Source organism: Pseudomonas sp. W2Oct36 (assembly GCF_041060465.1).
GTDB classification, from domain to species: domain Bacteria; phylum Pseudomonadota; class Gammaproteobacteria; order Pseudomonadales; family Pseudomonadaceae; genus Aquipseudomonas; species Aquipseudomonas graminis_B.
Map to the genome: position 1 here is coordinate 57,672 of NZ_JAUERW010000009.1, position 57,671 is coordinate 115,342.

The 57,671-nt window shown below is 61.1% G+C and carries 47 protein-coding genes and 2 tRNA genes (2 of these 49 cut by a window edge); 34 read left to right on the top strand and 15 right to left on the bottom strand.

The annotated features are described in order from the left end of the window. From QWI18_RS14020 to QWI18_RS14035, 4 genes are all read left to right on the top strand, one after another. On the top strand, nucleotides 1–208 hold the 3' portion of the coding sequence (locus tag QWI18_RS14020; protein WP_296310615.1) for an esterase-like activity of phytase family protein. Its footprint begins 770 nt before the window's first position; only the last 208 of its 978 coding nucleotides appear in the window; its start codon lies off the left edge, out of view; its stop codon occupies nucleotides 206–208. Between the two features lie 35 nt (nucleotides 209–243). After that, nucleotides 244–726: a TIGR02281 family clan AA aspartic protease gene (locus tag QWI18_RS14025; RefSeq protein ID WP_296310613.1), complete on the top strand. Its 483-nt coding sequence runs from the start codon at nucleotides 244–246 to the stop codon at nucleotides 724–726. Between the two features lie 10 nt (nucleotides 727–736). Continuing rightward, entirely contained in the window at nucleotides 737–3,004 is a 2,268-nt protein-coding gene (parC, locus tag QWI18_RS14030; RefSeq protein ID WP_296310611.1) for a DNA topoisomerase IV subunit A, read from the top strand. Nucleotides 3,005–3,184: 180 nt separating this feature from the next. Further along, nucleotides 3,185–3,892, top strand: a complete 708-nt coding sequence (locus tag QWI18_RS14035; RefSeq protein ID WP_369319090.1) for a membrane integrity-associated transporter subunit PqiC — start codon at nucleotides 3,185–3,187, stop codon at nucleotides 3,890–3,892. Between the two features lie 54 nt (nucleotides 3,893–3,946). On the opposite strand, the gene QWI18_RS14040 is transcribed toward QWI18_RS14035, so the two are convergent. Then, nucleotides 3,947–5,476: a histidine kinase gene (locus QWI18_RS14040; RefSeq protein ID WP_369319091.1), complete on the bottom strand. Its 1,530-nt coding sequence runs from the start codon at nucleotides 5,474–5,476 to the stop codon at nucleotides 3,947–3,949. Between the two features lie 130 nt (nucleotides 5,477–5,606). Between QWI18_RS14040 and serB the strand changes: the two genes are divergently transcribed. Beyond that, entirely contained in the window at nucleotides 5,607–6,824 is a 1,218-nt protein-coding gene (gene serB / locus QWI18_RS14045) for a phosphoserine phosphatase SerB (protein WP_065987818.1), read from the top strand. Nucleotides 6,825–6,867: 43 nt separating this feature from the next. Here serB and QWI18_RS14050 read toward each other — a convergent pair whose 3' ends face one another. From QWI18_RS14050 to QWI18_RS14065, 4 genes are all read right to left on the bottom strand, one after another. After that, complete coding sequence (locus QWI18_RS14050; protein ID WP_369319092.1) at nucleotides 6,868–8,652, bottom strand: molecular chaperone; 1,785 nt, start codon at nucleotides 8,650–8,652, stop codon at nucleotides 6,868–6,870. A 284-nt stretch (nucleotides 8,653–8,936) separates the two neighbouring features. Continuing rightward, nucleotides 8,937–9,806, bottom strand: coding sequence for an archaetidylserine decarboxylase (gene asd / locus QWI18_RS14055; protein ID WP_369319133.1), 870 nt, complete (start codon nucleotides 9,804–9,806; stop codon nucleotides 8,937–8,939). Nucleotides 9,807–9,859: 53 nt separating this feature from the next. Next, nucleotides 9,860–10,675, bottom strand: coding sequence for a rhodanese-like domain-containing protein (locus QWI18_RS14060; RefSeq protein WP_296315038.1), 816 nt, complete (start codon nucleotides 10,673–10,675; stop codon nucleotides 9,860–9,862). 46 nt (nucleotides 10,676–10,721) lie between these two features. Beyond that, nucleotides 10,722–12,257, bottom strand: a complete 1,536-nt coding sequence (locus QWI18_RS14065) for an HDOD domain-containing protein (protein WP_369319093.1) — start codon at nucleotides 12,255–12,257, stop codon at nucleotides 10,722–10,724. Nucleotides 12,258–12,468: 211 nt separating this feature from the next. On the opposite strand from QWI18_RS14065, the gene motA reads away from it, so the two are divergent. Both motA and motB read left to right on the top strand, forming a co-directional pair. Continuing rightward, nucleotides 12,469–13,320 (top strand): flagellar motor stator protein MotA, encoded by an 852-nt coding sequence (gene motA / locus QWI18_RS14070; RefSeq protein ID WP_037015764.1) that lies wholly within the window; start codon nucleotides 12,469–12,471, stop codon nucleotides 13,318–13,320. 3 nt (nucleotides 13,321–13,323) lie between these two features. Next, nucleotides 13,324–14,379 carry a flagellar motor protein MotB gene (gene motB / locus QWI18_RS14075; protein WP_065987813.1) on the top strand — a complete coding sequence of 352 codons (1,056 nt, stop codon included), beginning with the start codon at nucleotides 13,324–13,326 and terminating at the stop codon, nucleotides 14,377–14,379. Nucleotides 14,380–14,513: 134 nt separating this feature from the next. Here the strand turns inward: motB and rsgA are convergent, their stop codons facing one another. Further along, the gene (rsgA, locus tag QWI18_RS14080; protein WP_065987812.1) at nucleotides 14,514–15,545 is read right to left on the bottom strand and encodes a small ribosomal subunit biogenesis GTPase RsgA; all 1,032 of its coding nucleotides are present in this window, start codon (nucleotides 15,543–15,545) and stop codon (nucleotides 14,514–14,516) included. A gap of 113 nt (nucleotides 15,546–15,658) precedes the next feature. On the opposite strand from rsgA, the gene orn reads away from it, so the two are divergent. Then, the gene (gene orn / locus QWI18_RS14085; RefSeq protein WP_065987811.1) at nucleotides 15,659–16,195 is read left to right on the top strand and encodes an oligoribonuclease; all 537 of its coding nucleotides are present in this window, start codon (nucleotides 15,659–15,661) and stop codon (nucleotides 16,193–16,195) included. A 117-nt stretch (nucleotides 16,196–16,312) separates the two neighbouring features. Continuing rightward, entirely contained in the window at nucleotides 16,313–16,924 is a 612-nt protein-coding gene (locus QWI18_RS14090) for a trimeric intracellular cation channel family protein (RefSeq protein ID WP_065987810.1), read from the top strand. A 12-nt stretch (nucleotides 16,925–16,936) separates the two neighbouring features. On the opposite strand, the gene queG is transcribed toward QWI18_RS14090, so the two are convergent. After that, nucleotides 16,937–18,055, bottom strand: coding sequence for a tRNA epoxyqueuosine(34) reductase QueG (gene queG, locus QWI18_RS14095; protein ID WP_369319094.1), 1,119 nt, complete (start codon nucleotides 18,053–18,055; stop codon nucleotides 16,937–16,939). 62 nt (nucleotides 18,056–18,117) lie between these two features. Between queG and QWI18_RS14100 the strand changes: the two genes are divergently transcribed. From QWI18_RS14100 to QWI18_RS14155, 12 genes are all read left to right on the top strand, one after another. Next, nucleotides 18,118–19,614 (top strand): NAD(P)H-hydrate dehydratase, encoded by a 1,497-nt coding sequence (locus QWI18_RS14100; RefSeq protein ID WP_369319095.1) that lies wholly within the window; start codon nucleotides 18,118–18,120, stop codon nucleotides 19,612–19,614. Continuing rightward, a complete protein-coding gene (gene tsaE, locus QWI18_RS14105) occupies nucleotides 19,602–20,072 on the top strand; it encodes a tRNA (adenosine(37)-N6)-threonylcarbamoyltransferase complex ATPase subunit type 1 TsaE (protein WP_369319096.1) in 471 nt (156 codons plus the stop codon). Before QWI18_RS14100 ends, tsaE begins: the two co-directional genes overlap by 13 nt. Nucleotides 20,073–20,085: 13 nt before the next feature. After that, the gene (locus QWI18_RS14110) at nucleotides 20,086–21,528 is read left to right on the top strand and encodes an N-acetylmuramoyl-L-alanine amidase (RefSeq protein ID WP_208600739.1); all 1,443 of its coding nucleotides are present in this window, start codon (nucleotides 20,086–20,088) and stop codon (nucleotides 21,526–21,528) included. A 26-nt stretch (nucleotides 21,529–21,554) separates the two neighbouring features. Beyond that, a complete protein-coding gene (gene mutL, locus QWI18_RS14115) occupies nucleotides 21,555–23,510 on the top strand; it encodes a DNA mismatch repair endonuclease MutL (protein ID WP_296308692.1) in 1,956 nt (651 codons plus the stop codon). Beyond that, complete coding sequence (miaA, locus tag QWI18_RS14120) at nucleotides 23,510–24,481, top strand: tRNA (adenosine(37)-N6)-dimethylallyltransferase MiaA (RefSeq protein ID WP_065987804.1); 972 nt, start codon at nucleotides 23,510–23,512, stop codon at nucleotides 24,479–24,481. The genes mutL and miaA overlap by 1 nt, the downstream gene beginning before the upstream one ends. 104 nt (nucleotides 24,482–24,585) lie before the next feature. Next, complete coding sequence (hfq, locus tag QWI18_RS14125; protein WP_019691505.1) at nucleotides 24,586–24,846, top strand: RNA chaperone Hfq; 261 nt, start codon at nucleotides 24,586–24,588, stop codon at nucleotides 24,844–24,846. Nucleotides 24,847–24,858: 12 nt separating this feature from the next. Further along, nucleotides 24,859–26,160, top strand: a complete 1,302-nt coding sequence (gene hflX, locus QWI18_RS14130) for a ribosome rescue GTPase HflX (protein ID WP_369319097.1) — start codon at nucleotides 24,859–24,861, stop codon at nucleotides 26,158–26,160. 96 nt (nucleotides 26,161–26,256) lie between these two features. Beyond that, on the top strand, nucleotides 26,257–27,438 hold the full coding sequence (gene hflK / locus QWI18_RS14135; protein ID WP_065987802.1) for an FtsH protease activity modulator HflK: 1,182 nt from the start codon (nucleotides 26,257–26,259) through the stop codon (nucleotides 27,436–27,438). Beyond that, the gene (gene hflC, locus QWI18_RS14140; RefSeq protein ID WP_065987801.1) at nucleotides 27,438–28,307 is read left to right on the top strand and encodes a protease modulator HflC; all 870 of its coding nucleotides are present in this window, start codon (nucleotides 27,438–27,440) and stop codon (nucleotides 28,305–28,307) included. The genes hflK and hflC overlap by 1 nt, the downstream gene beginning before the upstream one ends. 290 nt (nucleotides 28,308–28,597) lie before the next feature. Next, nucleotides 28,598–29,785: an ATP phosphoribosyltransferase regulatory subunit gene (locus QWI18_RS14145; protein ID WP_369319098.1), complete on the top strand. Its 1,188-nt coding sequence runs from the start codon at nucleotides 28,598–28,600 to the stop codon at nucleotides 29,783–29,785. 54 nt (nucleotides 29,786–29,839) lie between these two features. After that, nucleotides 29,840–31,132 (top strand): adenylosuccinate synthase, encoded by a 1,293-nt coding sequence (locus QWI18_RS14150; protein WP_065987799.1) that lies wholly within the window; start codon nucleotides 29,840–29,842, stop codon nucleotides 31,130–31,132. 150 nt (nucleotides 31,133–31,282) lie between these two features. Then, nucleotides 31,283–33,217, top strand: coding sequence for a methyl-accepting chemotaxis protein (locus QWI18_RS14155; RefSeq protein ID WP_369319099.1), 1,935 nt, complete (start codon nucleotides 31,283–31,285; stop codon nucleotides 33,215–33,217). A 75-nt stretch (nucleotides 33,218–33,292) separates the two neighbouring features. Here QWI18_RS14155 and QWI18_RS14160 read toward each other — a convergent pair. After that, a tRNA-Leu gene (locus tag QWI18_RS14160) sits at nucleotides 33,293–33,379 on the bottom strand. 194 nt (nucleotides 33,380–33,573) lie between these two features. Next, nucleotides 33,574–33,660 (bottom strand) — tRNA-Leu (locus tag QWI18_RS14165). 213 nt (nucleotides 33,661–33,873) lie between these two features. Here QWI18_RS14165 and rnr point away from each other — a divergent pair. The 11 genes from rnr to QWI18_RS14220 all read left to right on the top strand — a co-directional run bounded on the left by rnr (nucleotide 33,874) and on the right by QWI18_RS14220 (nucleotide 50,697). Further along, nucleotides 33,874–36,492 (top strand): ribonuclease R, encoded by a 2,619-nt coding sequence (gene rnr / locus QWI18_RS14170; RefSeq protein WP_369319100.1) that lies wholly within the window; start codon nucleotides 33,874–33,876, stop codon nucleotides 36,490–36,492. Continuing rightward, a complete protein-coding gene (rlmB, locus tag QWI18_RS14175) occupies nucleotides 36,489–37,238 on the top strand; it encodes a 23S rRNA (guanosine(2251)-2'-O)-methyltransferase RlmB (protein ID WP_037015712.1) in 750 nt (249 codons plus the stop codon). The genes rnr and rlmB overlap by 4 nt, the downstream gene beginning before the upstream one ends. 277 nt (nucleotides 37,239–37,515) lie before the next feature. Further along, nucleotides 37,516–37,938: a 30S ribosomal protein S6 gene (gene rpsF, locus QWI18_RS14180; protein ID WP_065987796.1), complete on the top strand. Its 423-nt coding sequence runs from the start codon at nucleotides 37,516–37,518 to the stop codon at nucleotides 37,936–37,938. A gap of 28 nt (nucleotides 37,939–37,966) precedes the next feature. Further along, the gene (gene rpsR, locus QWI18_RS14185; RefSeq protein ID WP_037015707.1) at nucleotides 37,967–38,197 is read left to right on the top strand and encodes a 30S ribosomal protein S18; all 231 of its coding nucleotides are present in this window, start codon (nucleotides 37,967–37,969) and stop codon (nucleotides 38,195–38,197) included. A 38-nt stretch (nucleotides 38,198–38,235) separates the two neighbouring features. Continuing rightward, the gene (locus QWI18_RS14190) at nucleotides 38,236–39,132 is read left to right on the top strand and encodes a hypothetical protein (protein ID WP_065987795.1); all 897 of its coding nucleotides are present in this window, start codon (nucleotides 38,236–38,238) and stop codon (nucleotides 39,130–39,132) included. Between the two features lie 19 nt (nucleotides 39,133–39,151). Beyond that, nucleotides 39,152–39,598, top strand: coding sequence for a 50S ribosomal protein L9 (gene rplI, locus QWI18_RS14195; protein ID WP_065987794.1), 447 nt, complete (start codon nucleotides 39,152–39,154; stop codon nucleotides 39,596–39,598). A gap of 149 nt (nucleotides 39,599–39,747) precedes the next feature. Beyond that, entirely contained in the window at nucleotides 39,748–41,145 is a 1,398-nt protein-coding gene (gene dnaB / locus QWI18_RS14200; RefSeq protein WP_065987793.1) for a replicative DNA helicase, read from the top strand. A 168-nt stretch (nucleotides 41,146–41,313) separates the two neighbouring features. Then, nucleotides 41,314–43,623, top strand: a complete 2,310-nt coding sequence (locus tag QWI18_RS14205) for a YgiQ family radical SAM protein (RefSeq protein WP_108119052.1) — start codon at nucleotides 41,314–41,316, stop codon at nucleotides 43,621–43,623. Nucleotides 43,624–43,867: 244 nt separating this feature from the next. Continuing rightward, entirely contained in the window at nucleotides 43,868–47,161 is a 3,294-nt protein-coding gene (locus tag QWI18_RS14210) for a DUF2126 domain-containing protein (protein WP_369319101.1), read from the top strand. A 138-nt stretch (nucleotides 47,162–47,299) separates the two neighbouring features. Then, a complete protein-coding gene (locus QWI18_RS14215; RefSeq protein ID WP_192135323.1) occupies nucleotides 47,300–49,801 on the top strand; it encodes a circularly permuted type 2 ATP-grasp protein in 2,502 nt (833 codons plus the stop codon). Then, the gene (locus QWI18_RS14220) at nucleotides 49,801–50,697 is read left to right on the top strand and encodes a transglutaminase family protein (RefSeq protein WP_192135321.1); all 897 of its coding nucleotides are present in this window, start codon (nucleotides 49,801–49,803) and stop codon (nucleotides 50,695–50,697) included. Before QWI18_RS14215 ends, QWI18_RS14220 begins: the two co-directional genes overlap by 1 nt. A gap of 146 nt (nucleotides 50,698–50,843) precedes the next feature. On the opposite strand, the gene QWI18_RS14225 is transcribed toward QWI18_RS14220, so the two are convergent. Both QWI18_RS14225 and QWI18_RS14230 read right to left on the bottom strand, forming a co-directional pair. After that, on the bottom strand, nucleotides 50,844–51,074 hold the full coding sequence (locus QWI18_RS14225) for a hypothetical protein (protein WP_065987788.1): 231 nt from the start codon (nucleotides 51,072–51,074) through the stop codon (nucleotides 50,844–50,846). A gap of 110 nt (nucleotides 51,075–51,184) precedes the next feature. Next, nucleotides 51,185–51,313 carry a hypothetical protein gene (locus QWI18_RS14230; protein WP_274605159.1) on the bottom strand — a complete coding sequence of 43 codons (129 nt, stop codon included), beginning with the start codon at nucleotides 51,311–51,313 and terminating at the stop codon, nucleotides 51,185–51,187. 185 nt (nucleotides 51,314–51,498) lie between these two features. On the opposite strand from QWI18_RS14230, the gene azu reads away from it, so the two are divergent. Continuing rightward, nucleotides 51,499–51,945, top strand: coding sequence for an azurin (gene azu, locus QWI18_RS14235; protein WP_192135320.1), 447 nt, complete (start codon nucleotides 51,499–51,501; stop codon nucleotides 51,943–51,945). A gap of 3 nt (nucleotides 51,946–51,948) precedes the next feature. On the opposite strand, the gene QWI18_RS14240 is transcribed toward azu, so the two are convergent. The 4 genes from QWI18_RS14240 to QWI18_RS14255 all read right to left on the bottom strand — a co-directional run bounded on the left by QWI18_RS14240 (nucleotide 51,949) and on the right by QWI18_RS14255 (nucleotide 57,055). After that, nucleotides 51,949–52,974 carry a DUF1338 domain-containing protein gene (locus tag QWI18_RS14240; RefSeq protein WP_369319102.1) on the bottom strand — a complete coding sequence of 342 codons (1,026 nt, stop codon included), beginning with the start codon at nucleotides 52,972–52,974 and terminating at the stop codon, nucleotides 51,949–51,951. Between the two features lie 163 nt (nucleotides 52,975–53,137). Next, complete coding sequence (nadE, locus tag QWI18_RS14245) at nucleotides 53,138–53,965, bottom strand: ammonia-dependent NAD(+) synthetase (protein WP_192135316.1); 828 nt, start codon at nucleotides 53,963–53,965, stop codon at nucleotides 53,138–53,140. A gap of 59 nt (nucleotides 53,966–54,024) precedes the next feature. Then, nucleotides 54,025–55,224, bottom strand: coding sequence for a nicotinate phosphoribosyltransferase (gene pncB / locus QWI18_RS14250; RefSeq protein ID WP_065987784.1), 1,200 nt, complete (start codon nucleotides 55,222–55,224; stop codon nucleotides 54,025–54,027). 925 nt (nucleotides 55,225–56,149) lie between these two features. Further along, entirely contained in the window at nucleotides 56,150–57,055 is a 906-nt protein-coding gene (locus QWI18_RS14255) for a LysR family transcriptional regulator (RefSeq protein ID WP_369319103.1), read from the bottom strand. Nucleotides 57,056–57,211: 156 nt separating this feature from the next. Between QWI18_RS14255 and QWI18_RS14260 the strand changes: the two genes are divergently transcribed. Continuing rightward, nucleotides 57,212–57,671, top strand: the start of a protein-coding gene (locus QWI18_RS14260) for an aldehyde dehydrogenase family protein (RefSeq protein WP_369319104.1). Its footprint extends 1,031 nt past the window's final position; 460 of the gene's 1,491 nt are visible here — the first part of the coding sequence; its start codon is at nucleotides 57,212–57,214; its stop codon lies beyond the right edge, outside the window.

Consider the following 57,671-nt stretch of genomic DNA (forward strand, 5'->3'; position numbering starts at 1 on the left):
GGAAACGTGCTGGTCGTTCGCCAAAGAGGCGCTCCAGCCAAACCGGCTGTATGACCAGAAATACGGCCTGACCGAAGCGCTGATCGTCGACGAAAAAGGCGCTTGGGTCGGCACCGACAACAACTTCGGTGTCCGCGCCGATGGCGAAAAACGTCCCGTCGTCTGGCGCTTTGCCGCGCCCGAGGGTGGCTGGAGCGGCAAGCCTTGACCCCGTCACCCCCCGGCAAACGCGCCGGGCGGCTGATGCTGATCATCGCCTGGGCGGCGGCGCTGTTTCTGGCGACGCGGTTTTTTGGCGAGTGGGAGCAGCGTCAGGAAAATCCGAATACCATCGTCGCCTCCGAGCATGGAGACGGCTATGTCGAGGTGAAGCTGGTGGGCAATCGTGACGGCCATTTCGTCATGACCGGGCAGATCAATACCCGTCCCGTGCAGTTCATGCTCGACACCGGCGCAACCAACGTCGCCGTGCCGGAGAACGTCGCGCAGGCGCTGCGCCTCGAGCGGGGCGAGCGCGTACAGGTGAGTACGGCCAACGGACGCACCGACGCGTTCCGGACCACGCTGCAACGGTTACAGATTGGCGACATCGTCCTGAACAACGTGCGCGCCCTGGTGGTGCCCGGTCTGGACGGTGAACAGGTGCTGCTGGGCATGAGCGCCGTGAAACAACTCGAATTCACACAGCGCGGCGGCACATTGCTGCTGCGCCAGACGACAAAATGATGAGGCCCGCATGAGCGACTCCCTTGACCTCAGCCTGGATGGCGTAGAACGCCGATCGCTGGCTGACTTCACCGAACAGGCCTATCTCAACTATTCCATGTACGTGATCATGGACCGGGCGCTGCCGCACATCGGCGACGGCCTGAAGCCTGTGCAGCGACGCATCGTCTACGCGATGAGCGAGCTGGGCCTGGACGCTGACGCCAAGCACAAAAAATCGGCGCGTACCGTCGGTGACGTGCTCGGCAAGTTTCACCCCCACGGCGACTCGGCCTGCTACGAAGCCATGGTGCTGATGGCGCAACCCTTCAGCTATCGCTACACACTCGTCGACGGCCAGGGTAACTGGGGTGCGCCGGACGATCCCAAGTCGTTCGCCGCCATGCGCTACACCGAAGCGCGTCTGTCCCGTTACTCCGAAGTGCTGCTCAGTGAATTGGGCCAGGGCACGGCGGATTGGGGACCGAATTTCGACGGCACCCTCGACGAGCCGCTGGTGTTGCCGGCGCGTTTGCCGAACATTCTGCTCAACGGCACCACCGGCATCGCTGTCGGCATGGCCACCGACGTACCGCCGCACAACCTGCGGGAGGTCGCGACAGCCTGCGTGCGGTTGCTCGATGAGCCGAAAGCCACGGTCGAACAGCTCTGTGAGCACATTCAGGGCCCGGACTACCCGACCGAAGCGGAAATCATCACGCCCCGCGCCGACCTGCTGAAAATGTACGAAACCGGCAAGGGCTCGGTGCGTATGCGCGCCGTTTACCACATCGAAGACGGCGACATCATCGTTACCGCGCTGCCGCATCAGGTGTCCGGTGCCAAGGTGCTGGAGCAGATCGCGGCGATGATGCAGGCCAAACCGTCCAAAGCGCCGCAGATCGCTGACCTGCGTGACGAATCCGACCACGAAAACCCGTGCCGGATCGTGATCATCCCGGGCGCCCGTAAGAACTTCGACCACGATGCGCTGATGCAGCACCTGTTCGCGACCACCGAGCTGGAGTCGAGCTACAGGGTCAACATCAACATCATTGGCCTGGACGGCAAGCCGCAGCTGAAAAACCTGCGCGCATTGCTGGTCGAGTGGTTGGAGTTCCGGGTACAGACCGTGCGTCGTCGCCTGCAATTCCGCCTCGACAAGGTTGAGCGTCGCTTGCACCTGTTGGATGGTTTGTTGATCGCTTACCTCAATCTGGATGAAGTGATTCACATCATCCGCACCGAGGAGCACCCGAAAGCCGCGCTGATCGCGCGTTTCGCCCTGAGCGAAATCCAGGCCGATTACATTCTCGACACCCGTTTGCGTCAGTTGGCGCGACTGGAAGAAATGAAGTTGCGTGCCGAGCAGGATGAATTGCTCAAGGAACAAGCCAAGCTGAAAGCCCTGTTGGGCAGCGAGGCCAAGCTGAAGAAACTGGTACGCACCGAGCTGATCAAGGATGCCGAAACCTATGGCGACGACCGTCGTTCGCCTATCGTCGAGCGCACCGAAGCCAAAGCCCTGACCGAACACGATCTGCTGCCGAACGAGAAAGTGACGGTCGTGCTGTCGGAAAAAGGCTGGGTTCGTTCCGCCAAAGGTCATGAAATCGATGCCACCGGGCTCTCTTATAAGGCCGGGGATGGCTTCAAGGCCCTGGCGCCGGGTCGTTCCAACCAGTTTGCGGTGTTTATCGACTCCACGGGTCGCAGTTATTCGGTGCCGTCGCACACCTTGCCATCGGCCCGTGGGCAAGGCGAACCGCTGACCGGGCGTCTGACGCCGCCGCCCGGTGCGACATTCGAATGCGTGCTGTTACCCGAGGATGACGCGCTGTACGTGGTTGCGTCCGATGCCGGCTACGGTTTCGTGGTCAAGGGTGAAGACCTGCAGGCCAAGAACAAAGCAGGCAAGGCGCTGTTGAGCTTGCCGGCCGGGGCCAAGGTGATCCTGCCGCGTCCGGTGCCGGATCGTGAGCACAACTGGCTCGCCGCCGTGACCACCGAAGGTCGCTTGCTGGTGTTCAAAATCAGCGATCTGCCGCAATTGGGCAAGGGCAAAGGCAACAAGATCATTGGCATTCCGGGCGAGCGCGTTGCCAGTCGGGAAGAGTTTGTGACCGACCTGGCCGTCGTCCCGGACGGCGCCACGCTGGTGCTGCAGGCGGGCAAGCGCAATCTGTCGCTCAAGCCCGACGATCTGGAGCACTACAAAGGCGAACGCGGACGACGGGGCAACAAGCTGCCGCGGGGATTCCAGCGCGTCGATGCGCTATTGGTAGAAACCGCTGGCTAAGGCGGTTGGTTCGGCGGTCGCTCTTCGTTTCGTCACGAGAGCGACGCAGAATCGCTGGAGTCAACGCGCATATTCACGGATGATATGACGTCCTCCGGCGCCGCTATGGCGGAATGCCTTCATGTTTTCAAAGTATTCAACAGCGTGGACGCGTTACACGGCGTTCACTTGGACGGGATGATGAATTTTCTACGTGTTCCCTGTGTTCTGTTGTTGACCGGCGTTCTGGGTTTGGCCGGTTGCAGCGTTCATCAGCCCACGTCGCTCTATCAGCTGGACAGCGGCGACCCTGGGCAACCGAAACACACCAACGGGGTCGCAGTCTTGCTGGGCCCTGTGGCGATTGCTGACTATCTGCAACGTGAAACATTACTGCAGCGTCAGCCGGATGGCAGCCTCAAGGCCTCCACCGAAGGTCGCTGGGCCGGCAGCCTGTCTGCCGATATCGATCAACTGCTTCTGCGCCAGTTGGCCTGGAAGCTCGACAGCCAACGCGTAGTGATGGCGCCTGCCGCGGCCAATTTCACGCCCGATGTGCAGGTGGTGCTGTCCATCACTCGTTTGGATTCCGGCGAGAAGCAGCCGGCGGTACTGGATGCCCAGTGGCGCTTGCTCGACCGCCGCGGCAATGTGCGCGACAGCAAGCTGGTTCACCTGGAAGAGCCCCATGCAGGCTCATCAGCTGCGCAGGTCAAGGCTCAAGGGATTTTGCTGCAGCGCCTGGCGGACAAGCTGAGTGTCGCGGTCAAGCCCATCGCGAGTCAGCCCTATGTGGCGGACGTGCCCAAAAAGGCCTCGGCGCCGGCGAAAACCCGCACTGATCAGGACAAGCCGAAGATCCCGATGGCATCACCCATCCGCACCGATCTGGAAGTGTTCCGCTTCTGAGAGTGACGGCCACAAAAAAGCCCGCAGCGATGCGGGCTTTTTTGTGGGTGACGCTTAGGCCTTGCGTGCCTCGTGCATGCGCGCCAGTTGGCGCTCCAGCATCGACGGATACGGCTCCATCAGACGCTCCACACAGCTGGCACCTTCCGGGCTCGCAATCGGGCGAATACGCGCACGCTGGCGGATGGTCGGGTCTTCGCTGATCTTGCGCTCCACCAGCAGCAGATTGCGGCTGTGCTGCGACAGCGCCAAGGCGTCCTGCGCGGTTTCGGTCAGCAGCAGATCGATCTGGTTCATGCCATGCAGGCCTTCGCCCAGTGTCAGGCCCAGCTGCAGTTGCAGGGTGATGCCGCTGTCGGCGACTTCGATCTGCAACGCATGGCTCAACGCACGCAGCAACTCGCCGCAGCAGATCGCATTGGTCAGGTAGTCATCGCCGCTGTCCTGGGTGCTGAAAACCATCAGCGAACTGCCGTCGTTCAGGGTGTGCAGCTCGCTGTCGTAGAGCGAAGCGGCCTGATCGATGCAGTCTCGGTAGCGCTCGAGCAGCTCGGTCAGGCGCGTTCGCGGCAGACGGCGCAACTGCTCCTGTGAACCCAGCTGTACCGCCAGCACGGCGCTGTATTGCGGTTGCGAAGGCACGACCGGAAGGATCGGGCGCGGGGCGGGTTTTGGCGTGGCGGGAGAGTGATCACGAAGGTCCGCAAACGGATCCTCCTCATCTTCTTCATCTTCCTCGGCAGCGATACGTCGTGCCGGAATCACTGTGGCGCGGGGTTTGGGTGTGTCGTCGAAGTCAGGGTCGCTCAGGTCGCTGCTGTCGAACTCCGACGAAGCGTCTTCCTCGTCTTCGACCTGTGCAGGCTCGGGAATGGGCGCCGGTTCCGGTTCTGGCGGCGCGTACGAAGTCTTCAACTGACGCGCCAGATCGCCGATCTCGTCCTGACGATCAGTGGCCGGCGTGTACGGATCGATGTAGCGCAGCCACATGCGCAGTTGCAGCATTGGCGTGGAAATATGCCGCCCAAGGCGCAGGCTCAAGGCCAACGCGAGTGCCAGCAGGATACCGGCCAGAATCGCCATGCTCTGCAAGCTGATGGTCAGCGGCTGTTGGAACTGGGCCATGTCCAGGCTGATGCGCAGCGTGCCGGCGACCACGTCCTGAAAGGTGATCTTGATCTCGTAGAGACCTTCCGCCTCGCCCAGCAAGCCGTTTTTCGGACGCTGCCCGGCTTCGGCAAGAATGCGGTTGTCGGGGCTATAAATAGCCGCGTGGGCCACCAGCGGGTTTTTCACCAGGTTGCCCAGCAGCACATTGAGGCTGAGGATGTCGTTGGACACCAGCAGTTCGGTGGCGGACGTGGCGGTCTGCGTGGTCAGGGCTTGCCCCAGTGCGTCAGCCTGCTCGTGCATGGCTTGCTTGAATTGCAAACCCATGACGCAGGCGTAGATCACCAGAGCCAGCGCGACGAGGATCACGTTGTGGCTGGCGATACGCAAAGCAATCGGTACACGTCGATGACGCAATGCCCGGAAGATCAGCACGAAGAAATTATCGGTTTTTACAGGCGTGGGCCGGTTCACTGAGCACGGCTCTCTTGGTGAAGTTGGGGCGCAGTATAGCGAGCGACCCTGTGGCGGCAAAGCGCTGGCTGTGCCCGGCGGTCACTGAAAGTGCGTAGAATGCGGTTTTTTTCAACTGCGGGGGTGCGCCTTGCGCGAAATCGTCCTGATAAACATCACCGGTGAAGACCGTCCGGGCCTCACTGCGGCCATCACCGGTGTGCTGGCCCAAGGCGGCGTGAACATTCTCGACATCGGTCAGGCGGTGATTCACGACGCGCTGTCGTTCGGCCTTCTGGTCGAGATTCCCGACACAGAAGCAGGCGCGGCCGTGCGCCAGAACGTGCAGGCGACAGTCGACCAGTTGGGGCAGCACGTGCGTTTCACTGACGTGTCCGAAGCTGACTATCAGCACTGGGTCGACGGACAGGGCAAGGCGCGGCACATCGTGACGCTGTTGACGCGCAAGGTCACCGCCGAGCAGTTGCAAACGGTGAGTGCGATCACTGCCAAATATGGCTTGAACATCGACCGCATCGATCGCCTTTCCGGGCGCATGCCGCTCGACATGCCCACCGAGAAGAGTAAAGGCTGCATCGAGTTTTCCGTGCGCGGCGAGCCGGTCGATCCTCAGCAGATGCAGGCTGAATTCCTCCATGTTGCCCAAGAGCTGAACGTCGATATCGCGTTCCAGCAGGACTCACTGTTCCGCCGCAACCGTCGTCTGGCGGTGTTCGACATGGACTCCACGCTGATCGAAGCCGAGGTCATCGACGAATTGGCCAAAGCCCACGGCGTCGGCGAGCGCGTGTCGGAGATCACCGAGCGCGCCATGCGTGGCGAACTGGACTTCCGCGCCAGCTTCAAAGAGCGGCTTGCGCTGCTTCAAGGTCTGGATGTGAAGGTGCTGGATGAGATCGGCGCTTCGCTGCGTTTGACGGAAGGCGCCGAAACGCTGTTTGCCGAACTCAAGCGGCTGGGCTACAAGACGGCGATCCTGTCGGGCGGCTTTACGTATTTTGCGCGTCAGCTGCAGGCCAAACTGGGCATTGACTACATCTTCGCCAACGAGCTGGAAGTGGTGGACGGCAAGTGCACGGGTAACGCGATCGAGCCAATCGTCGACGCCCAACGCAAGGCCGATCTGCTGCGCGAACTCGCCAGCAAGGAAGGGTTGAGTCTGGAGCAGACCATTGCAGTGGGCGACGGCGCCAACGACCTGCCGATGCTAGCCATCGCCGGCCTGGGTGTGGCGTTCCGCGCCAAACCGCTGGTCAAGCAGTCGGCGAAGCAGGCCATCTCGACGCTGGGTCTGGATGGCGTACTGTATTTGCTGGGGTTCCGCGACCGGGAAGGGCGCAGCGCTTAACACGCATGGACGTTGAGGCATCTGCAACGGATGCCTCAATGGCTCAGAGCACTGTCCACAGCGAGTCGAATTCCTGCTCCGGGCCGTCGTCGTCTGGCGTCGCAGCCTTTTTCGGTCCTTCAATAATCTGATATTCAAACTGGTTGTAGCTGCCCGTCGTCGCCCGACGATTGCTCAGGCTCGCGCGTCGCTGTTCGCCGCTGGTATTGATCAGCACCTTGGAACCGTCCTCGAACGGCAGGCGCGGAGCGATGACCGTCGCGGGTACGTCAATCGCACGAACTTCCGGCAGCAGCAGGGCGCGCAGAAACTGACTGCTCTGTTCGGCGCGCGTGAGCTGCATGCCGCATGCCTGGGCAAAGGGCGCGATCAGTTCGACGCCCATCTGCATGCCGCCGCCGCGGACCTGCCGCACCCAGCGCACCACTGCGATGCTCCAGCCGTGACCGTGGTCCTGGATGCCAATCATCTCGCCGGCCTGCAACTGGTCCGGCACTTCTTTCGGCCAGGCCAGGCAGTAGCCGCCCGGGCTGTGATTGACAATGTGCAGCGCGTATGTGGGGAAGCTCTTTTGCCCGTCGGACGCCGCATTGGTTTCAGCGTCGTCACGTTTGTATTCGATTTCCTCGAACGGCAGCATGCTGTTCGAGGTGCCATCGCGTTGCGCGTCTGCAGTCTGCGCCCACGGATCATGCTTGACCGGCTTCAAAGGCTGCAGCGTGTAGTCGACGACTCTGGACAGCGTCGACATTTGCAGCAGGTCGCTGAAGGACTGCTGACCGCCGACATAATAATGCAGAGCGCTCATGCCCACGCAGACGGTCAGGGTGCCTTGCCCCGGGGTGCGCTGAAACGCACGTTCCGACACGTCGCCCCACGCGGCTGCCAGGTGCTGCAGGACGTCGATGGACAAACCCGCCGGCACTTTCAGGGCTGACTTCGAACGTTCTTCAACCGGTGTTTCGGTGTAGCGCTCCAGGGCAGCCGACAAACCACGGGGGTCGATGCCGAGCAAATTTGGCCGCTGATCTTCATCGTACAGCGCGGCATAGCGTGGCGCTGTGTCCGTACCTGGAGACACCGCGTACAGGCTGTTGCTGTCCAGCGGCTGCTGCAGGGTGACCATCGCGCTCCACGCATCCAGCGCTTCGGCGAGTTTGCCGATGTTGTGCTGGCGCATCTGATTGCAGCGCGAACACCCCATCAGCAGCGCAACGATGTATGTCTGTTCAACGCTCATCGCCTGAGTGTTGTGGGCGAGGCTGTCGGCAACCGGCACGTTCTGCAATTGATGCTGGCGGGCGATCTGATAAATCTGATGCATCTCCAGCCACAAGCCGTCCTGCACCGGGCAGTAAAGTTGGTTGGCGCGGATAAGCGGGCCGTTCAGGCAGCTGAGCGCACGCTGAAGGGCGGTGGTCAGCAGGCCGATGCGGTCTTTTCCGAGCTTGACCGCGACCCGCGCGATGATCTGTTTGTAACCAATGGCCAAGTGGTTTTGCAGGGCCTGGCACAGGTTGGCAACCTTGCGCGGACGCTCTTCGAGAACAACCGACTGGTTCAGGAAGTGACGCTCCAGATGCTTGCACACGAAAAAGACTTCCGGGCGAAGCAATTCGAGGAGCTGCATGCGGTTGTCGCTTGGGGTGAGCAACTGGTTCAGCTCGCCCAGCCCCTGATAGAGCTGGCGCGCCATTTCGCCGAGATTGGCCTTGGGCAGGGTGGCGATCCAGCGCTTCATGTCTTTGGGCGTCGCGTCACAGAACGACAGGCTCGACTGCGTCGGCACAGGTGCGCGCAACAACAGTGGGAGACTTAAATTACTCATGTGACAGGCAAACTCCGACAACTACAGGCCTGAACGGCGGCGTCCAACTCCGGGGCAAGCACCCTCGCCGGGCGAAAAGAGCACGTTTACGTCCATTGACAGCGACGTTTCCTACAGCGCTGACAACTGGACTCTAGCAGCATCCTGCAACGTCGCAGCCTGGGCCCAGGGTCATGCGGCCTGGCTCAACCATCCCTGACGAAGCGTAATGCTGCGCGACGCCTTGGTGCCGTCAGCGCCAGAAAAACAGCATCACGCTCTCAGGGGACTAGCTTACGCAAGAATCAGGCCTGCAATGGCAAAGCGAGGCCCTGACCCATTTGCACCGGCGAACCGGCCGCCAGCAGTTCGGACCATTTCACCTGATTCGGGCCAAACAGCACGATGGCCGTGGAGCCCAGCTTGAACCGACCCAGTTCGGCGCCTTTTTCCAGATGAATGGGCGCGCGCGCGGCTTCGTCGTAACGGAAAGTCTTGAGCTCGCGCTTGGGCGGCGTCACCAGACCTGCCCAGACGGTTTCGATCGAGGCGACGATCATGGCGCCCACCAGCACGACGGCCATCGGACCGCGCTCGGTATCGAAGAGGCAAACAACGCGCTCGTTACGGGCGAACAGCTCCGGCACGTTTTCCGCCGTGGTCTGGTTCACCGAGAACAGCCGGCCCGGTACGTAAACCATTTCGCGCAGGGTGCCGGCGAGCGGCATGTGAACGCGGTGATAGTCCTTCGGCGACAGGTAAACGGTCGCGAACTCGCCACCCATGAACGGCGCGGACAGGCGCGCATCGCCGCCCAACAGTTCAAGCACGCTGTAGCTGTGGCCTTTGGCCTGGAAAATCCGGCCGTGTTCGATTGGGCCCAGTTGACTGACCGCGCCGTCGGCAGGGGAAAGAATCGCGCCCGGGGCTGGGTCCAGTGGACGCGCGCCCGGCTTGAGGGCGCGGGTGAAGAAGTCATTGAAGTGCGCGTACCCGGTGATGTCCTCGACCTGAGCCTGGGACATGTCGACCTGATAGCGGCGCGCGAACCATTGAGTGAAGGCATTTTTGAACCAGCGCACGCGGCATTCGGCCACACAGCCTGCCAGTTGCGACAGCAGATGGTGGGGAAGCAGATACTGGAAAAGGATAAACAGACGCTGTTTCATCAAGATTCCTAAAAACGTTGAAAGAGGGGAATGCGGATCGACGCCCTGTCGGGCCGATTTCAAGTCTCGACCGGGGTGTCCGGGTGGTTGCCCCATTCGCCCCAGGAGCCGGCGTAGCCCTTGACCCTCGGGTAACCCAGCGCCTTGGCCACCAGATAGGTGAAGCCCGAGCGATGATGGGTCTGGCAGTGGGTAATGATTTCTTTCTCCGGAGTGATGCCCAAGTCTTCAAGGATCTTCGGCATGTCCTTGCGGATGCGCAGGTGGCGCGCCTGATCCATGCCGGCGGTCCATTCGAAGTTCACGGCGCCGGGAATGTGACCTCCCTTCGCAGCGACGACTTTTTCGCCGGAGTACTCGGTCGGCGCGCGCGCGTCCCAGATCGCCAGGTCAGCAGCGCCCAGGCGGCTTTGCAGGTATTCGCGGGTGGCCGTGGGCTCGTCGTGCAGAGTCAGCGAAACCGGACCGCCAACGGCTTTCGGCACCTCAGTCGACAGCGGCAGGCCTTCGGCTTGCCAGGCGAGCAGGCCACCGTCGATATAGTGATACTTTTTGTGTCCGATGACGTCGAGCAGCCAGATGAACCGGCCGGCCCAGCCGCCGCCTTCGTCGTCATACACCACGTATACCGCGTCGGGGTTGTGGCCCAGTTCGCCGAACAGCGCTTCCAGTTGCGTGTGCGAGGGCAGCAGCCCCGGCGCTGGCGGCAGGCCCAGTTGCGTACGCTTCGGATCGACGAATCGCGCGCCGGGAAGGTGGCCGGCCTCGTAGCGGGCCGGGCTGGTCAGGTCGACCAGAATGAGCTCTGGCGCGCTGAGGCGTGCTTGCAGGTCTGCGGGCTCGATGACCAGCGGCAAGCTTGAAAAGGCAGACATCTAGCGTCTCCGGATCGCGAAAAGGTTGCGAATTGTAGCTCAGCCGTCAGCCATTGCGATGGCTAAAGGCAGTAAGCGCTTTCTCGATGCACTGACCGGTTTTTCCGAAAGCCTGGACGGACATCTCGGAAAACGGGCCACCGCCCTGATCGGCCATCACCATCATCACCACGCGTCCGTTGCTGGCCAGTGAGCGGATCAGCAGGTTCTCGCCGCTGAACAAATTGCGCAGTTGTGGCGGCAGCAGCGCCGAAAACTGAGCGTTGTTGGCCGGCGTCAGGCGTAATTGCGTGGGCTGGGCGAGCAGGCGTTGCAGCACGGTGCTGTCTTTGTAAGGCACCAGCAACGCCGCGGCCGACTTGTCCACACCCGCAATCTGATGCACACGCAGGCTGTCGGTCTTGCGATCGGTCATCAGCAACACCACCCGCTGCATGCCCGCCGCCACCAGAGCGTCCCGGGCGCAGGTGGTCAGGTGTATCGCGTTGATGAAAATGCCGGGCTCTTTCAACAGATCCGCGCAGTGCTTGCGCCACAGTTGCAGGGCGTCGGGCGAGGGTGGCGGGGCGGGCAGCAAGCCTTTATGTATCCGTCGTGCATGCCACGGCCAGAGCAACGCCTGCGCGGGGTGCCAGATATCCGGGCCGGAATGCTGGCGAGCGCTGGCGGCCGCGCTCTGGTGAACCTGCTGTTGGAGATCATCCAGTGGCTGCTGCAGATACAGGCTGGTCAGCAGCTGCCAGCGCAGGTTGTGCGGCGTGTCCCAAGCCTGGTGCGCCGACAGCGCAAGACCGTTGGCCAGCAGGATGGTATTGGCAGGCTGGTTGAGCCAGCGGCGCAGCGGCAAGTCGGCGTCGAGTTGCTGTTGCTGCTTGACCGGGTCGTCGTTGCTGTGGGCGATGCGCAGCACTCTCACCAGATTGCGTTGCTGTGAGGTCAGCAGTTCGTAACCCTGGGTCACCCAGATCGGCAGGCGCCAATGCTGTGCCAGCCCCAGACACAAATCCACCAGCCGCACGCCAAACAGAGCGTTTTCCACAGCCTTCGCGCACTCTCCCTTGTGGATAACCCTCAACTCCCACTCTTCCAGCAGCTTGGGATGCGCCAAGGCCATCGGCCAGAGCGGCGACAGAAACAGCAGGCTGCCCAGATGGATGTCCTGCCACAGCCTCGCCAGTTGATTGGCGAACAGGCCGTAAGCCTGCTGCATGGCGTGCTGACTGATCAGCTGTAGCTGACGGAGCGCCACCGGAATATCCCGTGCATCGACACTGGGCAGTCGCGCCAACAGCGCTTCGGTGCGCGCCAGGCCCAATCGGTTGATGGCGACTTCAAGGCTCTCCGCAGGCTGGGCGGTGGCGGGGCTGTTCAGGTTGGCGTCACGCAAAACGTTGAGCACCAGCGCCGGGCTGTCCTGCATGAGATCGGCAATATCGCGCAGCGAGCGGCGACTGTCGGTCAATGCTGCCTGCACGCGCTGATGCGCCACCCCGGGCACCGGCAGGGCGATGCCGTCGAGTTGTTTTATCCATTGATCCAGGGTGCGCGGGACAGGTAGCGAAGAAGCTTTATCTGATTGCATTCACAACACCCGTACGGCTGGGAGGTTAGATCGATGTCGGATACTGGCATCATGCTGGCCCTCGTGGCGCAACGTCCGTTGCGACGCACCGGTCAGCATTTTCCTGTGATCTGACTATAGTCTGGCGCATTCATGCCGATAAGCAGGACAAGAGTTTCAAGCGCTTCTCGCACAATGACCATGAACCCGACTCAGTAAGTATTTTCTACCTATGGCAAAAATTATCGGCATCATCGTCGTTTTCGCGAGCGTTCTCGGCGGATACGTCCTGTCCCACGGTCAGATCGCAGCGTTGATCCAGCCTTTCGAGGTCATGATCATCGGCGGTGCGGCGCTGGGTGCATTCCTGCAAGCCAACCCGGGCTATATGACCATGCTGGTCATCAAGAAGTCCTTGAAGATGTTCAGCACCCGGTTCACCCATGGCTACTACCTCGAAGTGCTGGGCCTGGTCTACGAGATCCTCAACAAGAGCCGTCGCGAAGGCATGATGGCCATCGAAGGCGACATCGAGGAACCCGAGAACAGCCCGATTTTCGCCAAATACCCTGGCGTGCTCAAAGACACCCGCATGATTGCTTTCATCTGCGATTACCTGCGCATCATGTCTTCCGGCAACATGGCGCCCCACGAGTTGGAAGGCTTGTTCGACATGGAATTGCTGAGCATGAAAGAAGAGCTCGAGCATCCTTCCCACGCCGTGACCGGTGTCGCCGATGCCATGCCAGGTTTCGGTATCGTTGCTGCGGTACTGGGTATCGTGGTGACCATGGCCTCCCTGGGTTCCGGCGACAAAGCGGCGATCGGCATGCACGTCGGCGCGGCGCTGGTCGGTACCTTCTTCGGTATTCTCGCGGCGTACGGTTTCTTCGGCCCGTTGGCCACTTCCCTGGCCCACGATGCCAAGGAAGAAATGAACGTCTATGAATCGATCAAAGCTTCCCTCGTAGCGTCCGCGTCCGGCGTGCCGCCTTCGCTGGCCGTGGAGTTCGGTCGCAAGGTTCTGTATCCGGCCCATCGCCCCAGCTTCAGCGAGCTGGAACAAGCTGTCCGCGGTCGTTGATCCATGGAAAATAATCAGCCGATCATCATAAAGCGCGTCAAGCGCTATGGCGGAGGGCATCACGGCGGCGCCTGGAAAATCGCATTTGCCGACTTCGCGACGGCGATGATGGCGTTCTTCCTGGTGCTGTGGCTGATGTCGTCTGCCACGCCGGAGCAACTGCTCGCCATCGCCGGTTACTTCAAGGACCCGGTCGGGTTTTCCGACAGCGGCTCGCCCTACGTCATTGACCTGGGCGGTTCGCCGGAAATGTCCCCGGACCAGACGCTGAACCCGGAGGTGCAATCCACGCCTTCGCCGGATCGTGTGCCGGTCGACGCGGATCAGCAGGACGCCGCCGCCGAGCAGGTCGAGCAGGACCGTCTGGAAATGTTGCTGCAAGAGTTGCAGAACAAGATCAACGAGAATCCGCAACTGGCGAAGTTCAAGGACCAGATTCTGTTCGAGATTACTCAGGACGGCTTGCGTATCCAGATCACGGACGCCGAAAACCGTCCGATGTTCGACATCGGCAGTGCGAAGCTCAAACCGTATTTCGAAGACATCTTGCTGGCCATGGCCGACACCATTAAAGCGGTGCCGAACAAAGTCAGCATCAGTGGTCACACCGATGCGACCCCTTTTGTTGGCAACAACGGCTTCGGCAACTGGGAGCTGTCGTCCGGTCGAGCGAACGCTGCTCGTCGTGCGCTGCTCGCGGGTGGGTATCCGGATCAGCAGGTGGCGCGCGTGGTGGGTTATGCGTCTTCGGCACTGTACGACAAAGAGCACCCGCAAAATCCGATCAACCGTCGCATCGACATTGTGGTGATGACCAAGAAAGCCCAGCAGCGGATCGAAGGCGCGCAGAATTCAGGCGAAGCACCGCAAACCCCGGATGCGCCTGGAGCCGCTGCGCCATTGCCGGCACCTGGCGCTACCGCACCGGCCAATCAGCCGGGGGCGTCAATTTCCACACCGGCAGTTGATCCCCAGGCTTATGCCCAGCCCCACGAGATTCGGCAGAAGCTGAACATCTTCGATCAGGGCCAGCTGAAGATCGACGAAACCAAGAACTGATATCTGGGTTGCAGACACAAAAACGCCGCGATGATCGCGGCGTTTTTGTTTGCGCAGTTCAAGCGCTGGGACCGCAGTCAGTAGGACCGGCTTCAGCCGGGAAGGCCTAAATCGGATTGGCCACTACCGCTGAATCAATAACTGCTTTCCGGCAAGCTGGCGATGATCGAGCGATAGCTGTTCATGCGCTGTTGCTGCACGCGGCCGTCTGCAAGGCCCTGCAATAAGGCACAACCGGGTTCGCGGTCGTGTTTGCAGTCGCGGAAGCGGCATCTGCCGAGCAGGTCGTTGAACTCGATAAAACCCGCTTCGACGTCTGCACGGCTGACGTGGCCCAGGCCGAATTCACGAATACCCGGTGAGTCGATCAGGTCGCCGCCGCGCGGGAAGTGGAACAGGCGCGCGGTGGTCGTGGTGTGCGTGCCTTGGCCCGAATACTCCGACAATGGCCCGACGCGCGTGCCGACTTCCGGCAGCAGGCTGTTGACCAGCGAGGATTTGCCAACGCCGGACTGACCGACGAACACACTGATGTGGCCATCCAGCTGGTCCTGCAACTGCTGCATGCCATCGCCGTGGTGGGCCGAAACTTCCAGCACGGGATAACCCAGCGTGCGGTACACCGCCAGCAGCGCATTGAGCGCCGGGGCGTTCTGATCGTCGATCAAGTCAAACTTGTTCAACAGCAACAACGGGCGAATCCCCGCATGCTCAGCGGCCACCAGGTAGCGGTCGATCAGATTGGCATGGGGTTCGGGCATCGGTGCGAAAACGATGACGATCAAGTCAACGTTGGCGGCGACCGGCTTGAGCTGGCCCCGGCTGTCCGGGCGGCTCAGTTCTGTATCGCGGGGCAACTGCGCAACGATGACGCCGATGCCCTGATTACCCGCGCGCCACACGACTCGGTCGCCGGTGACCAGCGCCGGCAGGTTGGCGCGCAAGTGACAGCGGAAAACCTGACCCTGCAGCTCGCCGTCCTGCGCTTCGACTTCTACCTGCACGCCAAAGTGCGCGATGACAAGGCCCGTTTGCTCGGGACCGAGATCGCCGCCTTCCAGCGTTTCGAGAGCGGTTGATTCACGTTTGGCGGCACGCGCGGCGCGTTCGCCCTGAATCTTTTCGATGCGCCAGTTCTGGCGGCGGTTGAGTTGGCGTTTGGCCATGGGTGTTCAGTGTTCCGTTTGAAGACGCATAAAGGTGCTGATTTGATAAAGCGCGGGCGAGTCTAGCACGCCCGGGTGGGCTAAACTGCGCGCCAACGCTGAGGAGCCGACATATGCAGAACAAACAGAATCTTATTTGGATCGACCTGGAAATGACCGGTCTGGACCCTGATAACGACGTCATCATCGAGATGGCAACCATCATCACCGACAGCGAACTCAACACCCTGGCCGAAGGCCCGGTCATTGCGGTTCATCAGAGCGACGAGCTGCTGAACGGCATGGACGAATGGAACACCCGCCAGCACGGCGGTTCCGGCCTGACCCAGCGCGTGCGCGAAAGCAAAATCTCCAACGACGAAGCCGAGGCCATGACGCTTGAGTTCATCAAGCAGTGGGTGCCCGAGCGCAGTTCGCCCATCTGCGGCAACAGCATCTGCCAGGACCGTCGCTTCCTGTACAAGCGCATGCCGACGCTGGAAAACTACTTTCACTACCGCAACCTCGACGTCTCGACCCTCAAGGAACTGGCTGCACGCTGGTCCCCTGACCTCAAGTTCAAGAAGGGCAGCACGCACCTGGCGCTGGACGATATCCGTGAGTCGATCGCCGAGCTGCGTTTCTACCGCGAGCACTTCATCAAGTCGTGACAGCAGGGCGCCGGCGGCCAATCGCAGTCGCCTGGAGAGAGCGCTAAACCAAACGCTCTCTTTTGGTGCCCCGGTCGAGTGGTTAGACTGCGCCCCTTTCTCGCAGGGACTGCCGCCATGTTGTTGATGCTCTACCTGATCGCCATTACGGCCGAAGCCATGACCGGCGCGCTGTCCGCAGGCCGTCGCGGCATGGACTGGTTCGGTGTGGTGCTGATCGCCTGCATCACGGCGCTGGGCGGCGGTTCGGTTCGCGACGTGCTGCTGGGGCATTATCCGCTGACGTGGGTCAAGCACCCGGAATACCTGATCCTTACCAGCATTGCAGCGCTGGTGACCATCTTCATCGCACCGCTGATGCGCCATCTGCGCTCGCTGTTTCTGGTGCTCGATGCACTGGGATTGGTGGCGTTTACCCTGATCGGCTGCATGACCGCGCTGGACATGGGCTTGAGCATGACCGTCGCCGCCGTGAGCGGGGTGATCACCGGCGTGTTTGGGGGAATCCTGCGGGACATTTTCTGCAACGACATCCCCCTGATCTTCCGTCGCGAGCTGTATGCCAGCGTATCGTTCGCCGCCGCGTGGTGCTTTTTGCTGTGCCAGTACGCCGGATTGCCGGTGGAGCAGGGCACGCTGATCACGCTGTTTGGCGGATTGTTACTGCGGCTGCTGGCGATCAAGTTTCGCTGGGAAATGCCGAAGTTTGTTTACAAGGACGGGCACTGAACCGGCGCGCGATTACAACAAGCGCCCTGGGGCTCTGGCGTCATGCTGCCCCAACGCCCATTCAACATGCTCGCGCACCATCTCTGACGGATGCTCCCGCCGCGCTTTCAGCGCTTCGATCACGGGGATGGTAGACGGCGCGTTACCCAGCCCCACGGCCAGATTTCTCAACCACCGCTCATACCCGGCGCGCCGCAACGGTGAGCCTTCGGTGTTGCTCAGGAAGGTCGTTTCGTCCCATAAAAACAGCGTCGTCAATTCGGCGTTATCAAGGCCGTGACGGGGTTTGAAGTCCGTTTGATCGGTTGGCCGTGCGAAGCGATTCCACGGGCAGACGATCTGGCAGTCATCGCAGCCGAACACCCGATTGCCGATCAACGCACGCAAATCTTCGGGGATCGACGTCTTCAGCTCGATGGTCAGATAGGAAATACACTTTCGCGCATCCAGCACGTAGGGTCCGACGAAGGCGTTGGTCGGACACACGTCCAGGCAGGCCGTGCAGCGCCCGCAATGCTCGGTGGCGTGTGGGGCGTCTACCGGCAGCGGCAGGTCGACGAACAGCTCGCTGAGAAAGAAATAACTGCCGGCCTTGCGATTGAGCACCAGGGTGTTCTTGCCGATCCAGCCCAGCCCGGCCTGCTCGGCAATGGCCTTCTCCAGCACCGGCGCGCTGTCGACGAACGCGCGAAACCCGAATGGCCCGATCGCCTGTTGAATGCGCTCCGCCAGTTGCTGCACGCGCTTGCGGATCAGCTTGTGGTAATCACGCCCCAGCGCGTACCGCGAGACGTAGGCTTTCTCGGGCTGCCCCAGCAACTGAGCCATCTGCGTATCGCCGGGCAGATAGTCCATGCGCAACGACACCACGCGCAGCGTTCCTGGCACCAGCTCGTCCGGATGCGAACGTTTGCTGCCATGCGCTGCCATATAGTCCATCTCGCCGTGGTACCCGGCGTCGAGCCAGCGCTCCAGGTGCTGCTCGTGGTCGGCCAGGTCCAGCCCCGAGATTCCGACTTGCTGAAAGCCAAGCTCGCGCCCCCAACCCTTGATCGATTGGGCAAGGTCGGTCAGCCCGGCTGCCGTTAGAGGCTCTGGAGCTGTGGATGGGTCTACAGTTATCGCGGACATGCAAAGAGGACACCGGGGCGCAGGTGCGTATAATTCTGCCAGACATCGGAGCCCAAAGACGCATGTTGCACAGCAAACCCCCATTTCCCGACGCACTGTACAGCGCCGCTCAGGTGCGCGACCTCGACGCACGCCTGATTGCTGCCGGCACGCCCGGCTTTGAGCTGATGCAGCGCGCTGCCCATGCTGCATGGCGGGCAATACGTCGTCGCTGGCCCGAGGGCAGGCAGCTGACAGTGATGAGCGGTCGCGGCAACAACGCCGGCGACGGCTACCTCGTGGCTGCGCTGGCCCGGCGTGCCGGCTGGCACGTTCACGTGCTGGCTGTGGGTGACTGCGCAGCGCTGGGCGGCGACGCTCGATCCGCTTATGAAGAAGCGGTTGCCGCCAAGGTCGATATTCAGCCCTGGCAACAGCAGGCGCTGGCCGGCATCGTTGTCGACGCGCTGCTGGGCACAGGGCTGACGGGGGACGTGCGCGATCCTTACGCGGCGGCCATTGAAGCCATCAACGACAGTGGATTGCCCGTAGTGGCCGTCGATCTCCCTTCAGGGCTCTGCGCCGACACCGGCCGAACACTGGGCGTCGCCGTCCGCGCCGATCTGACCGTCACCTTCATTGGCCTCAAGGTCGGGCTGTTCACTGGCGATGCGCCCGAACTGGTCGGCGAGCTGGTGTTCGATGACTTGCAGGCGGACGCCGAGATCATTCGGCAAACCCCCGTCAGCGTCAAACGGCTGGACACCTTCAATCTGCCCACCCTGGCGCCTCGCTCACGCGTCGCACACAAGGGCATGTTTGGTCGCGTGCTGGTGGTGGGCGGCGATCGAGGTTTCGGCGGCGCAGCATTGCTCGCCACCGAAAGCACGCTGCGCACCGGCGCCGGCATGGTCACGCTGGCCACGCGGCCGGAACATATCAGCGCCGCGCTGACGCGATTCCCTGAAGTGATGAGCGCCGGCATCAGCTCGGCCAACCAGCTCCTCGCCTTGATTGAGCCTGCGTCGGTGCTGGTGGTGGGTCCGGGGCTCGGCCAGCACAGTTGGGGAAAAAGCCTGTTGTCTGCGGCCGCGAACGCGCCGTTGCCGCAGGTCTGGGATGCCGACGCGCTGAACGAGCTGGCGACCGGTGCCGTGCAATTGCCCGAGGGCAGCGTGATCACCCCGCATCCTGGCGAAGCCGCGCGCCTGCTGGGCACCGACACGAAACACATTCAAGCCGATCGTCCGGCTGCGGCGCGTGCGCTGGCCAGGAAATTCAATGCTGTATGCGTTTTAAAAGGCAGCGGCAGCCTGATCGCCAACCCGGCAGGTGACCTCTCACTGGCCGATCACGGCCATCCGGCGATGGCGACCGGCGGGCTGGGCGATGTCTTGTCCGGTGTCATCGGCGCGCTGATGGCGCAAAAGATGAGCGCCTATGACGCTGCTTGTCTGGGCGTCTGGCTGCACGCCTTCGCTGGTGAGCAATGCGGCGCCGGCGGGCGAGGGCTGGCTGCCGCTGATCTGATTCCTGTTATTCGCCAGCTTCTGGAGGAGCACCAACCGTGTCTGAGTTAACCCTGGCGCTCATGGGTGAAGAGGCCATGACCCACTTCGGCGCACGTATTGCCCAAGTGACTGAAAGCAATGGGATTATTTTTCTGGAGGGCGATCTGGGGGCCGGCAAGACCACGCTGTCCCGAGGGATCATTCGCGGCCTGGGGCATACCGGCGCGGTAAAAAGTCCGACGTTTACGCTGGTAGAACCTTACGAAATTGGTAGAAACCGCGCGTATCACTTTGATCTCTACCGACTTGTTGATCCAGAAGAGCTAGAATTCCTCGGCATCCGGGACTATCTCGACGGCGATGCCCTTTGTCTTATCGAATGGCCCAATCTTGGTGCAGGCTTTTTGCCAAAGCCTGACCTGATCATTACCATAAGGCCGCTCGACGAAGGTCGAGCGTTGACGTTGAGCCCAAAAAGCTCGCGTGGCGAGATGTGGTGTGCCGCTTTGGCGCCTTCGTTTAAATAGACATTCAATAGATATGGGGTTTGGTATGCGCATGCGCGCGCTGGTTACTGTGATAGGACTGCTGCTGGCGACACTGGCTGTCGACGCGTTGGCCGCTTCACAGGTACGAAGTGTCCGCTTATGGCGTGCCCCGGATAACACGCGGCTGGTTTTCGACCTGTCTGGCCCTGTTCAGCACAGTGTCTTCACGCTGCAGTCCCCTGACCGTCTGGTCATCGACATCAACGGCGCCACCCTGGGTGGGCCGCTGAACGTGCCGACGGCCAACACGCCGATCACCAGCATGCGCTCGGCGCAACGCACGCCTGACGACCTGCGCGTGGTCATCGACCTGAAGAAGGCCGTGACGCCGAAGAGCTTCACCCTCGCGCCGAACCAGCAATACGGCAACCGTCTGGTGGTCGACCTGTACGACAACGCCGCCGATGCCAATCCGCCGCCGTCGGTTGCCGATACCCCGGCCACCACCGCGCCTGCGACGCCCGCAGTGGTGCCGGTCAGCCCGTCCAAGCCTGAAATCAAGCTTACCCCTGTGCCCAACGGCAAGCGCGACATCGTTGTCGTCATTGATGCCGGTCACGGCGGAGAAGATCCGGGTGCGTCCGGCGGTCGCGGTGAGAAAGAAAAGAACGTCGTGCTCGCGATTGCCAAGGAGCTTCAGCGCCAGATCAACGGCGAAAAGGGCTACCGCGCCGAGCTGACCCGTACGGGCGACTACTTCATCCCGCTGCGTAAGCGCACGGAAATTGCCCGCGCCAAAGGTGCTGATCTATTCGTGTCCATTCATGCCGACGCGGCGCCTTCTTCGGCGGCCTTCGGCGCTTCGGTGTTTGCCCTGTCGGAACGCGGCGCGACCTCCGAAACAGCACGCTGGCTGGCGGACAGTGAAAACCGTTCCGACTTGATCGGTGGCGCCGGGGCCGTGAGTCTCGATGACAAAGACCGCATGCTCGCGGGTGTGCTGCTCGATTTGTCGATGACCGCATCACTGACTTCAAGCCTGAACGTCGGCCAGAAGGTCCTGACCAACATCGGCCGCGTAACCTCGCTGCACAAGTCCCGCGTCGAGCAGGCCGGCTTCATGGTGCTGAAGTCGCCGGACATTCCGTCGATTCTGGTCGAGACCGGCTTCATCTCCAACGCGGCCGAAGCGAACAAGCTGCAAGGCACCAGCCACCAGCAGGCCCTGGCGCGCTCCATCACGGCGGGCGTGAAGCAGTTCTTCCAGCAGAATCCGCCGCAAGGCACGTACATCGCCTGGCTGCGGGATAACGGCAAGCTGGCCATGGGCGCACGCGAGCATACGGTGCGTCCCGGCGAGTCGTTGAGCATGATCGCGGCGCGCTACGACATGACCATGCCGATGCTTCGTACCGCCAATCATCTGAGCTCTGACGAGCTGAAAGTCGGGCAGGAGCTGAGAATCCCCAGCGCAGAACTGGCAGGTGAGCCGTGACTGACCTGCTGCTCGGTGACCAAGAACTGGATGTCAGCGTAAGCCCCGATCTACCGGCGGCCCAGGCTGCGCGTATCCAGTTGCTGAGCCCGCGGCTCGCCAACCAGATTGCTGCGGGCGAGGTCGTCGAGCGCCCGGCTTCGGTGATCAAGGAACTGCTCGAAAACAGCCTTGATTCCGGCGCGCGCCGTATTGATGTCGACGTCGAGCAAGCCGGCATCAAACTGTTGCGGGTTCGCGACGACGGCGGCGGCATCTCCTCCGATGATCTGCCCCTGGCACTGGCCCGACATGCCACCAGCAAGATCCGCGACCTGGAAGACCTTGAGCGAGTCATGAGCCTTGGCTTCCGGGGCGAAGCGCTGGCGTCGATCAGTTCCGTGGCGCGCCTGACGTTGACGTCTCGCACGCGCGACGCCGATCAGGCCTGGCAGGTCGAGACCGAAGGCCGCGACATGGCTTCCCGTGTTCAGCCCGCTGCGCATCCCGTCGGCACCTCCGTGGAAGTGCGTGACCTTTTTTTCAACACCCCTGCGCGGCGCAAGTTTCTTAAAGCCGAGAAAACCGAGTTCGATCACCTCCAGGAGGTAATCAAGCGCATGGCGCTGGCTCGGTTCGATGTGGCCTTTCATTTGCGCCATAACGGCAAGACTGTCCTGAGCCTGCATGAAGCCCACGATGACGTCGCGCGCGCGCGTCGGGTTTCGGCTATTTGCGGCCCCGGGTTTCTGGAGCAGGCGCTGCCGATCGAGGTCGAGCGCAACGGTTTGAGGTTGTGGGGATGGGTGGGGCTGCCGACGTTCTCGCGCAGTCAGGCCGATCTGCAGTATTTCTTCGTCAATGGCCGTGCAGTGCGCGACAAACTGGTTGCCCACGCTGTGCGTCAGGCTTACCGCGACGTGCTGTTCAACGGCCGGCATCCGACCTTCGTGCTGTTTTTCGAAGTCGATCCGGCGGTCGTCGACGTCAACGTCCACCCGACCAAGCACGAAGTGCGGTTCCGCGACGGGCGCATGGTTCACGATTTCCTCTACGGCACGCTGCATCGCGCCCTCGGCGATGTACGACCTGAAGATCAGCTCGCGGGCACCACCTCGGTTACCGCGCTGGTGCGTCCAAGCGGGCCGGATGCCGGCGAGTTCGGGCCCCAGGGCGAAATGCGCCTGGCCAATAACGTGCTCGAAACGCCACAAGGTCAGGCGTGGAATCCGCCGGCCGGATCCGCGCCAGGCTCTGGCAGTGGTGCGGGTTACCAGTATCAGTACACGCCGCGGCCGTCGTCGGTGCTTCCGGCTGAAGAGGCGCGTGCCGCTTACAGCGAATTCTTTGCCCCTCTGCCCGGCGTGCAGGCGTCGGCGAGCGCAGGCAGCGTGTCGCTTCCCGAATCCCAGGGCGATGTTCCGCCACTGGGTTATGCACTCGCTCAGCTCAAGGGCATTTATATCCTCGCGGAAAACGCCCACGGCCTGGTGCTGGTGGACATGCACGCGGCCCATGAGCGAATCATGTACGAGCGCTTGAAGATCGCCATGGCCAGCGAAGGCCTGAGCGGTCAGCCGCTGCTGGTGCCGGAGTCCATTGCGGTCAGCCAGCGCGAAGCCGACTGCGCCGAGGAACACATGGTCACCTTCCAGCAGCTGGGCTTCGAGTTGCAGCGCCTTGGGCCGGAGACTCTCGCTATCCGGCAGATCCCCGCGCTGCTGAAACAGGCTGAGGCGAATCGACTGGTGCACGATGTGCTGGGCGATCTGATGGAGTACGGCACCAGCGATCGCGTTCAGGCGCACATGAATGAGCTGCTCGGCACCATGGCGTGCCACGGTGCGATCCGCGCCAATCGCCGGCTGGCCATCCCGGAAATGAACGGGCTGCTGCGTGACATGGAAAACACCGAGCGCAGCGGTCAATGCAACCATGGACGGCCCACCTGGACCCAGCTGGGTCTGGATGATCTGGACAAATTATTCCTGCGCGGTCGCTGATGAGTGCTCTTCCTCCGGCCATCTTTCTGATGGGGCCGACCGCCGCCGGGAAAACCGATCTCGCCATCGAGCTGACCAAAGTGCTTCCGTGTGAGCTGATCAGCGTGGATTCCGCGCTGGTGTACCGCGGCATGGACATCGGCACTGCCAAGCCATCAAAAGCGCTGCTGGAGACGTATCCGCACCGTCTCATCGATATCCTCGACCCGAGCCAGAGCTACTCTGCGGCGGATTTTCGAACCGATGCCTTGCACGCCATGGCGGAAATTACCGCCCGGGGAAAAATTCCCCTGCTGGTGGGCGGCACGATGTTGTATTTCAAAGCTCTACTGGAGGGCCTGGCCGATATGCCTGCGGCTGACGCCGAGATTCGTGCGCAGATTGAGGCGCAAGCGGCCAGTCAGGGCTGGCAGTCGTTGCATGATGAGCTGGCGAGCATCGATCCGGTGTCGGCGGCGAGAATTCACCCCAACGATCCCCAGCGGCTGGTTCGCGCGCTGGAAGTCTTTCGGGTCAGCGGCATGAGCATGACCGCGCATCGGGAACAACAAAGTGCGCAAAGTGCTCAAGCGAGCGCTTCGGGGCGTCATCAATTGCCCTATACTGTCGCAAATCTCGCGATCGCACCGACGGATCGCAAGGTGCTCCACGACCGAATCGCTGTGCGTTTCAGGCAAATGCTTGATGAAGGATTCGTTGAAGAAGTCGTAGCGCTACGTTCGAGGGGTGATCTGAACTCGAATTTACCGTCTATTAGAGCTGTAGGGTATCGCCAGGTCTGGGATCATCTGGACGGCAAGCTGACTCGGGACCAGATGCAGGAGCGCGGCATCATTGCCACGCGCCAGCTGGCCAAGAGGCAGTTCACCTGGTTACGCAGCTGGCAGAATTTGCACTGGTTGGACAGCCTGGCTTGCGACAATCTGCCACGCGCCTTGAAATACCTGGGGTCGGTCTCCATATTGAGCTGAGTCCTTGCAATAGCCGTCTATCCTTGGGGGATAGCCTTCGGGAGGTAGCGGCCCAAGCCAATGTTTTCGAATTTATTCTATTGATCCTTAAAGGAGTGCGGCACATGTCAAAAGGGCATTCGCTACAAGACCCTTACCTGAACACTTTGCGTAAAGAGAAGGTTGGGGTTTCGATCTATCTGGTAAACGGTATCAAGCTGCAAGGCACTATCGAATCCTTTGACCAGTTCGTTATTTTGCTGAAGAACACTGTCAGCCAAATGGTCTACAAACACGCCATCTCGACTGTCGTTCCCGTCCGCCCGATTCGTCTGCCTAGCGCTACCGAATCCGAGCAGGCTGACGCCGAGCCAGGTAACGCCTGATAGGAGTCTGCTTTGTTCTTTGAGCGCCACAGTGGTGGTGAGCGGGCGATCCTCGTTCACTTGGATGGTCAGGACCCTGAGGCGCGCGAAGATCCGCAGGAGTTCAGGGAGCTGGCGCTGTCGGCCGGCGCCGACATTGTCTCGTTCGTCAACGTGCCAAGGCATCGGCCAACGGCAAAGTATCTGGTAGGCAGCGGCAAGGTCGAGGAATTGCGCGACCTGGTCAAAACCGAAAAGTCAGATATCGTCATCTTCAATCATGTCCTTACACCCAGTCAGGAACGTAACCTCGAACGTGTTTTCGAGTGTCGCGTGCTTGACCGTACGGGCCTGATTCTCGACATCTTCGCCCAACGGGCGCGCACCCATGAAGGCAAGCTGCAGGTTGAACTGGCCCAGCTTGAGCACATGAGTACGCGGCTGGTCCGTGGCTGGACTCACCTTGAGCGTCAGGGTGGCGGTATCGGTCTGCGCGGTCCGGGTGAAACCCAACTAGAAACGGACCGGCGCCTGTTGCGTGTGCGTCTGCGTCAGATCAAGGGCCGACTTGAAAAAGTTCGCAGTCAGCGTGATCAGGCCCGTCGTGGCCGGTCCCGCGCCGACATCCCTACGGTTTCGATCGTCGGCTATACCAACGCCGGCAAGTCAACGCTGTTCAATGCGGTGACCGACTCCGACGTCTACGCGGCCGATCAGCTGTTCGCGACCCTTGACCCGACCCTGCGCCGCCTTGAAGTCAGAGACCTTGGGCCAATTGTGCTGGCTGATACGGTGGGTTTCATCCGTCATTTGCCGCACAAGCTGGTCGAGGCCTTTCGGGCTACGCTCGAAGAGTCGAGCAACTCCGATCTGCTGCTGCATGTGATTGACGCTCATGAGCCCGATCGCCTTGAGCAGATCGAGCAGGTCATGGTGGTGCTGGGCGAGATTGGGGCCCAGGACTTGCCGATGCTTGAGGTGTATAACAAACTCGATCTGCTCGAAGGGGTTGAGCCGCAGATCCAGCGCGATGCCGATGGCAAGCCGCAGCGGGTCTGGGTTTCTGCCCGTGATGGACGCGGTCTGGACTTGCTCAAGCAAGCCATTGCCGAAGTGTTGGGCAATGACCTCTTCGTGGGGACGCTGCGCCTCACGCAGGAGTTCGCCCGGTTGCGTGCCCAGTTTTTCAACCTGGGTGCGGTGCAGAGCGAAGAGCACGACGAAGAAGGTCAGAGTCTTTTGGCTGTTCGGTTACCCCGAGTTGAATTCAATCGCCTGGTGAGTCGCGAAGGACTGCAGCCGCTGGAATTCATCGAGCAACACACTTTGCAATAAAAGCCTGACAAAGCGGTTGTACCGCTTCGACGGGCATTCTGTAGCATTGGTCGGCGCGCCGTGGGTGCGTCTTTGCTTTATCAGATGGAGAGCGCTATGGCTTGGAATGAGCCGGGTGGCAACTCGAATAATCAGGATCCTTGGGGTGGTAAGCGCAAGGGCGGCGACCGCAAGGGGCCACCGGATCTCGACGAGGCCTTCCGTAAGCTGCAGGAAAGCCTGAATGGGTTGTTCGGTGGTGGCAAGAAACGCAGTGGCGATGGCGGCGGCAGCGGCGGTGGATCGAGCAAGGGCGGTGGCCTCGGCCTGCTCGGCATCGGTCTGGTCGTGCTGCTCGCCATCTGGCTGTACAACGCAATCTATGTGGTCGACGAGCAGGAGCAGGCTGTTGTGCTGCGCTTCGGCAAGTACTATGAAACCGTCGGGCCGGGTTTGAATATCTATTTCCCGCCGTTTGATCGCAAGTACCTCGAAAACGTGACGCGTGAACGTGCGTACAGCAAGCAGGGCCAGATGCTCACCGAAGACGAGAACATCGTCGAAGTGCCGCTGACCGTGCAGTACAAAATCACCAATCTGCAGGATTTTGTGCTGAACGTTGATCAGCCTGAAGTCAGCCTGCAGCATGCGACCGAAAGTGCCTTGCGTCATGTGGTGGGTTCGACCGCCATGGACCAGGTGCTGACTGAAGGTCGTGAGTTGATGGCCAGCGAAATCAAGGAGCGGCTGCAACGCTTCCTCGATACCTATCGCACCGGCATCACCGTGACTCAGGTCAACGTGCAGAGCGCTGCGGCGCCGCGCGAAGTCCAGGAAGCGTTCGATGACGTGATCCGCGCCCGTGAAGACGAACAGCGCTCACGTAACCAGGCTGAAACCTACGCCAACGGTGTGATCCCGGAAGCGCGCGGTCAGGCTCAGCGTATTGTCGAAGACGCCAACGGCTATCGCGATGAAGTGGTTTCTCGGGCCAAGGGTGAGGCGGATCGTTTTACCAAGCTGGTCGCCGAGTACCGCAAGGCACCGGAAGTCACGCGTGAACGTCTGTATCTGGACACCATGCAGGAAGTCTTCAGCAACACCAGCAAGGTACTTGTGACCGGCGACAAAGGTCAGAACAACCTGCTTTATCTGCCGTTGGACAAAATGATCGATAGCAGCCGTAACGGTTCCAGCTCGTCTGCCACGGGCGGCGCTGCTGCTGCACCGGCAGATCCGGGCTCACGGGCAGCGGACATGCAACAGCAACGTGACACGCGCACTAGGGAGACTCGCTGATGAGCAATAAATCTCTGGTTGCCCTGATTGTCTGCGTCGTGTTGGCCGTGGTCGCATGGAACAGCTTCTACATCGTCGCTCAGACCGAGCGCGCGGTGCTGCTGCAATTCGGTCGCGTGGTTCAGGCGGATGTTTCGCCAGGCCTGCACGTGAAGATTCCTTACGTGAATCAGGTGCGCAAGTTCGATGGTCGCTTGATGACCCTCGATGCGCCGACTCAGCGTTTCCTGACGCTGGAAAAGAAAGCCGTGATGGTCGATGCCTACGCCAAATGGCGCGTGAAGGACGCTGAGCGTTTCTACACCGCGACTTCCGGCCTGAAGCAGATCGCCGATGAGCGTCTCTCCCGTCGTCTCGAATCCGGTCTGCGTGACCAGTTCGGCAAGCGCACGCTGCACGAGGTGGTTTCAGGTGAGCGTGACGCACTGATGGCTGACATCACTGCGTCTCTGAACACCATGGCCGGCAAAGAGCTGGGCATCGAAGTTGTTGATGTTCGAGTCAAGGCCATCGACCTGCCGAAGGAAGTGAACCGCAGCGTGTTCGAGCGTATGAGCACTGAGCGTGAGCGTGAGGCCCGTGAGCACCGCGCCAAGGGTAACGAGCTGGCGGAAGGCATCCGTGCCGACGCCGATCGTCAGCGCCGCGTTCTGTTGGCTGAAGCGTATCGGGAGTCTGAAGAGGCACGCGGTGATGGTGATGCTCAAGCGGCTGCGATCTACTCCAAGGCCTACGGTCAGGATCAGGAGTTCTACGCGTTCTACCGTAGCCTGCGCGCCTACCGTGAAAGCTTCGCCAATAAAAGCGACGTGATGGTGCTGGACCCAAGCAGCGAGTTCTTCCGCTATTTGCAAAAAGCCAAGCCGTAATCGCATCAGCACCTGATCACTCCGCCGGGCGGCAAAACTGCCCGTCGGGGTGATCGCGCGACAAAACGTGTGTATGATGCGGCAGCCGGGAAATTCCCGGCTTTTTTGCGTCTGCACGATTGATTGGCCGTGGCGTGTTCCGTGCGCGGCAGTTTTTTCGAGGACGGTGTTCGCGATAGTGCGGCGCATCGGGCAGGGGACATTCCCTTGCCCTGCGTCCGCAGAATGCTGTCTGCTTCACTCAAGGCTTGCCCAAGGGCCGGCCGCCCGGATCATAGGGGAAAGGCGTAATGGCAACGGTTGACCGCTGGCTGCTGCCGGATGGCATCGAAGAAGTACTGCCGCCGGAAGCTGCGCGCATTGAAGTCGCGCGTCGTCAGGTGCTGGATCTGTTTCAGAGCTGGGGCTACGAATTTGTCGTGACCCCGCACATCGAATACCTCGAATCACTGCTCACCGGTGCGGGCCAGGATCTGGATCTGCGCACCTTCAAAGTGGTCGACCCGCAATCGGGCCGGCAGATGGGTTTCCGCGCGGACATCACGCCACAGGTCGCCCGCATCGACGCCCACACCCTGCGTCGCGAAGGCCCAAGCCGCCTCTGCTACGCCGGCAGCGTGCTGCATGCCCAGCCGCGTGCATTGTCGTCCTCGCGCAGCCCGATCCAGTTGGGTGCCGAGCTGTACGGCGACGCGAGCCCGAGCAGTGACGTCGAAGTCATCAGCCTCATGCTGGCGATGCTGCAATTGGCGGATGTGCCAGACGTCCATATGGACCTGGGGCACGTCGGGATTTACCGCGGTCTTGCCCGCGCTGCCGGATTGTCCGGTGAAGTCGAGCAACAGCTGTTTGATGCACTCCAGCGCAAAGCCATCGACGAGGTCATTGCGTTGACCGAAGGTCTGCCGACCGACCTGGCCAGCATGTTGCGTGCGCTGGTGGATCTGTGTGGCGACCGTACGGTATTGGCGCAGGCCCGCGACCGTCTGGCGAATGCGCCGGCGGCGGTCATTGAGGCGCTGGATGATCTGCAGGAAATCGCCGAACGTCTCTCGGCCCGATTCCCTGAGCTACCGTTGTACTTTGACCTTTGCGAATTGCGCGGCTACCACTACCACACTGGCGTGGTCTTTGCGGTCTTCGTCCCGGGTGTTGGCCAGTCGATCGCCCAGGGCGGTCGGTACGATGACATTGGTGCCGATTTCGGTCGCGCGCGACCGGCGACGGGTTTTTCCACCGATTTGAAAACCTTGGTGACACGCGGCCAGGCGCAGATCGAGCTACCGTCTGGCGGTATCTGGATGCCGGACAGCACTGATGCGGCGCTGTGGCAAACGGTCTGCCAGTTGCGCGCTGAAGGTCAGCGTGTGGTTCAGGCGTTGCCAGGCCAACCGGTTTCAGCAGCGCTAGACGCCGACTGTGATCGGCAATTGATTCAGCAGGGCGAGCGTTGGCAGGTAATGCCGCTGGCCTCTTAAGTTTCCCCGCCGGCCGCTGCCGGCGCCAAGTTTGCGCGAATGAGGACAAGTGTTATGGGTAAGAATGTCGTAGTCCTGGGCACCCAATGGGGTGATGAGGGCAAAGGCAAGATCGTTGATCTGCTGACCGAACATGCAACCGCGGTAGTGCGTTATCAAGGTGGCCACAACGCTGGCCACACACTGGTGATCGACGGCGAAAAAACCGTCCTGCACCTGATTCCGTCCGGCGTCCTGCGCGAAGGCGTGCAGTGCCTGATCGGCAACGGTGTGGTCGTCGCGCCTGATGCGCTCATGCGTGAAATCACCAAGCTGGAAGATAAAGGCATTCCGGTGCGCGAGCGTCTGCGCATCAGCCCGTCCTGCCCGCTGATCCTGTCCTATCACGTGGCCCTTGATCAGGCCCGCGAAAAGGCCCGTGGCGAGCACAAGATCGGCACCACTGGTCGTGGCATCGGCCCGGCTTACGAAGACAAGGTTGCGCGTCGTGGTCTGCGCATCGGTGATCTATTCCACCGCGAGCGCTTCGCCGCCAAGCTGGGCGAACTCCTGGATTACCACAACTTCGTTCTGGTCAATTACTACAAAGAGCCGGCGATCGACTTCCAGAAGACACTCGACGAGTGCATGGAATACGCCGAACTGCTCAAGCCGATGATGCTCGACGTGACCGCAACGCTGCACGAAATGCGCCGCGCCGGCAAAGACATCATGTTCGAAGGTGCTCAGGGTTCGCTGCTGGACATCGACCACGGTACCTACCCGTACGTCACCAGTTCGAACACCACTGCCGGCGGCATCGCTACCGGTTCGGGCATGGGGCCGATGTACCTGGATTACATCTTGGGCATCACCAAGGCCTACACCACTCGCGTGGGTTCGGGTCCGTTCCCGACGGAGCTGTTCGACGATGTCGGCGCGTTCCTGGCCAAGCGCGGCCACGAGTTCGGGGCAACCACCGGCCGTGCGCGTCGCTGTGGCTGGTTCGACGCCGTTATCCTGCGTCGCGCCATCGACGTTAACAGCATCTCGGGCATCTGCCTGACCAAGCTGGACGTGCTTGACGGTCTCGAGACCATCAACATCTGCGTGGGCTACAAGAACGAGAACGGTGCAGTGATCGACGCCCCGACCGACGCCGACAGCTATATCGGCCTGGAGCCGGTGTACGAAGAAGTGCCGGGCTGGTCAGAATCGACCCTGGGTGCCAAGACCCTGGAAGAGCTGCCTGCCAACGCCCGCGCTTACATCAAGCGTCTTGAAGAGCTGGTCGGCGCACCGATCGACATTATTTCGACGGGCCCTGACCGCAACGAGACGATCGTTCTGCGTCATCCGTTCGACTGATAAGTCGTTGAAGCGCAAATAAAGGGTCGCCTTGGCGGCCCTTTGTTTTGCCCGCTGGAAACTACTCGCCACTGCGGCACGACCCTTGCTGTGATTCCGCTTATAAAACGATGCCATCATTTTGATGGCGTGTATGGCGAGGGATCTCCTGTGTCGGCCGTTAATTCTCTTCTGCGCAGCCGCTTGCTGCGGCCCGTATTCATTGCTCTTGGTATCGCCCTTCTGGTGCAAGTGCTGGTTGCCGTCGCCCTCACTCGGAGCACCGTCACTGCGCTCGAAGCTGAGCTGGCGGCACGGCTGGGTGTAGATTCGCAACACTTGACCGGCGAGCTGGAGCAGGCGAGCCGTGACGTAACGTCCAGTCTGGACAGTCTTTCGCAAAATACTCGTCAGCGCCTGAGTGCCGGCCTCTCGACGCGCCTTAAAGATGAGCAGGCGCAACTGCGTGCGACGCTGGAGAAAGACCTTCGGGATTCGGCGACGGACATGGCCGAGCTGCTGGCAGCTGTCGCGCCACGGGCGATGTGGGATGGCGATACGCCGACGCTGTCGGAGTTCGCGCGCCGTGCGCAACGCAATCCGAACGTGCTGTTCGTGGTCTACGACGATGCCCAGGGCGAGCACCTAACGCGTTATCTGAACCGCGAGAACGAATCGATCAAGACCCTGTTGGCGAAAGGCGAGGGTGAGCGCGCCATGGACAAGGTCCTGAACGCGGCGCAGAAAGACCCTTCGGTTTACTACGTTGAAGCGTCCATCAGCCCCAATGGCGTCGAGATCGGCAAAGTCCGCATGGGCGTGTCAACCACCTCGGTAGAAGAGAATCTGGCGGCGCTGGACAAGCGCTTCGCTGCGCTGATCGGCAGCGGTGATCAACTGGTCTCGGAGAGCTTGGGCGGCGCTGCGGCCGAGAGCTCTGCCGCATTGCGCTCGCGTCTGCAAACAGCGCAATCGTCGGCCGCTGCGATGGCGACCAATACCAGTTCTGCCGTACAGGAAGCTGCGTCCACCTTGCGCTGGAGGATCGGCGTCGGGCTGTCCCTGGTGGGGCTCGGCGTGCTGGTGGTGTTGGCGATTGTGCTGGGGCGCCGCGTGGTGCTGCGCTTGCAGTTGCTCAACCGTGCGCTGGATGATCTGGCGGCAGGTGAAGGCGATCTGACCAAGCGCGTCAAACTCAACAGCAACGATGAGATAGGCGACATGGCTGCTGCCGTGAACCGCTTTGTCGATAAGTTGCAGCCGATCGTCCGGGAGGCGGGGGATGTGGCGCAGCAGACTGGCGTCGAGATTGGCGCCATGAGCAAACGCAATGCAGGAGCTGGCGCGGCAGCTGAATTGCAGCGCGATGAGGTGGCTGCCAGCCTTCAAGCGTTGGCACAGATGGCTGACGAGGCGCAGGCCGAGAGCCAGGCGATGCAGGCGGCGTTGCGGCAGGTGGTGGATATTCGTCAAGCGACTGATGAGAACACGCGCACCTCCAATCAGGTCGGCAGTTTGATCGAGGCGCTGGCCGGGCAGGTGGACACCGGCGCCCAGGTCATCGAGCGGCTGGCGCAGCAAAGCCAGCAGATTGAAGTGGTTTTGGAAGTGATCCATGGCATCGCCGAGCAGACCAATCTGCTTGCCCTTAATGCTGCCATTGAGGCCGCGCGCGCCGGTGAGACCGGTCGAGGTTTCGCCGTTGTCGCCGATGAAGTGCGCGCGTTGGCGAGCAAGACGCAAAGCTCGACGGGCGATATCCAGCAACACATCGCCAAGCTGCAATCCGGGGCGCGCGAAGCAGTGGCAACGATTGGTCTCGCCGGTCGTCAGGCCAAGGAAGGGCTCGCAGTGCTGAAAGACAGCGCGCGGCTGCAGCACTCTGTGCAGGTGTCGGTCGAGCAGGTTCATGCGGCGATTGGCCTGGCGACCCGAGCGGCAGAGCATCAGGCTCAGGGCGCGCAAGCGGTGCGTGGGCGGGTAGAGGTTATTCACGCCCAGGCCGAGAAGGCTGCCCAGGCGGTGGTGGAAACGACCGCCAGCGGCAAGACGCTGGACAGGCTTGCCGCGCAGCTGAAGGCTAGTCTGGGGCAATTTCGAGCGTAGTTTCGCTCTAAGGGGGGGGCAATTGCAGCTCCCCAGAAAGCACAAAACCGAGCACTCGGCTCGGTTTTGTTTGTTTGGTGCCCAGAAGAAGACTCGAACTTCCACGACCTTGCGGTCACCAGCACCTGAAGCTGGCGTGTCTACCAATTTCACCATCTGGGCATGGCGCTGATTTAATTAGATTTTTCGCGGGAGTGCAACTGAATTTTTGAATTTATTGGGGAGACGGCAGGATGATTCATTTGCAGCGAGGACAGGGCAGGGGGAAGTGATCTACGCTAACGGCTGTTTTGCAACACTTGACTTTTCAAACCGCAAAATGCACAAAACCGAGCCTAAGCTCGGTTTCGTTGAATTGGTGCCCAGAAGAAGACTCGAACTTCCACGACCTTGCGGTCACCAGCACCTGAAGCTGGCGTGTCTACCAATTTCACCATCTGGGCAGTTCGTTGATTTCATTCGATATTTCGTTTGATTTCAACTACAACTTGGCAGTGCCGTCGTTGTGGGGCGCATCTTACGGAGGAGATTGAAGGCTGTAAAGCCCCCGTGCAAAAATAATTTGAAATAGCGAAAAGTCCCAGCAAACGCTGTCTTCGCGTTTCAATCTGGTATATGCCAAACTAATTACATACAGATAAGGTGAATTCATTCTAATGGCCGATTGGCAGTCCCTCGATCCCGAGGCCGCTCGTGAAGCGGAAAAATACGAAAACCCCATCCCTAGCCGTGAGCTGATTCTGGCTCACCTCTCCGAGCGCGGATCGCCCGCAGCCCGCGAGCAGTTGGTGGAAGAATTTGGCCTGACGACTGAAGATCAGATCGAGGCCCTGCGACGTCGGCTCCGTGCCATGGAGCGCGACGCGCAACTGATTTACACCCGGCGCGGCACGTACGCGCCGGTCGACAAGCTGGACCTCATCCTGGGTCGCATCAGCGGTCACCGTGACGGCTTCGGCTTCCTGGTCCCGGATGACGGCTCTGACGACCTGTTCATGAGCCCTGCGCAAATGCGCCTGGTGTTCGATGGTGACCGTGCATTGGCGCGCGTCTCGGGCCTGGACCGTCGCGGTCGCCGCGAAGGCGTCATCGTCGAGGTCATCTCCCGCGCCCATGAAACCGTAGTGGGCCGCTACTTCGAAGAAAGCGGCATCGGTTTCGTCCAGCCGGACAACCCAAAAATCCAGCAAGAAGTGCTGATTACCCCGGGCCGTAACAACGGCGCCAAGGTCGGTCAGTTCGTCGAGGTGAAAATCACCCACTGGCCAACCCCGCGTTTTCAGCCGCAAGGCGACGTGGTTGAGGTTGTGGGTAATTACATGGCGCCAGGCATGGAGATCGATGTCGCGCTGCGTACCTACGACATTCCTCATGTCTGGCCCGAGGCTGTGCTGAAAGAAGCCGCCAAATTGAAGCCGGAAGTGGAGGAGAAGGACAAGGAAAACCGCGTCGATCTGCGTCATCTTCCATTCGTCACCATCGACGGTGAAGACGCCCGCGACTTCGACGATGCCGTTTTCTGCGAAGCCAAGCCCGGCAAGCTGCGCCTGTTCTCCGGCGGCTGGAAGCTTTACGTGGCCATCGCCGACGTATCAAGCTACGTGAAGCTCGGCTCGGCGCTCGACGCGGAGTCTCAGGTGCGCGGCAACTCGGTGTATTTCCCCGAGCGCGTGATCCCGATGCTGCCTGAGCAGCTGTCCAATGGGCTGTGCTCGCTGAATCCGCTGGTTGATCGTCTGGCAATGGTTTGCGAGATGACCATCTCCAAAACCGGCGAAATGACTGACTACGTGTTCTACGAAGCCGTGATCCACTCCCATGCACGCCTGACCTACAACAAGGTCAGCTCGATGCTGGAACACCCGAAAGCCGCCGAAGCCAAGCAGCTGCGTGAGCAGTATGGCGACGTCGTACCGCATCTGAAGCAGCTTTATGCGTTGTACAAAGTGCTTCTGGGCGCCCGGCATGTTCGCGGTGCCATCGATTTTGAAACCCAGGAAACCCGGATTATTTTCGGTTCCGAGCGCAAAATCGCCGAGATCCGTCCGACCACTCGCAACGATGCGCACAAGCTGATTGAAGAGTGCATGCTCGCGGCGAACGTGGCGACTGCAGCGTTTCTCAAGAAGCACGAAATTCCCGCACTGTACCGCGTACACGACGGCCCGCCGCCTGAGCGCCTGGAAAAGCTGCGTGCCTTCCTTGGCGAGTTGGGTCTTTCCCTGCACAAGGGCAAAGACGGCCCGACGCCGAAGGATTACCAGGCGCTGCTCGAAACCATCAAGGACCGTCCGGATTACCACCTGATCCAGACTGTCATGCTGCGTTCGTTGAGCCAGGCGGTATACAGCTCCGATAACCATGGTCACTTCGGCTTGAATTACGAGGCGTACACTCACTTCACCTCGCCGATTCGTCGCTACCCGGACTTGCTGACTCACCGCGCGATCCGCAGTGTGATCCGCTCCAAGCAGGAAACCCCGCACGTCCGCCGTGCCGGTGCTCCCGCCATTCCGAAGGCCCGTATTTACCCGTACGACGAAGCGATGCTCGAGCAATTGGGCGAGCAGTGCTCGATGAGCGAGCGCCGTGCCGATGAGGCGACACGCGACGTCACGAACTGGCTGAAATGCGAGTTCATGAAAGACCGCGTTGGCGAGTCGTTCCCGGGTGTGATCACGGCTGTTACCGGCTTTGGTCTGTTCGTCGAGCTGACCGATATCTACGTCGAAGGCCTGGTTCACGTCACCGCATTGCCGGGTGACTACTACCACTTCGATCCGGTCCATCATCGCCTGGCCGGCGAGCGCACAGGCCGTAGCTTCCGCCTGGGCGATACCGTTGAAGTGCGCGTGATGCGCGTTGATCTGGACGAGCGCAAGATCGACTTCGAAATGTCCGAAAAGACCACCAGCGCGCCGATCGGCCGCAAGCGTCGAACGTCCGAGCCTGCTGCGGCGGAGAAGGGCAAGGATTCCAAGGAGTCGTCGTCTGCTTCCAAGTCCGGTCGCCGCACCGCGAAAGAGCCTGTCGCCGAAGCCTACCGGCCGGGTGATGCGGCTGCCAAGAATGCGGAAGTACGCAAAAGCCGTGAGATGAAGAAAGCGCTGCTGACTGAAGCCAAGGGTGGTAGCAAGGCATCGTCGGGAAAGTCGACGAGTGACTCTGCCGGCGCTTCCGGTAAAACCAGCAAGCATCGCAAGGGGTCGTCCAAATCGGGCTCGACCTCTGCTTCAGGCAGTGGCAGCGTGCGCAAACCTAAGGCGAAGTCATGAGTCAGCTGGAAAAAATCTACGGTGTTCATGCCGTAGAGGCGTTGTTGCGTCATCACCCGAAGCGGGTCAAGCAGATCTGGCTGGCTGAAGGGCGCAGCGATCCGCGGGTTCAGGTGCTTATCGAGCTCGCCGCGCAGAATCGTGTGTCGGTGGGTCAGGCCGAGCGCCGCGAGATGGATGCGTGGGTCGAGGGTGTTCACCAGGGCGTAGTGGCGGATGTCAGTCCGAGCCAGGTCTGGGGCGAGGCGATGCTCGACGAGTTGCTCGATCGCACTGAAGGTCCGCCACTGATCCTGGTGCTTGATGGCGTTACTGACCCCCATAACCTCGGCGCCTGCCTGCGGACTGCCGACGCAGCCGGCGCTCTGGCGGTGATCGTGCCCAAGGACAAGTCTGCGACATTGACGCCGACCGTTCGAAAAGTGGCATGCGGTGCGGCGGAGGTGATCCCTCTTGTGGCCGTGACCAACCTGGCACGCACGCTGGAAAAACTTCAGCAACGTGGTCTGTGGGTCGTCGGCACTGCGGGCGAGGCCGAGCAGGAGTTGTATCAGCAGGACCTGACCGGCCCGACCATCCTGATCATGGGTGCCGAAGGCAAAGGCATGCGCCGCCTGACCCGCGAGCATTGCGACTATCTGGTGCGCCTGCCGATGGCTGGCAGCGTGAGCAGTCTAAACGTTTCGGTTGCCACAGGCGTCTGCCTGTTCGAAGCCCTGCGTCAGCGCGCTGCTGCCAAGAAGTAGTCAGCCAAGAGTGGCAAGCCCCAAGCCTCAAGCTGCAAGCCGGTTATGCTTCAGCTTGTAGCTTGTAGCTTGTAGCTTGTAGCTTGTAGCTTGTAGCTCAGCGTCATTGTTCAAATATTCACCAATCTCCTTGCGCCCCTCCGACCCCTTCTCTACAATTGCGCCCCTTGCTGTCATGGCAGGCGCTCATGTGCCTGTCCCTGTGCAAGATAAACCAGTGTTATTCACTCCTTGTCTGACCGCTTTGGCGGCAGGCTACAACCCGTAAGGAGCATTCATGCGTCATTACGAAATCATCTTTCTGGTTCACCCGGACCAGAGCGAGCAAGTCGGCGGCATGGTAGAGCGTTACACCAAGCTGATCGAAGAAGACGGCGGCAAGATCCACCGTCTGGAAGATTGGGGCCGTCGTCAACTGGCCTATGCAATCAACAATGTTCACAAGGCTCACTACGTGATGCTGAACGTTGAGTGCACTGGCAAGGCCCTGGCCGAGCTGGAAGACAACTTCCGTTACAACGATGCCGTGATCCGTAACCTTGTCATCCGTCGCGACGAAGCTGTTACTGGCCAGTCCGAAATGCTCAAGGCTGAAGAAAACCGCAGTGAGCGCCGTGAGCGTCGCGACCGTCCTGAGCACTCCGACGCCGATGGCGCCGATGGTGATGACAGCGACAACAGCGATAACGCTGACGAGTAATCCACGGACCTTTTGAGGAGCCCATTACATGGCACGTTTCTTCCGTCGTCGTAAATTCTGCCGCTTCACAGCTGAAAATGTGAAGGAGATCGATTACAAAGATCTCAACACCCTGAAAGCCTACGTATCTGAAACCGGCAAGATCGTTCCTAGCCGCATTACTGGTACCAAAGCTCGTTATCAGCGTCAGCTGGCTACCGCTATCAAGCGCGCCCGCTTCCTGGCCCTGTTGGCCTACACCGACAGCCACGGCCGCTGAGACCAGGTAGTCGACAAACGCAGTAAGGGATAGATCGCATGCGCGCCATGGCTGAATTCATCATGCGCGGCCGCATGCAGGCCACTCTCGTAGTGGTTGGATGTGCGGCATTGCCGCTGTTGTTCTGGTTGAGTGCTGCCGCAGGTTGCCTTGTGCTCCTGCGACGCGGGATGAGTGACGCCCTGGGCGTCCTTGCCTGGGCTCTGCTGCCGGCGTTGGTCTGGTGGTATTTCGGTGAACCTCGCACCCTGATGGTGTTGCTGGGTTCCTGGGGGCTGGCCGCCGTGTTGCGTGCCAGCGAGTCCTGGGTCCGCGTGCTGCTGGTCAGCGTGGCGGTTGGATTGTTGTATGCAGTGGTTCTGGGCGCGGTGTTTCGCGAGCCCATCGAAGCCATGGCGGGGGAGCTGCAAAAGCTCCTGCCCCACGTCTTCGGTGATGTCTACCAGCAGATGTCGGTAGAAGAGCGAGCGCGTCTGGGGGCACTGATTACGCCCGTCCTCAATGGCCTGATTGCAGCGTTGTTGCAGATCGTCAGCGTGGTATGCCTGCTCCTTGGGCGGTACTGGCAGGCGTTGTTGTATAACCCGGGCGGTTTCGGACGCGAATTTCGCAGCCTGAAACTCCCGCGGGCACCGATGCTGGTGCTGCTGGTGTGCATGTTGGTGGGGCCGAACTTCGGTCCTCAACTGGCGATGCTGACACCGTTGTGCAGCGTGCCGCTCATGTTCGCGGGCCTGGCCCTGATTCACGGTCTGGTCGCTGCGAAGCGCCTGACACGGTTCTGGCTGGTGGGGTTGTACGTCACGCTGTTGCTGTTCATGCAGCTGATCTATCCGTTGCTGGTGGTGTTTGCCATTGTCGACAGCCTGATTGATTTTCGCGGCCGTCTGGCGTCGAAAGATGCCGATAACGGTTCTGCGAACGGTGAAGGTTAAAGTTAAGAGGTTTTACCAAATGGAACTCATCCTGCTGGAAAAAGTCGCCAACCTGGGCAACCTGGGCGATAAAGTAAACGTTAAGGCTGGCTACGGTCGTAACTTCCTGCTGCCTTTCGGCAAAGCAACCGCTGCAACCGCTGCCAACGTGGCCGCGTTTGAAGAGCGTCGTGCAGAGCTGGAAAAAGCTGCCGCCGAGAAGAAAGCTTCTGCTGAAACTCGTGCTGCTCAACTGGCTGAGCTGGAAGTGACTATCACTGCCACCGCTGGTGACGAAGGCAAGCTGTTCGGTTCGATCGGTACTCACGACATCGCTGACGCACTGACCGCCTCTGGCGTTGAAGTGGCTAAAGCTGAAGTTCGTCTGCCGAACGGCACCATCCGTAACGTTGGCGAATACGACGTAGCCGTGCACCTGCACAGCGATGTTGAAGCTACCGTTCGCGTTGTTGTTGTAGCTGCTTAAGCAGTATGGTTTCTGCGCTTCGGTGCAGAGGTCTGACCGACTGATGACTCGCTCCTCGGTCGGTTAGCATTGGGCACGTTCCTGTTCGCAGGTCGTGCCCTTTGTCATTTCTGAGTATCCTGATTCAACCCCCTGATTTCCGTGTGGCCATGAACGACATCTCCGCTCCCGAGCAATATGACCTGCAAACCGCTGCCCTGAAGGTGCCGCCGCATTCCATCGAGGCCGAACAGGCCGTGCTCGGTGGTTTGATGCTGGACAACAACGCCTGGGAGCGCGTGCTTGATCAGGTGTCGGATGGCGACTTCTATCGTCATGACCACCGTCTGATATTCCGCGCCATTGCCAAGCTGGCGGATCAAAACCAGCCGATTGACGTCGTGACCCTCGCCGAGCAGCTCGACAAGGAAGGCCAGACGTCGCAAGTCGGTGGCCTCGGTTACCTGTCGGAACTCGCGAAGAACATCCCGTCGGTTGCGAACATCAAGGCGTATGCCCAGATCGTTCGTCAGCGCGCAACGCTGCGTCAGTTGATCGGCATCAGTACCGAGATCGCTGACAGTGCGTTCAACCCGGAGGGGCGTACCGCCGAAGAGATACTCGACGAGGCCGAACGGCAGATCTTCCAGATCGCCGAAGCGCGGCCCAAGACAGGCGGCCCGGTCAGCGTCAACGACCTGCTGACCCGGGCGATTGACCGTATCGATACGCTGTTCAACATCGGCGACGGCATCACCGGTCTCTCTACCGGTTACGCCGACCTGGATGAAAAGACCAGCGGTCTGCAGCAGTCTGACCTGATCATCGTGGCGGGTCGTCCGTCGATGGGTAAGACCACCTTCGCGATGAACCTGGTAGAAAACGCGGTGCTGCGCAGCGACAAGGTGGTGCTGGTCTACTCGCTGGAGATGCCAGGCGAATCGCTGATCATGCGTATGCTTTCGTCGCTTGGTCGTATCGATCAGACCAAGGTCCGTTCCGGTCAGCTCGATGACGATGACTGGCCGCGCCTGACATCGGCGGTCAACCTGCTCAACGATCGCAAGTTGTTCATCGATGACACGGCCGGCATCAGCCCCTCCGAGATGCGAGCGCGCACGCGGCGGCTGGTCCGCGAACATGGCGATATCGGCCTGATCATGATCGACTACCTGCAACTGATGCAGATCCCTGGCTCAAGCGGCGATAACCGGACGAACGAGATTTCCGAGATCTCCCGTTCGTTGAAAGCGCTCGCCAAGGAATTCAATTGCCCGGTGGTCGCGCTGTCCCAGCTCAACCGCTCCCTCGAACAGCGTCCCAACAAGCGCCCGGTGAACTCCGACTTGCGGGAATCCGGAGCGATCGAGCAGGACGCCGACGTCATCATGTTCGTCTACCGGGATGAGGTGTATCACCCCGAGACCGAACACAAAGGCATCGCTGAAATCATCATCGGCAAGCAGCGGAACGGCCCGATCGGGTTTATCCGGCTGGCGTTCATCGGCAAGTACACCCGCTTCGAGAACCTCGCACCGGGCAGTTACAACTTTGATGATGATGAATAAGTAGGCCTCTGGATCGCGACTTTGATGCCGGAAGGGTGCCAGAGTCGCGAGTCGAGCCGATCACTTATCCGACTACTGTCGTCGGATTTGATCAAAATTTGTGCTATTCTCCGCGCCCGCGAATTTCCAAGCGAAAATCGCCCCCAGACACGAACACTGGTCATCGATATGCAAGCAGCCAAGCCGTTATTTGACTATCCGAAGTACTGGGCCGAATGTTTCGGACCAGCGCCTTTCCTGCCCATGAGCCGGGAAGAAATGGATCAGCTTGGCTGGGATTCCTGCGACATCATCATTGTCACGGGTGATGCTTACGTGGATCACCCCTCGTTTGGCATGGCAATCATTGGCCGGCTGCTGGAGTCCCAAGGCTTCCGCGTCGGGATCATTGCGCAGCCTGACTGGAAGTCAAAAGACGACTTCATGAAGCTCGGCGAGCCGAACCTGTTCTTCGGCGTCGCGGCCGGCAACATGGACTCGATGATCAACCGTTACACCGCCGACAAAAAGATTCGGTCCGACGATGCTTACACGCCGGGCGGCATGGCGGGCAAGCGTCCGGACCGTGCGAGTCTGGTCTACAGCCAGCGCTGCAAGGAAGCCTACAAGAACGTGCCGATCGTTCTGGGTGGCATCGAAGCATCGCTGCGCCGCATCGCTCACTACGACTACTGGCAGGACAAGGTTCGCAATTCGATCCTGATCGACGCCTGCGCCGACATTCTGCTGTACGGCAACGCCGAGCGGGCCATCGTTGAAGTGGCGACCCGCCTGTCCTATGGCGAGACGATCGAAAGCATCACCGACGTTCGCGGCACGGCATTCATTCGCCGTGATACGCCGGAAGGCTGGTATGAAGTCGATTCCACGCGTATCGACCGTCCAGGCAAGATCGACAAGATCATCAACCCGTACGTGAACACTCAGGACACCCAGGCCTGTGCCATCGAGCAGGAAAAGGGTGACGTTGAGGATCCGAACGAAGCGAAGGTCGTGCAGATTCTGGCGAGCCCGCGCATGACTCGCGACAAGACGGTCATCCGTCTGCCGTCGATGGAAAAAGTGCGCGGCGACGCGGTGCTCTATGCCCACGCCAACCGCGTCCTGCACCTGGAAACCAACCCGGGCAACGCCCGCGCACTGGTCCAGAAGCACGGCGAAGTGGACGTCTGGTTCAATCCTCCGCCCATTCCGATGACCACCGAAGAAATGGACTACGTGTTCGGCATGCCTTACGCGCGCATTCCGCACCCGGTGTATGGCAAGGAGAAGATCCCGGCCTACGACATGATCCGTTTCTCGGTGAACATCATGCGCGGCTGCTTCGGCGGCTGTACGTTCTGCTCGATCACCGAGCACGAAGGCCGGATCATCCAGAACCGTTCCCACGACTCGATCATTCGCGAGATTGAAGAGATCCGGGACAAGGTCCCTGGTTTCACCGGCGTGATTTCCGACCTCGGCGGGCCGACGGCGAACATGTATCGCATCGCCTGCAAGAGCCCGGAAATCGAATCGGCGTGCCGCAAGCCGTCGTGCGTGTTCCCGGGTATCTGCCCGAACCTGAACACCGATCACTCGGCATTGATTCAGCTGTACCGCAGCGCCCGTGAACTGCCCGGCGTGAAGAAGATTCTGATCGCGTCCGGTCTGCGGTACGACCTGGCCGTTGAATCTCCCGAGTACGTCAAGGAACTGGTGACGCACCACGTCGGCGGTTACCTGAAGATTGCGCCTGAGCATACCGAAGAAGGCCCGCTCAACCAGATGATGAAGCCGGGCATTGGCAGCTATGACAAGTTCAAGCGCATGTTCGAGAAGTACTCCAAGGAGGCGGGTAAAGAGCAGTACCTGATTCCTTACTTCATCGCGGCCCACCCGGGCACGACCGACGAAGACATGATGAACCTGGCGCTGTGGCTCAAGGGCAACGGCTTCCGTGCGGATCAGGTGCAGGCGTTCTATCCGTCGCCGATGGCCAGTGCGACGGCCATGTACCACTCCGGCAAGAACCCGTTGCGCAAGGTCACGTACAAGAGCGACTCGGTCACCATCGTCAAGAGCGAGGAGCAGCGCCGTCTGCACAAGGCGTTCCTGCGCTACCACGATCCGAAGGGCTGGCCGATGCTGCGTGAAGCGCTTGAGCGGATGGGCCGTGCCGATCTGATCGGGCCGGGCAAGCACCAGTTGATTCCGCTGCATCAGGTTGAAACCGATAGCTATCAGAGCGCGCGCCGCAAGAACTCGACGCCGGCCGGTAGTCATAAGGTCGCCAAGACCACCAAGATCCTGACGCAGCACACGGGTTTGCCTCAACGTGCGAGCGACGGCAGCAAGCCTTGGGACAAGCGCGAAGAGGCCAAGGCCGCTGCGGCAGCTCGTAACCGGGACGCCGCCAAGGAACGCGCTGATGCCGCCAAGGGTGGCAAAGGCGGCAAAAGCAAGAAGCCTTCGCGTCAGCCGGTCTTTCCACGCTAAGGTCCCGCGCCGCGCGATACCGAACAACAAAACGCCAGCTTTCGAGCTGGCGTTTTGCATTCCAGTGCAAATAACCCCACCCGCCTCATTTCCGTGCGACCCTTGCACCATTCGTTGAGGGTGGCGCGATTTTGGTGCTGTGCCTGGCTGAACAGGCAACCTCCACACCGGGGGCGCCTGATTTGCCGGGGTGGCATAAGTCTTGCGCAGCTCCGTTACCGTCCAGGCTCGCAGGAGGCACGCCGTGTCGATTCACATTGCCTTGCACCATGTCACGCATTACCGCTACGAACGCGCGGTAGAGCTGGGTCCGCAGATCGTCCGCTTGCGCCCGGCGGCCCACAGCCGCACGCGTGTGCTGTCGTATTCGCTGAACGTCCTCCCCGAAAACCACTTCATCAACTGGCAGCAGGACCCTCAGGGTAATTACCTGGCGCGGTTAGTGTTCCCGGAAAAGACCAGCGAGTTGCGCATCGAAGTGGACCTGGTCGCCGAAATGGCGGTGTTCAATCCGTTCGATTTCTTCCTTGAGCCCTATGCCGAGAAGATCCCCTTCACTTATGCCCGAGAAGAGCACCACGAGCTGCAGCCCTATCTGGAAAAGCTGCCGCTGACTCCAAGATTCCAGGCGTACCTGGACAGCATCGACCGCACGCCGATTCCGGCGATCGACTTTCTGGTGGGGCTCAACCAGCGTCTGGCCAACGACATCGGTTACCTGATCCGTATGGAACCGGGCATTCAGACGCCGGAATACACCCTCGAAAACGCGTCGGGGTCCTGCCGTGATTCGGCCTGGTTGCTGGTGCAGTTGCTGCGTCACCTGGGCCTCGCCGCGCGGTTCGTGTCCGGTTATCTGATTCAGCTCAAGGCCGATGTCAAAGCGCTGGACGGACCGTCTGGCACTGACATTGATTTCACAGACTTGCACGCCTGGTGCGAGGTGTACCTGCCGGGCGCTGGATGGGTGGGCCTCGACGCGACCTCAGGCTTGTTCGCAGGTGAGGGGCACATTCCGCTGGCGTGCAGCCCCGAGCCGTCTTCGGCGGCCCCGATCAGTGGCATGGTCGAGCCTTGCAACACCGAGTTCACCCACGAGATGTCGGTGGAGCGTATCTGGGAAGCGCCGCGCGTCACCCAGCCCTACACCGAAGCGCAGTGGCAGGACATTCAAGCGCTGGGACGCCAGATCGACAGCGATCTGGTTGCCCACGACGTGCGCCTGACCATGGGCGGCGAGCCGACCTTTGTGTCCATCGACGACCGTGACGGCGAGGAATGGAACACCGCTGCGCTGGGGCCGAAGAAGCGCCTGCTCTCCGCCGAGCTGTACCAGCGCATGCGAGACCATTACGCGCCCCAGGGCATCGTTCATTTCGGTCAGGGCAAGTGGTACCCCGGTGAGCAACTCCCGCGCTGGTCGCTGAACTGCTTCTGGCGCAGGGACGGGCAACCGGTGTGGCGCAACAATGCGCTGATCGCTGATGAAACCCGGGACTATGGCGCCGACAGCGAGATGGCGGGCAGTTTCCTGCGCAGCGTTGCCGAGAGGCTGAAGCTGCCGACGCGTTACGTTTTCCCGGCGTACGAAGACAATTTCTATTACCTGTGGCGCGAGGGCGCGCTGCCCAAAAACGTCAGCGCCGAAGCCTCACGTCTTGAGGACCCCCTTGAGCGCGCCCGTCTGCGCAAAGTGTTTTCCCAAGGGTTGGACACGATCATTGGCCACGTTCTGCCGTTGGCGCGAACCGCCGCCGACGATCAATGGCAGAGCGGTCGCTGGTACCTGCGCGACGAGCATTGCCGCCTGGTGCCGGGGGATTCCGCCCTTGGCTATCGCCTGCCGCTGGCCTCGCAGCCATGGGTCAAGGCGGCGGAATATCCCTACATCCACCCGACCGACCACAATCAGGCATTTGCCGAGCTGCCCGACCGCGACGAGGTTCAGTCGCGACTGAACAGCCTGTCGGAGCAGGGCGATCCGAGCGTCGACCGCGAACCCGAGATCGACGAGTCTGCCGATTGGCTCACCCGCACGGCACTCAGCGCCGAAGCACGGGGCGGACGGTTGTATCTGTTCATGCCGCCGCTGCAATCCCTTGAGGCCTATCTGGAATTGGTTGCCGCCATTGAAGCGACGGCCGAGGACATGCGCTGCCCGGTGTTGCTGGAAGGTTACGAGCCGCCGAGCGATCCGCGTCTGGCGAACTTCCGCATCACCCCGGATCCTGGCGTGATTGAAGTGAACGTACAGCCGTCGTCCACCTGGGATGAGCTGGTGGAACGCACCGAGTTTCTCTACGAGCAGGCGCGTCTGACCCGGCTGACCACCGAGAAATTCATGATCGACGGGCGCCACACCGGCACCGGCGGCGGTAACCATTTTGTCCTCGGTGGCGCGACGCCGGGCGACTCGCCCTTCTTGCGTCGGCCGGATCTGCTGCGCAGCCTGTTGAGCTACTGGCATAACCACCCGTCGCTGTCCTACCTGTTCTCCGGATTGTTCATCGGCCCGACCTCCCAGGCACCGCGGGTCGACGAAGCGCGCAATGACTCGCTGTACGAGCTGGAAATCGCCTTTTCGCAAATGCCCGCGCCGGGCGAGGAATGCGCGCCGTGGCTGGTGGACCGGCTGCTGCGCAACCTGCTGATCGACGTGACCGGCAATACCCATCGCGCGGAATTCTGCATCGACAAGCTGTACTCGCCGGACGGTGCTACCGGGCGGCTGGGACTGCTGGAACTGCGGGCATTCGAAATGCCGCCGCACGCGCGCATGAGCCTGGCGCAACAGCTGTTGCTTCGGGCACTGGTCGCGCGTTTCTGGCGCGAGCCCTATGCACCGGTGAAACTGGCGCGCTGGGGGACCGAGCTGCATGACCGCTTCATGCTGCCGCACTTTATCGACCAGGATTTTGCCGACGTTATCGCCGAGCTCAACGACGCGGGTTATCCCGTGCGCGGCGAGTGGTTCGCGGCGCATCTAGAGTTTCGCTTTCCGAAGGTCGGCGACTACGCCGTCAGCGGCATCGAGCTGGAGCTGCGTCAGGCGCTGGAACCGTGGCACGTGCTGGGCGAGGAGGGTGCAGCCGGTGGCGCGGTTCGCTACGTGGACTCGTCTCTTGAGCGCTTGCAGCTGAAGGTCACGGGTCTGCCGCCGCAGCGTTACACGCTCACCTGCAACGGCGTGCCGGTGCCCCTGCAACCGACCGGGCGCGTCGGCGAGTTCGTCGCCGGCGTGCGTTACCGCGCCTGGCAGCCGACCAATGCCTTGCAGCCGACAATCCCGGTGCATGCGCCGCTGGTCTTCGACATCCTCGACACCTGGATGCAGCGCTCGCTGGGGGGCTGCGAGTACTATGTCGCCCACCCTGGCGGGCGCAATTACGAGACCCTGCCGGTGAACGCCAATGAAGCGGAAAGCCGACGTCTGGCGCGGTTCTTCCGGGTCGGCCACAGTCCCGGCAAACGTGAGGTTCCCGCGTTGACCCTCAACGATGAGCTGCCGATGACCCTGGACCTGCGCCTGCATCGGTAGCCGCGCCGGCGACCTGACGTGGGATCAGGTCGCCGTGCCGCACGTTTGAAACGTGGAAAGCGGCGCCTGCGTGTCATGTTGTCTGCGCTAGTCTAAGCGCTGTTGATTCGAGTCCTTTTGTTGCCTGCCGAGCCTTCCATGCCTGACCTGCTTGATCAATATCCGCTCACCCCGGGTACCTATCACGAGATGCTGGATGCCAGCGGCGCCGTTCGGCCGCACTGGCAGCGTCTGTACGAGCATCTCCAGCGCAGTACACCTGCGCAGCTCATCCAGCGTCAGGCGCTGCTCGCCCGGCAGATTCAGGAAAACGGCGTGACCTATAACGTCTATGCCGACCCCAAGGGTGCCGATCGGCCCTGGGAACTGGACATGCTGCCCCACGTGATTCCAATGGAAGAGTGGCAGCCGCTGGCGGCCGGCATCGCCCAGCGCGCGCGTCTGCTCAATGCCGTGCTGGCTGATCTCTACGGTCCGCAGGAACTGATCGCCGAAGGACTGCTGCCGTCGGAACTGGTGTTCGGCCACAATAATTTTCTCTGGCCATGCCAGGGCGTAACGCCCCCCGAAGGCACCTTCCTGCATGTGTACGCAGTGGACCTGGCGCGCACGCCCGACGGTCGCTGGTGGGTGACCGCCGACCGGACTCAGGCGCCGTCGGGTGCCGGTTATGCGCTGGAAAACCGCCTGATCGTGTCGCGAGCATTTCCCGAGTTGTACCGGGATCTGCAGGTCCAGCACCTCTCCAATTTCTTTCGGTCGCTGCAGGAAACACTTGCGCGCCAGGCACCGACCAGCCACGAAGCACCGCTGGTGGTGTTGCTGACGCCCGGGCGTTTCAACGAGAGCTATTTCGAGCACCTTTATCTGGCCGGTCAGCTGGGCTATCCGCTGGTGGAAGGCAGCGACCTGACCGTACGCGACGCCACGGTGTACCTGAAAACCCTCAGCGGCCTGCGTCGTGTTCACGCGATCATGCGCCGTCTGGACGACGACTTCTGCGATCCGCTGGAACTGCGCACAGATTCAGCGCTGGGCGTGCCCGGCCTGCTGCAGGCGGTGCGTCAGGGGCGTGTGCTGGTTGCCAACGCCCTGGGCAGCGGCGTGCTGGAATCGCCGGGGCTGTTGGGGTTTCTGCCAAAGATCAACGAACACCTGTTTGGCGAAGAGCTGTTGCTGCCGTCGATCGCCACGTGGTGGTGCGGCGAGCCGCCGGTGCTGGCGCAGGCGCTGGAGAAGATGCCGGAGCTGCTCATCAAACCTGCATTCCCGTCCCAGAGTTTCGCCCCGGTGTTCGGCCGCGATCTCAGCGAGGAAGCGCGTCAGGCGCTGTCCGCGCGCATGCAGGCCAGGCCCTATGCCTACGTGGCTCAAGAACTGGCGCAGTTGTCCCACGCGCCGGTTTGGCAGGGCGAGGACAGCCAGCTGCAGCCCCGCGCCATCGGCATGCGCGTATACGCAGTGGCCACCGCCGATGGCTATCGCGTCCTGCCGGGCGGATTGACCCGCGTGGCCGCCGATGCCGACGCCGACGTGGTGTCGATGCAGCGCGGCGGCGCAAGCAAGGACACCTGGATTCTTGGCGAGCGTCCGCTCGGCAGCGAACCGTGGAAACATCGCCATTCCCTGGGTGTGCACGACCTGGTACGTCGCGACCCGTATCTGCCGTCGCGGGTGGTGGAAAATCTGTTCTGGTTCGGCCGCTACTGCGAGCGCTGCGACAACAGCGCGCGCCTGCTGCGAATCATGCTCACGCGCTATGTCGACGGTGATGATCCGGTCGCCCTGCAAGCAGCGGTCGAGCTGGCCGAACGGTTGAACCTCCTGCCGCTTCAAGACGAAGAAGCACCGAGCGAGCTGCATGAGCGTCTGCTCGAAGCGCTGTTGGGTGACGACTGGCCGTTCAGCCTGCGCTCCAACTTGCAGCGCTTGCAGTGGGCGGCGTCCCAAGTACGCGGCAAGTTGTCCCGCGAGAACTGGCAGGCGCTGGTGGAGTTGCAGCGGGAAGCGATGAGCCTGGAGACCGAAACCCCTGATTTCGGCGAGCTGCTGGATTTCCTCAACCGGCTGGTGATGTCACTGGCGGCGTTGTCCGGTTTTGCCTTGGACGACATGACCCGCGACGAGGGCTGGCGCTTCCTGATGATCGGGCGGCGCATCGAGCGCTTGCAGTTTCTGTGCACGACGCTGGCGGCATTCCTGCGCAGCGACGCGGTATTTCATCAGGATGCGCTGGACGGGCTGCTTGAACTGGGTAACAGCGGGATCACTTACCGCTCGCGCTATCTGGCGCTGCCGCAGTTGATCCCGGTGCTCGATTTGCTGGTGCTGGACGATCAGAACCCCCACGCGGTGTTGTTTCAGCTCAAGCTGGTGGCCCGCTCGGTGAAACGCATGAACGAGGATTTCGGCGTGCCCCAGGACAACAGTCTCGCGGCGCTGATTCAGCGGCTGTCGATGTTCGATCTGGGTTGCCTGGAAGAAGGGCTCTTCGGCGAGAGCAGCGTCAAAGCGGCGCTGGATGGGCTGGCGGATTTGCTGCAGACCATAGGCGATACCAGCGGCCATGTTTCTGACCGGCTTGCGCTGCGTCATTTCGCCCACGTCGACGATGTCAGTCAGCGCACGGTGTCGGTCTGATGAACAGTGCCCAGTATCAGATCCTCCACGACACGCACTACAAATACGACAGCCCGGTTTCCCTGGCCCAGCAACTTGCGCATCTGTGGCCGCGGCGCAGTCCCTGGCAGCGTTGTCTGGAGCAGCACCTAGTCATCAGCCCGACACCGACCACGCGCCGCGATGAACTGGACGTGTTCGGCAATCCGCTGACGCGTCTGGCGTTCGAACGCCCCCACGATGAGCTGCAGGTCAACGCGCGCCTGCGCATTGAAGTGCTGGAACGCCCGCTGCTGGATTTCAATGCTTCCGCTTCGTGGGATGAGGCCCAGCACCGGCTGACCTACAGCGCGTCGAGAATGGCGCCGGATATCCTTGATGCCTGCCGCTATCGCTTCGAATCGCCCTACGTGCACCTGAAGCAGACGTTTGTCGAGTTCTCCGCCAGTTGCTTTCCCGCGGGGCGGCCGGTACTGCTGTGCGCGCAGGCGCTGATGGAGAAGATATTCGAAGAATTCACGTTTGACGGCGAGGCGACTCAGGTTGCGACGCCGTTGGTGGAGGTCCTGGAAACCCGCCGTGGCGTCTGTCAGGACTTCGCTCATTTGATGCTGGCGTGCGTCCGGTCGCGCGGGCTGGCGGCGCGTTATGTCAGCGGCTATCTGCTGACCCAGCCGCCGCCCGGTCAGCCACGGCTGATCGGTGCCGATGCGTCCCACGCGTGGGTGTCAGTGTTCTGTCCGGTGCTGGGGTGGGTGGATTTCGATCCGACCAACAACGTTCAGCCTGCGCTTGAGCACATCAGTCTGGCGTGGGGGAGGGATTTTTCGGACGTGTCGCCGTTGCGAGGGGTGATTCTGGGGGGCGGGAGCCATGACCCGGACGTGCGCGTCACGGTGATGCCGATTGCGGGGTAGGTGGGCGTTGCTGTCGACGGGGCTGTGAGCGTACTGGCGATCAGGGGGTGTCAGCCAATGGATGGATCATGGCGAAAATCCCATCGCGAGCAAGCTCACTCCTAGAGGTTTCGCGTTCATCCATCCCATTGCGCTGAATCAGACGATCACTCAGCGGGCTTTGCTTCGGCGGAGCCTTTTACGTCAGCGGAGCCTTCAGCATCGGTAGAGTGTTCGGCTTCGGAAGAGCCTTCGGCGTTTTCGCCGTCTACAACTGCAGCTTCTCCGGCCTCTGCTTCAGCCTTCTCAGCCTGCTTGCGCTGTGCTTTTTCCTCTTTCTTTTGCTCTTTTGCCAGATCACGTTGGCGTTTGGCGAAGGAATAGTTGGGTTTGGCCATGGGCAGTCCTCGAGGCAGACGATAAGTCAGCACATTCTGCCTGAGAATGGTGCAAAGCCGGCGTGGTATTTTTCTTCACCCAGTCATATATCCCGGTCGGTCGCCCGCCGTTACAGGTCGTAGCCTGCGGAAAACGCGCGTTGGTAGACGCCGTAATCCTGGCTGGCGCGGTCGTAACTACCCGATGCGCCACAGGCGTAAGCGGCGAGCAAGCTGCGGAAAATGCTGGAGAGTTGCATGGGATCGTCCTGAAGATAGGTGACAGCGCGATCTTATGCAGCCATCGTAGCGCTGACTGTTTGATTGTCTTGATGGCACTGATAGAGGCCGCCCAGAGGTGACCGGTCATAACGGTTGATAAATTGTTCTAATTCAGTTCAGTCTTTGTATGCAAAATCCAAGGCTGCCCACCAGGAGACGCACCATGATTCGCAAGCTTGTCGCTGCATCCATTCTGACTTTGGCCAGTGGGCACCTTCTGGCGGCGGAATGCTCGGTCGAAGTCGATTCCACCGACCAGATGACGTTCACCACCAAGGCCATCGAAATCGACAAGAGCTGCAAGCAGTTCACCGTCAACCTGAAACACTCCGGCAGCCTGCCGAAGGCCGTCATGGGTCACAATCTGGTCATTAGCAAATACGATGACATGTCGCAGATCGCCACAGACGGCATGAGCGTCGGCATCGACAAGGATTATCTGAAGGACGGTGACGCGCGCGTTATTGCTCACACCAAAGTGATAGGCGGAGGCGAGAATGATTCGGTCACGTTCGACGTCTCCAAGCTGGACCCGGCCGAGAAATACGGCTTTTTCTGCTCGTTCCCCGGCCACATCGGCATGATGAAAGGCACCGTCAGCCTGAAGTGACCGCTAGGGCTGCTTCGAGTCGGTCATTTTGAAGATGCCCTGCGCGTTGCTGCTGTCGAAGTTGAGATCGATCTTGCCGTTGTCAGGGTCGATCTTGCGCTGAATGAACTCCACGAATGAGCCCGGCACCTTGTGCGCCACGACGACGCCCTCGGCATTCATCAGCCCTCGGCTCACCGTGCAGGCCTTGTACGCGGTCTGCATGACCCTTCCCGAACCTGACACCTCGATGCTGTCCTTCATCGGCCGTTCGCGCCGATTCTGTTCGGCCACCGTCGCTTCCAGATCCACCACCCGATCGGTCAGATGATTGAAGCTGTTGCCCTCGGTGGCGATCCACGCCATTTCCGCGCTTTCGCTCAGCAGTTGCCGATAGTCATCCTCCCGAACGACGCCGTGCTGGCGGCCAAACGCGCGATACAGGGCCGGCAGCAGGCGCGTGGCTTCGGCCAGGCTGCAATGCCGGGTGGTGCGCAGGCGATTCAGCACGCTCAAGTCTTCAGAACTCAACGGGTCGCGGCTCGAACCGACGACGCGGCTGACCGCCTCTTGAAACGACTGACTGAGTCGGCCGGGGTGCAGTTCGGAGACGAAGAACTGCGCGATGTCTTCTGACAAGTCCATTTGCCGGTAGCCCCAACCGGTCATGTTCAGTTTGGTCAGCGGATAGGTGCGCACATCGGTGAAACCCAGCGGCTCGAGCAGGCGCGAGAAGGCCTGACGACCGCGCGGCAATTCGCCGTTGTCCGCCCAGTCGACGGTGCGGATGGCGCCGTGGTCGAACACCACTTTACGGCCGCCGTCGAATTGCTCGTCCACATAGCGAAGCCCGTCGGGCACGGCCTCTACCAGCTTGTGGAACAGGCACAGGTTCAACGCTTCGGCGAGCCAGACCCGATGGACCGCCTCCTTGGACCAGGAAAACCCGCCCAGCGCCTGCGGCACCTCGACGCGGTGTTCCAGCCATGCCGCAGCAGGCTGGCCGACGGTGGACGCAACGAGGGTGAAGAGGCCTTGGAAAGCAGTCATGGGTAGCGGCTCTGGGCGGGGAAGTCAGAGCGCTATGTAAGCCGTGATGGCGAGCGCCATCAAGCGAAAAGAAATAACGGGTTCATTCCGTTTTTGAATGCAGCGGTACTGCTGCCCGATGAATTTTCAATCAAACGCCATCGGGCGTCTTTGTGGCTGAGCCCTATGGCGCGTAAGGCAGATCCCGCTTGTGCTGGGTCTTGCGGTAGGTGCTGACAATGATCTCGGCGGTTTCCTGCTTCACTGGCTCGCCGTGCAGGAAGGCGTCGATCTCTGCGTAGCTGATGCCGTGGGCCGCTTCGTCCGGTTTGCCGGGGACCAGTTCTTCGAGGTCCGCGGTGGGGACTTTCTCGACGAGGTTCTGTGGCGCGCCGAAGCTGCGGGCGATCGCACGGACCTGGTTCTTCACCAGACCGCTCAACGGCGCCAGGTCGCAGGCCCCGTCGCCGAACTTGGTGTAGAAGCCCATGACCGCTTCAGCCGCATGGTCGGTGCCGATGACCAGGCCGCCTTTCACACCAGCAATGGCGTACTGCGCGACCATCCGCGCCCGGGCCTTGATGTTGCCTTTGACGAAATCCACGGTATTGGCCGGCTGGCCCTCGAAGGCTTTGATCTGATCAACCAGCGCTTTCACCGAGGGCGCGATGTCCACGGTGTGGCGCTCGTCCGGGTTGATGAAATCCACCGATGCCGTGGCTTCGTGTTCGTCGTGCTGGATGTGATACGGCAGGCGCACGGCGACGAAGGTGTAGGCATTGTCGCCGGTGCTTTCACGCAGCTCGCGAATGGCGCGCTGGGCCATCAAACCTGCCGTCAGCGAATCCACGCCGCCGCTGATGCCCAGCACCAGCACTTTCAGACGGGCGTTATGCAGGCAGTCCTTGATGAATTGCACGCGGCGGCTGACTTCTGCCTGCAGCGCCTGGTCATTGGCAAAAGGCGGCTGGACGTTGAGCTGCCGGGCGATCTCGCGCTGTACGTCTTGCATGATTGACTCCTCGAGCAAAAAAGGAATGGCATAAAAAGGGGCGGCGGTCGGTGCTCGACTCAGGCTGGCACCTTGAACACGTGGCGCAGATAGGACACGAACTCCGGGTCCTTGCACTGCGTTTTGCCGGGCTCGTCGGAAATCTTGGCGACGGGCTGGCCGGCGCAGGCAGTCATTTTCAGCACGATGCTCATCGGCTGGATCCCCGGGATGTCGGCGGTCAGGTTGGTGCCGATCCCGAAGCTGACGTTGATGCGACCCCGCAGCGCGCGGAATATTTCCAGCGCCTTGGGCAGATTCAACCCGTCGGAGAACACCAGGGTCTTGCTCATCGGCTCGATGCCCAGCTTTTGATAATGCCGGATGCATTTTTCGGCCCACTGCACGGGGTCGCCCGAATCGTGGCGCAGGCCGTCGAAGAGCTTGGCGAAGAACAGGTCGAAATCACCGAGGAAGGCATCGGTGGTGATGCAGTCTGTCAGCGCAATACCCAGCAGGCCGCGGTATTCGCGGACCCAGCAATCGAGGGCGGCAATCTGGCTGTCGATCAGCCGCGGGCCGAGTTGCTGATGGGCCATGATCCACTCGTGGGCCATGGTGCCGAGGGGTTTGAGGTCGAATTTGCGCGCCAGGTGCACGTTGCTGGTGCCGACGAACTGGCCGGGGAAATCCTTTTTCAGCACCGAAACGACGTCTTCCTGCACCGCGTAGGAGAAGCGCCGGCGGGTGCCGAAGTCAGCCACCTTCAATTCCGCCAGTTCATCAGCGGTGGCGGTTGCGTTGAGCCAGTCGATTTTTCGGTACAGCTGATCGCGGGCCTGGCTGAGCAGGGTTTCCGGGTTGCGATGGCGATTGCGGACTTCGCTGACGATGGCCAGGACGGGCACTTCGAAAAGGATCACGTGCAGCCAGGGGCCTGAGAGGCGGATGCACAGTTCGTCGTTTTCGATGGTGGTCTGGACGTAGCGCAGGTTGAAGCGGAACAGCCCGAGGAAACGCAGGAAGTCGGGCTTCATGAAGTTGATGCGTTCGAGGAAGCCGGTCTCCTCGACACTCAGCGACAGGTCGCAGAGCTGCTCGATCTGATGGCGGATCTCGGCCAGATACGGCCGGAGGTCTTCACCGTTGCGGCAGCGAAACTCCCACTCCACTTCGACGTTGGGGTAGTTGTGCAGCACGGCCTGCATCATGCTCAGCTTATAGAGGTCGGTATCGAGCAGGTTCTGCACGATGCGGTCCGCGAAAGCGCTCTCACTCATTGTGTCGCTCCAGCCAGCAGCGGCCGCCAAGGTGCGGCCCGGGATTCAATTGGATGTCGCATACAACCTTGCGGTAGCGCTGTGGCGGTACGTCCGGTTTGTTATTGACGATGGCCGACATAATGCCAGTCGTCGTGGAAGAGGGGCAGAAATGTTTCAGCGACTGACTGCCTGCTCCTAGCAGGACTGGCTGGAACTCCGATTCCATGGACTGGCCTGAACTCCAATTGTAGGACCGGCTTTAGCCGGGAAGGCGTCGGTGGTCACGGCGCAGATTTGATGGTGCGCAAACTGGCCTTTTCCCGGCTGAAGCCGGTCCCACTAAAAGCATCGCGTGCATCCAATGGGGCTGGCTGGAACCCCAACGTGTGGGACCGGCTCTAGCCGGGAAGGCGTCGGTGGTCACGGCGCAGGTTTGATGGTGCGCAAACTGGCCTCTTCCCGGCTGAAGCCGGTCCCACTAAAAGCATCGCGTGCATCCAATGGGGCTGGCTGGAACCCCAACGTGTGGGACCGGCTTTAGCCGGGAAGGCATCGGTGGTCACGGCGCAGATTTGATGGTGCGCAAACTGGCCTCTTACCGGCTGAAGCCGGTCCTACTAAAAGCATCGCGTGCATCCACTGGGGCTGGCTGGAATCCCAACGTGTGGGACCGGCTTTAGCCGGGAATGCGTCGGTGGTCACGGCGCAGATTTGATGGTGCGCAAACTGGCCTCTTCCCGGCTGAAGCCGGTCCCACTAAAGCATCGCGTGCATCCAATGGGGCTGGCTGGAACCCCAACGTGTGGGACCGGCTTTAGCCGGGAAGGCGTCGGTGGTCACGGCGCAGATTTGATGGTGCGCAAACTGGCCTTTTCCCGGCTGAAGCCGGTCCTACTATGAGATTGCGCGACGTCAGTAGGACCGGCTTTAGCCGGGAATGTTTTTACTTCGGCGTTGGCTCGTTGAGCTGTTCGAGCATCCATTCCACAAACACGCGGATTTTCGGCACTTCGGCCGCGTGCTCCGGGTATGCGAGGTAGTAGGCGTCCTGACTGGGCAGGGCGTGGGTCCAGGGGATGATCAGCTTGCCGTCCGTCAGCTCTTCTTCCACCAGAAACCGGGGCAGCAGCGCGACGCCGCAGCCCACTTGCGCCGCACGAATGCACATATAGATCGTTTCGAAACGCGGGCCGTGGTAGCTGTGCTCGGTCTGGTAACCCTGACTGTCGAACCAGTCATGCCAGGCCTGGGGGCGGTGCGCGTTTTGCAGCAGGACCAGATCGGTCAGTTGCGTAGGATCGGTGAAGGGTTCATCGGGCAGGCTGCCGGGAGCGCAGACCGGGATCAGCTCTTCGCTGAACAGCCTCACGCTCTCCGCACCGGGTCGGGCACCTCCACCAAAATAGAACGACAGGTCGCAGCGGCTCTGGGCTACATCATCGCTCTCCTGTTCGTTGACCAGATCCAGATGAATGTGCGGATGACGCAAGCGCCAGCCCTTGAGCCGTGGCACCAGCCAGCGGGCGCCGAAGGTCGAGGGTGTTGACACCCGCAGGACTTCGGTTTCGCCGCCGTAGGAACGCAGGAAGTGCGTCGACATTTCCATCTGCGTGAGCACTTTGCGCACCTCTCCCAAGTACAGCGCACCGGCTGGCGTCAGTTGCAGGCGTCGACGCACCCGTCGGAACAACAGGTGCTGCACCAATTCTTCCAGCTGGGCGACCTGCTTGCTGACCGCGCTCTGGGTGAGGTTCAGCTCCTCGGCCGCGCGGGTGAAACTCAGGTGACGGGTCACCGCTTCAAAACATTGCAGCGCGGTGACCGACGGGAGATGGCGTTTGCTCAGCATATTCGGCTCGTTCAGCGTCAGCATGAAAAAACGGAATGATATCTCGCTTAATCGTCGTTTGTTGCAGTGTCGCCGGCCAGCTATTACTAGAGGCTGACGAAATAACCCATATTTGGCATTCCGCTTTTGCGCTTACGATCAGTCTCAGGAGAAACCATGCTCAACGACCTGCTTACCCGACTCGGTGTCGACGCCGCGCTTTATCAACAGGGTGACAAGCCTGTTCACACGCCGATCGATGGCAGCCAGGTCGCGTCGGTGAGCTGGGAAAGCGCCGCCGAAGTCGAGCAGCGCATCACCCGCGCCGATCACGCTTTCGAAGCCTGGCGCAAAGTGCCTGCACCCCGTCGCGGCGAGCTGATTCGTCTGTTTGGCGAAGCGCTGCGCAAGCACAAAGCCGACCTCGGTGAACTGGTGTCGTGGGAAGCCGGCAAGATCACTCAGGAAGGGCTGGGTGAAGTGCAGGAAATGATCGACATCTGCGACTTCGCCGTCGGCCTGTCGCGCCAGATGTACGGCCTGACCATCGCTTCCGAGCGCCCGGGCCACCACATGCGTGAGACCTGGCATCCGCTGGGGGTTGTCGGCGTTATCAGCGCGTTCAACTTCCCTGTCG

Excerpts from the sequence above, each read along its gene's own strand:
- rplI (WP_065987794.1), top strand. The coding sequence starts at position 39,152 with ATGGAACTCATCCTGCTGGAAAAAGTCGCCAACCTGGGCAACCTGGGC.
- hfq (WP_019691505.1), top strand. The coding sequence starts at position 24,586 with ATGTCAAAAGGGCATTCGCTACAAGACCCTTACCTGAACACTTTGCGT.
- motA (WP_037015764.1), top strand. The coding sequence starts at position 12,469 with ATGGCAAAAATTATCGGCATCATCGTCGTTTTCGCGAGCGTTCTCGGC.
- motB (WP_065987813.1), top strand. The coding sequence starts at position 13,324 with ATGGAAAATAATCAGCCGATCATCATAAAGCGCGTCAAGCGCTATGGC.
- rlmB (WP_037015712.1), top strand. The coding sequence starts at position 36,489 with ATGAGTCAGCTGGAAAAAATCTACGGTGTTCATGCCGTAGAGGCGTTG.
- QWI18_RS14090 (WP_065987810.1), top strand. The coding sequence starts at position 16,313 with ATGTTGTTGATGCTCTACCTGATCGCCATTACGGCCGAAGCCATGACC.
- QWI18_RS14225 (WP_065987788.1), bottom strand. The coding sequence starts at position 51,074 with ATGGCCAAACCCAACTATTCCTTCGCCAAACGCCAACGTGATCTGGCA.
- QWI18_RS14220 (WP_192135321.1), top strand. The coding sequence starts at position 49,801 with ATGAACAGTGCCCAGTATCAGATCCTCCACGACACGCACTACAAATAC.
- QWI18_RS14255 (WP_369319103.1), bottom strand. The coding sequence starts at position 57,055 with ATGCTGAGCAAACGCCATCTCCCGTCGGTCACCGCGCTGCAATGTTTT.
- rpsF (WP_065987796.1), top strand. The coding sequence starts at position 37,516 with ATGCGTCATTACGAAATCATCTTTCTGGTTCACCCGGACCAGAGCGAG.
- QWI18_RS14050 (WP_369319092.1), bottom strand. The coding sequence starts at position 8,652 with ATGAGTAATTTAAGTCTCCCACTGTTGTTGCGCGCACCTGTGCCGACG.
- QWI18_RS14240 (WP_369319102.1), bottom strand. The coding sequence starts at position 52,974 with ATGACTGCTTTCCAAGGCCTCTTCACCCTCGTTGCGTCCACCGTCGGC.
- QWI18_RS14215 (WP_192135323.1), top strand. The coding sequence starts at position 47,300 with ATGCCTGACCTGCTTGATCAATATCCGCTCACCCCGGGTACCTATCAC.
- orn (WP_065987811.1), top strand. The coding sequence starts at position 15,659 with ATGCAGAACAAACAGAATCTTATTTGGATCGACCTGGAAATGACCGGT.
- dnaB (WP_065987793.1), top strand. The coding sequence starts at position 39,748 with ATGAACGACATCTCCGCTCCCGAGCAATATGACCTGCAAACCGCTGCC.
- nadE (WP_192135316.1), bottom strand. The coding sequence starts at position 53,965 with ATGCAAGACGTACAGCGCGAGATCGCCCGGCAGCTCAACGTCCAGCCG.
- QWI18_RS14230 (WP_274605159.1), bottom strand. The coding sequence starts at position 51,313 with ATGCAACTCTCCAGCATTTTCCGCAGCTTGCTCGCCGCTTACGCCTGT.
- QWI18_RS14100 (WP_369319095.1), top strand. The coding sequence starts at position 18,118 with ATGTTGCACAGCAAACCCCCATTTCCCGACGCACTGTACAGCGCCGCT.
- rpsR (WP_037015707.1), top strand. The coding sequence starts at position 37,967 with ATGGCACGTTTCTTCCGTCGTCGTAAATTCTGCCGCTTCACAGCTGAA.
- hflC (WP_065987801.1), top strand. The coding sequence starts at position 27,438 with ATGAGCAATAAATCTCTGGTTGCCCTGATTGTCTGCGTCGTGTTGGCC.
- miaA (WP_065987804.1), top strand. The coding sequence starts at position 23,510 with ATGAGTGCTCTTCCTCCGGCCATCTTTCTGATGGGGCCGACCGCCGCC.
- parC (WP_296310611.1), top strand. The coding sequence starts at position 737 with ATGAGCGACTCCCTTGACCTCAGCCTGGATGGCGTAGAACGCCGATCG.
- QWI18_RS14145 (WP_369319098.1), top strand. The coding sequence starts at position 28,598 with ATGGCAACGGTTGACCGCTGGCTGCTGCCGGATGGCATCGAAGAAGTA.
- pncB (WP_065987784.1), bottom strand. The coding sequence starts at position 55,224 with ATGAGTGAGAGCGCTTTCGCGGACCGCATCGTGCAGAACCTGCTCGAT.
- hflK (WP_065987802.1), top strand. The coding sequence starts at position 26,257 with ATGGCTTGGAATGAGCCGGGTGGCAACTCGAATAATCAGGATCCTTGG.
- QWI18_RS14060 (WP_296315038.1), bottom strand. The coding sequence starts at position 10,675 with ATGTCTGCCTTTTCAAGCTTGCCGCTGGTCATCGAGCCCGCAGACCTG.
- QWI18_RS14150 (WP_065987799.1), top strand. The coding sequence starts at position 29,840 with ATGGGTAAGAATGTCGTAGTCCTGGGCACCCAATGGGGTGATGAGGGC.
- QWI18_RS14065 (WP_369319093.1), bottom strand. The coding sequence starts at position 12,257 with ATGCAATCAGATAAAGCTTCTTCGCTACCTGTCCCGCGCACCCTGGAT.
- QWI18_RS14190 (WP_065987795.1), top strand. The coding sequence starts at position 38,236 with ATGCGCGCCATGGCTGAATTCATCATGCGCGGCCGCATGCAGGCCACT.
- queG (WP_369319094.1), bottom strand. The coding sequence starts at position 18,055 with ATGTCCGCGATAACTGTAGACCCATCCACAGCTCCAGAGCCTCTAACG.
- QWI18_RS14025 (WP_296310613.1), top strand. The coding sequence starts at position 244 with ATGCTGATCATCGCCTGGGCGGCGGCGCTGTTTCTGGCGACGCGGTTT.
- QWI18_RS14110 (WP_208600739.1), top strand. The coding sequence starts at position 20,086 with ATGGGGTTTGGTATGCGCATGCGCGCGCTGGTTACTGTGATAGGACTG.
- azu (WP_192135320.1), top strand. The coding sequence starts at position 51,499 with ATGATTCGCAAGCTTGTCGCTGCATCCATTCTGACTTTGGCCAGTGGG.
- rsgA (WP_065987812.1), bottom strand. The coding sequence starts at position 15,545 with ATGGCCAAACGCCAACTCAACCGCCGCCAGAACTGGCGCATCGAAAAG.
- QWI18_RS14205 (WP_108119052.1), top strand. The coding sequence starts at position 41,314 with ATGCAAGCAGCCAAGCCGTTATTTGACTATCCGAAGTACTGGGCCGAA.
- rnr (WP_369319100.1), top strand. The coding sequence starts at position 33,874 with ATGGCCGATTGGCAGTCCCTCGATCCCGAGGCCGCTCGTGAAGCGGAA.
- QWI18_RS14035 (WP_369319090.1), top strand. The coding sequence starts at position 3,185 with ATGAATTTTCTACGTGTTCCCTGTGTTCTGTTGTTGACCGGCGTTCTG.